Annotated in this window: 54 protein-coding genes and 1 pseudogene; 19 read left to right on the top strand and 36 right to left on the bottom strand. The window is 70.4% G+C overall.

The window, feature by feature from the left end; genetic code table 11:
* The first annotated feature begins 256 nt into the window (after positions 1–256).
* Both ABD327_RS36470 and ABD327_RS36465 read left to right on the top strand, forming a co-directional pair.
* The gene (locus ABD327_RS36470) at positions 257–1,645 is read left to right on the top strand and encodes a flavin monoamine oxidase family protein (RefSeq protein ID WP_344458095.1); all 1,389 of its coding nucleotides are present in this window, start codon (positions 257–259) and stop codon (positions 1,643–1,645) included.
* A 31-nt stretch (positions 1,646–1,676) separates the two neighbouring features.
* Positions 1,677–2,177 (top strand): hypothetical protein, encoded by a 501-nt coding sequence (locus ABD327_RS36465; protein WP_344458093.1) that lies wholly within the window; start codon positions 1,677–1,679, stop codon positions 2,175–2,177.
* On the opposite strand, the gene ABD327_RS36460 is transcribed toward ABD327_RS36465, so the two are convergent.
* A complete protein-coding gene (locus ABD327_RS36460) occupies positions 2,174–2,908 on the bottom strand; it encodes a MerR family transcriptional regulator (protein ID WP_344458091.1) in 735 nt (244 codons plus the stop codon). The genes ABD327_RS36465 and ABD327_RS36460 overlap by 4 nt on opposite strands.
* A gap of 54 nt (positions 2,909–2,962) precedes the next feature.
* Here ABD327_RS36460 and ABD327_RS36455 point away from each other — a divergent pair, with 54 nt between their 5' ends.
* Complete coding sequence (locus tag ABD327_RS36455; protein ID WP_344458088.1) at positions 2,963–3,250, top strand: hypothetical protein; 288 nt, start codon at positions 2,963–2,965, stop codon at positions 3,248–3,250.
* Positions 3,251–3,398: 148 nt separating this feature from the next.
* Positions 3,399–3,755 (top strand): YciI family protein, encoded by a 357-nt coding sequence (locus ABD327_RS36450; RefSeq protein ID WP_344458085.1) that lies wholly within the window; start codon positions 3,399–3,401, stop codon positions 3,753–3,755.
* Between the two features lie 31 nt (positions 3,756–3,786).
* Here ABD327_RS36450 and ABD327_RS36445 read toward each other — a convergent pair whose 3' ends face one another.
* On the bottom strand, positions 3,787–4,944 hold the full coding sequence (locus tag ABD327_RS36445) for a Kelch repeat-containing protein (RefSeq protein ID WP_344458083.1): 1,158 nt from the start codon (positions 4,942–4,944) through the stop codon (positions 3,787–3,789).
* A gap of 224 nt (positions 4,945–5,168) precedes the next feature.
* On the opposite strand from ABD327_RS36445, the gene ABD327_RS36440 reads away from it, so the two are divergent.
* The 3 genes from ABD327_RS36440 to ABD327_RS36430 are packed head-to-tail and all read left to right on the top strand — an operon-like array spanning position 5,169 to position 6,659.
* The gene (locus ABD327_RS36440; protein WP_344458081.1) at positions 5,169–5,573 is read left to right on the top strand and encodes a hypothetical protein; all 405 of its coding nucleotides are present in this window, start codon (positions 5,169–5,171) and stop codon (positions 5,571–5,573) included.
* A gap of 22 nt (positions 5,574–5,595) precedes the next feature.
* Positions 5,596–6,243 (top strand): hypothetical protein, encoded by a 648-nt coding sequence (locus ABD327_RS36435; protein ID WP_344458078.1) that lies wholly within the window; start codon positions 5,596–5,598, stop codon positions 6,241–6,243.
* Positions 6,240–6,659, top strand: coding sequence for a roadblock/LC7 domain-containing protein (locus tag ABD327_RS36430; protein WP_344458075.1), 420 nt, complete (start codon positions 6,240–6,242; stop codon positions 6,657–6,659). Before ABD327_RS36435 ends, ABD327_RS36430 begins: the two co-directional genes overlap by 4 nt.
* On the opposite strand, the gene ABD327_RS36425 is transcribed toward ABD327_RS36430, so the two are convergent.
* On the bottom strand, positions 6,656–7,495 hold the full coding sequence (locus tag ABD327_RS36425; RefSeq protein WP_344458072.1) for a DUF4388 domain-containing protein: 840 nt from the start codon (positions 7,493–7,495) through the stop codon (positions 6,656–6,658). The genes ABD327_RS36430 and ABD327_RS36425 overlap by 4 nt on opposite strands.
* A 244-nt stretch (positions 7,496–7,739) precedes the next feature.
* On the opposite strand from ABD327_RS36425, the gene ABD327_RS36420 reads away from it, so the two are divergent.
* From ABD327_RS36420 to ABD327_RS36410, 3 genes are all read left to right on the top strand, one after another.
* Positions 7,740–8,150, top strand: coding sequence for a hypothetical protein (locus ABD327_RS36420; RefSeq protein WP_344458070.1), 411 nt, complete (start codon positions 7,740–7,742; stop codon positions 8,148–8,150).
* Between the two features lie 136 nt (positions 8,151–8,286).
* On the top strand, positions 8,287–9,204 hold the full coding sequence (locus ABD327_RS36415; protein WP_344458067.1) for a DUF5996 family protein: 918 nt from the start codon (positions 8,287–8,289) through the stop codon (positions 9,202–9,204).
* Positions 9,205–9,281: 77 nt separating this feature from the next.
* Positions 9,282–10,181, top strand: coding sequence for a hypothetical protein (locus ABD327_RS36410; RefSeq protein WP_344458065.1), 900 nt, complete (start codon positions 9,282–9,284; stop codon positions 10,179–10,181).
* A gap of 325 nt (positions 10,182–10,506) precedes the next feature.
* On the opposite strand, the gene ABD327_RS36405 is transcribed toward ABD327_RS36410, so the two are convergent.
* The 3 genes from ABD327_RS36405 to ABD327_RS36395 form a co-directional block, all read right to left on the bottom strand.
* Positions 10,507–13,512, bottom strand: a complete 3,006-nt coding sequence (locus ABD327_RS36405; RefSeq protein WP_344458063.1) for a DUF6493 family protein — start codon at positions 13,510–13,512, stop codon at positions 10,507–10,509.
* A 1-nt stretch (position 13,513) separates the two neighbouring features.
* Entirely contained in the window at positions 13,514–14,839 is a 1,326-nt protein-coding gene (locus ABD327_RS36400; protein ID WP_344458061.1) for an SWIM zinc finger family protein, read from the bottom strand.
* A gap of 191 nt (positions 14,840–15,030) precedes the next feature.
* Positions 15,031–15,420 (bottom strand): ATP-binding protein, encoded by a 390-nt coding sequence (locus ABD327_RS36395; protein WP_344458058.1) that lies wholly within the window; start codon positions 15,418–15,420, stop codon positions 15,031–15,033.
* Positions 15,421–15,832: 412 nt separating this feature from the next.
* On the opposite strand from ABD327_RS36395, the gene ABD327_RS36390 reads away from it, so the two are divergent.
* Both ABD327_RS36390 and ABD327_RS36385 read left to right on the top strand, forming a co-directional pair.
* Complete coding sequence (locus tag ABD327_RS36390) at positions 15,833–16,678, top strand: helix-turn-helix domain-containing protein (RefSeq protein ID WP_344458057.1); 846 nt, start codon at positions 15,833–15,835, stop codon at positions 16,676–16,678.
* A complete protein-coding gene (locus ABD327_RS36385) occupies positions 16,675–16,869 on the top strand; it encodes a DUF397 domain-containing protein (protein ID WP_344458055.1) in 195 nt (64 codons plus the stop codon). Before ABD327_RS36390 ends, ABD327_RS36385 begins: the two co-directional genes overlap by 4 nt.
* Before the next feature lie 57 nt (positions 16,870–16,926).
* Here the strand turns inward: ABD327_RS36385 and ABD327_RS36380 are convergent, their stop codons facing one another.
* From ABD327_RS36380 to ABD327_RS36360, 5 genes are all read right to left on the bottom strand, one after another.
* Positions 16,927–17,736, bottom strand: a complete 810-nt coding sequence (locus ABD327_RS36380) for an alpha/beta fold hydrolase (RefSeq protein WP_344458053.1) — start codon at positions 17,734–17,736, stop codon at positions 16,927–16,929.
* A gap of 39 nt (positions 17,737–17,775) precedes the next feature.
* A complete protein-coding gene (locus tag ABD327_RS36375; protein WP_344458051.1) occupies positions 17,776–18,375 on the bottom strand; it encodes a LutC/YkgG family protein in 600 nt (199 codons plus the stop codon).
* A complete protein-coding gene (locus ABD327_RS36370) occupies positions 18,359–19,759 on the bottom strand; it encodes a lactate utilization protein B (protein WP_344458049.1) in 1,401 nt (466 codons plus the stop codon). The genes ABD327_RS36375 and ABD327_RS36370 overlap by 17 nt, the downstream gene beginning before the upstream one ends.
* Complete coding sequence (locus tag ABD327_RS36365; protein WP_344458046.1) at positions 19,756–20,499, bottom strand: (Fe-S)-binding protein; 744 nt, start codon at positions 20,497–20,499, stop codon at positions 19,756–19,758. The genes ABD327_RS36370 and ABD327_RS36365 overlap by 4 nt, the downstream gene beginning before the upstream one ends.
* A 164-nt stretch (positions 20,500–20,663) precedes the next feature.
* Entirely contained in the window at positions 20,664–21,086 is a 423-nt protein-coding gene (locus tag ABD327_RS36360) for an Rv0361 family membrane protein (RefSeq protein ID WP_344458044.1), read from the bottom strand.
* Positions 21,087–21,289: 203 nt separating this feature from the next.
* Here ABD327_RS36360 and ABD327_RS36355 point away from each other — a divergent pair, with 203 nt between their 5' ends.
* Positions 21,290–22,177 (top strand): NAD(P)-dependent oxidoreductase, encoded by an 888-nt coding sequence (locus ABD327_RS36355; RefSeq protein WP_344458042.1) that lies wholly within the window; start codon positions 21,290–21,292, stop codon positions 22,175–22,177.
* 209 nt (positions 22,178–22,386) lie between these two features.
* Here the strand turns inward: ABD327_RS36355 and ABD327_RS36350 are convergent, their stop codons facing one another.
* On the bottom strand, positions 22,387–22,923 hold the full coding sequence (locus tag ABD327_RS36350; protein WP_344458040.1) for a DUF7822 domain-containing protein: 537 nt from the start codon (positions 22,921–22,923) through the stop codon (positions 22,387–22,389).
* A gap of 288 nt (positions 22,924–23,211) precedes the next feature.
* Here ABD327_RS36350 and gndA point away from each other — a divergent pair, with 288 nt between their 5' ends.
* A complete protein-coding gene (gene gndA, locus ABD327_RS36345; RefSeq protein ID WP_344458038.1) occupies positions 23,212–24,651 on the top strand; it encodes an NADP-dependent phosphogluconate dehydrogenase in 1,440 nt (479 codons plus the stop codon).
* Between the two features lie 10 nt (positions 24,652–24,661).
* Here gndA and ABD327_RS36340 read toward each other — a convergent pair whose 3' ends face one another.
* From ABD327_RS36340 to ABD327_RS36270, 15 genes and pseudogenes are all read right to left on the bottom strand, one after another.
* Positions 24,662–25,201 carry a DUF7822 domain-containing protein gene (locus tag ABD327_RS36340; protein ID WP_344458036.1) on the bottom strand — a complete coding sequence of 180 codons (540 nt, stop codon included), beginning with the start codon at positions 25,199–25,201 and terminating at the stop codon, positions 24,662–24,664.
* A gap of 96 nt (positions 25,202–25,297) precedes the next feature.
* Positions 25,298–26,251, bottom strand: a complete 954-nt coding sequence (locus ABD327_RS36335) for a phage baseplate protein (protein ID WP_344458033.1) — start codon at positions 26,249–26,251, stop codon at positions 25,298–25,300.
* Positions 26,252–26,443: 192 nt separating this feature from the next.
* On the bottom strand, positions 26,444–27,961 hold the full coding sequence (locus ABD327_RS36330; RefSeq protein ID WP_344458031.1) for an MFS transporter: 1,518 nt from the start codon (positions 27,959–27,961) through the stop codon (positions 26,444–26,446).
* A gap of 215 nt (positions 27,962–28,176) precedes the next feature.
* The gene (locus ABD327_RS36325) at positions 28,177–29,694 is read right to left on the bottom strand and encodes an MFS transporter (protein WP_344458029.1); all 1,518 of its coding nucleotides are present in this window, start codon (positions 29,692–29,694) and stop codon (positions 28,177–28,179) included.
* Positions 29,695–29,847: 153 nt separating this feature from the next.
* Positions 29,848–30,000: a hypothetical protein gene (locus tag ABD327_RS36320; RefSeq protein WP_344458028.1), complete on the bottom strand. Its 153-nt coding sequence runs from the start codon at positions 29,998–30,000 to the stop codon at positions 29,848–29,850.
* Positions 30,001–30,106: 106 nt separating this feature from the next.
* Positions 30,107–30,514 carry an Rv0361 family membrane protein gene (locus ABD327_RS36315; RefSeq protein WP_344458026.1) on the bottom strand — a complete coding sequence of 136 codons (408 nt, stop codon included), beginning with the start codon at positions 30,512–30,514 and terminating at the stop codon, positions 30,107–30,109.
* Between the two features lie 417 nt (positions 30,515–30,931).
* Positions 30,932–32,323: an FAD-binding oxidoreductase gene (locus tag ABD327_RS36310; protein ID WP_344458024.1), complete on the bottom strand. Its 1,392-nt coding sequence runs from the start codon at positions 32,321–32,323 to the stop codon at positions 30,932–30,934.
* Between the two features lie 152 nt (positions 32,324–32,475).
* Positions 32,476–33,711, bottom strand: coding sequence for a lipase family protein (locus ABD327_RS36305; RefSeq protein WP_344458022.1), 1,236 nt, complete (start codon positions 33,709–33,711; stop codon positions 32,476–32,478).
* Positions 33,712–33,822: 111 nt separating this feature from the next.
* Positions 33,823–35,508 (bottom strand): thiol reductant ABC exporter subunit CydC, encoded by a 1,686-nt coding sequence (gene cydC, locus ABD327_RS36300; RefSeq protein ID WP_344458020.1) that lies wholly within the window; start codon positions 35,506–35,508, stop codon positions 33,823–33,825.
* Positions 35,509–35,609: 101 nt separating this feature from the next.
* A pseudogene (gene cydD, locus ABD327_RS36295) lies at positions 35,610–37,199 on the bottom strand (thiol reductant ABC exporter subunit CydD); the annotation flags it as partial.
* Entirely contained in the window at positions 37,196–37,915 is a 720-nt protein-coding gene (locus ABD327_RS36290; RefSeq protein ID WP_344458016.1) for a cytochrome d ubiquinol oxidase subunit II, read from the bottom strand. The pseudogene cydD and the gene ABD327_RS36290, both read right to left, overlap by 4 nt.
* Before the next feature lie 10 nt (positions 37,916–37,925).
* Entirely contained in the window at positions 37,926–39,098 is a 1,173-nt protein-coding gene (locus ABD327_RS36285; protein ID WP_344458013.1) for a cytochrome ubiquinol oxidase subunit I, read from the bottom strand.
* Positions 39,099–39,188: 90 nt separating this feature from the next.
* The gene (locus ABD327_RS36280) at positions 39,189–39,878 is read right to left on the bottom strand and encodes a response regulator (protein WP_344458011.1); all 690 of its coding nucleotides are present in this window, start codon (positions 39,876–39,878) and stop codon (positions 39,189–39,191) included.
* Complete coding sequence (locus tag ABD327_RS36275) at positions 39,875–40,987, bottom strand: sensor histidine kinase (protein WP_344458009.1); 1,113 nt, start codon at positions 40,985–40,987, stop codon at positions 39,875–39,877. The genes ABD327_RS36280 and ABD327_RS36275 overlap by 4 nt, the downstream gene beginning before the upstream one ends.
* 71 nt (positions 40,988–41,058) lie before the next feature.
* The gene (locus ABD327_RS36270; RefSeq protein ID WP_344458006.1) at positions 41,059–41,691 is read right to left on the bottom strand and encodes a TetR/AcrR family transcriptional regulator; all 633 of its coding nucleotides are present in this window, start codon (positions 41,689–41,691) and stop codon (positions 41,059–41,061) included.
* Positions 41,692–41,751: 60 nt separating this feature from the next.
* Here ABD327_RS36270 and ABD327_RS36265 point away from each other — a divergent pair, with 60 nt between their 5' ends.
* From ABD327_RS36265 to ABD327_RS36250, 4 genes are read left to right on the top strand one after another with little or no spacing between them, the layout of a single operon-like run.
* The gene (locus ABD327_RS36265) at positions 41,752–42,042 is read left to right on the top strand and encodes an antibiotic biosynthesis monooxygenase (RefSeq protein WP_344458004.1); all 291 of its coding nucleotides are present in this window, start codon (positions 41,752–41,754) and stop codon (positions 42,040–42,042) included.
* A 53-nt stretch (positions 42,043–42,095) separates the two neighbouring features.
* Positions 42,096–43,013 (top strand): ABC transporter ATP-binding protein, encoded by a 918-nt coding sequence (locus tag ABD327_RS36260; protein WP_344458002.1) that lies wholly within the window; start codon positions 42,096–42,098, stop codon positions 43,011–43,013.
* The gene (locus tag ABD327_RS36255) at positions 43,003–43,773 is read left to right on the top strand and encodes an ABC transporter permease (protein WP_344458000.1); all 771 of its coding nucleotides are present in this window, start codon (positions 43,003–43,005) and stop codon (positions 43,771–43,773) included. The genes ABD327_RS36260 and ABD327_RS36255 overlap by 11 nt, the downstream gene beginning before the upstream one ends.
* Positions 43,770–44,567, top strand: a complete 798-nt coding sequence (locus tag ABD327_RS36250; protein ID WP_344457998.1) for an ABC transporter permease — start codon at positions 43,770–43,772, stop codon at positions 44,565–44,567. The genes ABD327_RS36255 and ABD327_RS36250 overlap by 4 nt, the downstream gene beginning before the upstream one ends.
* A 57-nt stretch (positions 44,568–44,624) precedes the next feature.
* On the opposite strand, the gene ABD327_RS36245 is transcribed toward ABD327_RS36250, so the two are convergent.
* From ABD327_RS36245 to ABD327_RS36225, 5 genes are all read right to left on the bottom strand, one after another.
* Entirely contained in the window at positions 44,625–45,080 is a 456-nt protein-coding gene (locus ABD327_RS36245; RefSeq protein ID WP_344457995.1) for a DUF779 domain-containing protein, read from the bottom strand.
* Entirely contained in the window at positions 45,080–46,597 is a 1,518-nt protein-coding gene (gene adh / locus ABD327_RS36240; RefSeq protein WP_344457993.1) for an aldehyde dehydrogenase, read from the bottom strand. Before adh ends, ABD327_RS36245 begins: the two co-directional genes overlap by 1 nt.
* 76 nt (positions 46,598–46,673) lie before the next feature.
* The gene (locus tag ABD327_RS36235) at positions 46,674–47,915 is read right to left on the bottom strand and encodes a transcriptional regulator (protein WP_344457990.1); all 1,242 of its coding nucleotides are present in this window, start codon (positions 47,913–47,915) and stop codon (positions 46,674–46,676) included.
* A 91-nt stretch (positions 47,916–48,006) separates the two neighbouring features.
* A complete protein-coding gene (locus ABD327_RS36230) occupies positions 48,007–48,675 on the bottom strand; it encodes a CAP domain-containing protein (protein ID WP_344457988.1) in 669 nt (222 codons plus the stop codon).
* A 180-nt stretch (positions 48,676–48,855) separates the two neighbouring features.
* Positions 48,856–49,506 carry a histidine phosphatase family protein gene (locus ABD327_RS36225; RefSeq protein ID WP_344457986.1) on the bottom strand — a complete coding sequence of 217 codons (651 nt, stop codon included), beginning with the start codon at positions 49,504–49,506 and terminating at the stop codon, positions 48,856–48,858.
* Between the two features lie 215 nt (positions 49,507–49,721).
* On the opposite strand from ABD327_RS36225, the gene ABD327_RS36220 reads away from it, so the two are divergent.
* Positions 49,722–50,951, top strand: a complete 1,230-nt coding sequence (locus ABD327_RS36220; RefSeq protein ID WP_344457984.1) for a cytochrome P450 — start codon at positions 49,722–49,724, stop codon at positions 50,949–50,951.
* Between the two features lie 71 nt (positions 50,952–51,022).
* Here ABD327_RS36220 and ABD327_RS36215 read toward each other — a convergent pair whose 3' ends face one another.
* From ABD327_RS36215 to ABD327_RS36200, 4 genes are all read right to left on the bottom strand, one after another.
* Complete coding sequence (locus ABD327_RS36215) at positions 51,023–51,754, bottom strand: hypothetical protein (protein WP_344457982.1); 732 nt, start codon at positions 51,752–51,754, stop codon at positions 51,023–51,025.
* Positions 51,751–52,611, bottom strand: a complete 861-nt coding sequence (locus ABD327_RS36210) for a DUF6879 family protein (RefSeq protein ID WP_344457980.1) — start codon at positions 52,609–52,611, stop codon at positions 51,751–51,753. Before ABD327_RS36210 ends, ABD327_RS36215 begins: the two co-directional genes overlap by 4 nt.
* 314 nt (positions 52,612–52,925) lie before the next feature.
* A complete protein-coding gene (locus ABD327_RS36205) occupies positions 52,926–53,402 on the bottom strand; it encodes a hypothetical protein (protein WP_344457978.1) in 477 nt (158 codons plus the stop codon).
* Positions 53,403–53,509: 107 nt separating this feature from the next.
* Positions 53,510–54,013 (bottom strand): hypothetical protein, encoded by a 504-nt coding sequence (locus ABD327_RS36200; RefSeq protein ID WP_344457976.1) that lies wholly within the window; start codon positions 54,011–54,013, stop codon positions 53,510–53,512.
* Positions 54,014–54,069 lie beyond the last annotated feature (56 nt).

Below are 54,069 nucleotides of genomic sequence, written 5' to 3'. Positions count from 1 at the left end.
CATCAGCGTTCTTCACAACCGCGAGGCCGCCATCGCCGCGTGATGGAAAAGGCTCAGTATTAGCCATTCACTGAGAACAAGATCTTTGTAGGGCTTTCTGGGGAATTGTCCTTAAGTGGACTCCCGGGGCTCCCCCGAGGGAATTCCGCGGCCGGTAATGATCTTTTTGAATCTTTCACCCGGGACGCCGGAAACCGAAACAGTGCCGCGGTTCCGTACGGGTAGTGGTCTCAAGGACATCGGGGAGGGGACGGCGATGACGGAGTCCGTGGACGTCGTGGTGGTGGGAGCGGGGCTCGCCGGGCTGGTGGCCGCGCGGGAACTCGTCCGGGACGGGCACGAGGTGGCCGTGCTGGAGGCCCGGGACAGGGTCGGCGGGCGGCTCCTCAACGAGGAGATCCCCGGAGGCGGGGTCGTCGAGATGGGCGGGCAGTGGGTGGGGCCCGGCCAGGACCGGGTGCTCGCCCTGATCTCCGAACTCGGGCTGGAGACCTTCCCGACCTACGACGAGGGAAGGTACCTCACCGAACTCGCCGGAGGGCGGAGCCTGCACACCGGCCGGATACCGCGGCTCAGCCCGCTGACGCTCGCCGACATCCAGCAGGGCCAGTGGCGGCTCGACCGGATGGCGGCGCGGATCCCGCTGGAGGAGGCGTGGCGGGCACCGGACGCGGCCCGGCTCGACGGGCAGACGTTCGCGAGCTGGGTGCGCCGCAACTTCCGCACCAAGGGCGGCCGGGCCTTCATGGGCGTGCTGATGCAGGCGATCTTCGCCGCCGAGCCCGAGGACGTGTCGGCGCTGTGGGCGGCGTTCTACATCGGGGCGGCGGGCGGGGTCGACGCGCTCGTCGACACCACCGGGGGCGGCCAGCAGGACAGGATCGTCGGAGGCTCCCAGCGCATCGCCCGGACCATGGCGGAACACCTCGGGGACGCCGTCCGGCTCGACGCGCCCGTCCAGGGGATCGCCTGGACGGACGAGCACGTCGTGGTGCGCACTGCGCACACCCGGATCCGCGCCCGCCGCGCCGTCGTCGCACTGCCGCCGCCGCTGGCCTCCCGGATCCACTACAGCCCGGGCCTGCCGGGCGACCGCGACCAGCTCGTCCAGCGGATGCCGATGGGGCGCGTCATCAAGCTCAACGTGGTGTACGAGGAGCCCTTCTGGCGGAGGAAGGGCCTCAGCGGCCAGGTCGTCAGCGACCGGCGCCCCTGCGGCATCGTCTACGACAACACCCCGCCCGGGGACGGCCCCGGCGTCCTCCTCGGCTTCCTGGAGGGCCGCCACGCCGACGCCGCCGCCCGCCTGGACCCCGAGACCCGCCGCCGCCAGGTCCTGTCCGACCTGACCTCGTACTTCGGCCCCACCGCCCGGAAGCCCATCGCCTTCCTGGAACGCGACTGGGCCGCCGAGGAGTACTCCCGGGGCTGCTACGGCGCGTTCGCCACCCCCGGCACCCTCACCCGCTTCGGCCCGGCCCTGCGCGCCCCCGTCGGCCCCCTCCACTGGGCCGGCACCGAGACCGCCACCCGCTGGCCCGGCTACATGGACGGCGCCGTCGAGTCCGGCCTCCGCGCCGCCCGCGAGGTCGCCGGAACACTCACCGGCGCGGAAGGCCGCGCCCGGCCCTCCGCCCGCTCTTGACGAAGGCCCCGCCGGGGCGCAAGGTCGAAGCATGCTGCAGGCGTTCTGTTTCGGCACGCTGGGCGTGACGCTCGAGGACCTCTACTTCATCGACCCCACGCCGGCCCCCGGCCAGGAGGGCCCGGAACGCGGGGTCCGCGTGGAACTGCGGGTGCTGCCCCCGCAGGAGTGGCGCGGCTCCGTGTACGCCGCCCAGCGCTTCGTCCTGGACGAGGCCCTGTGGCGCGCCGACTTCTTCGAGTCCGTCGAGCGCGGCCCCGGCAGCAAGGACCGCATGCACCACCACCCTGAGATGGAGGGCAACGAGCCGGGTTCCCGCGTCTTCGACCGCGCCCTCACCCAGGACCCCTTCGCCTGGCTGGAACGCCGCCTCACCACCCTCCCGGAGGCCTGCCTCGCGCCCGGGCACGAGGCGTCCGTGAAAGAACTCCTGGCGAACGTCCCGCAGATCGTCGAAGCGGCCCGCACGATCCTGGCCCGCGTCCACGCGGACCAACTGGCCCTCACCCCCACCCGCCCGACGAGCGTCTAGCGCCGCGCCAGGTGCGCGCGAATGAGCGTGTCGAGCCGCTGCCATGCCGAGGACGAGGCGTTGACCGTGTCCTGGATGAGGGCGGGGATGTCGGAGGCCGCGTCCAGTTCGGGCGGGTCGTCGGATTCGTAGCGTTCCCGGGTCGCCTCTGCGATCCGGCGGGCGAGGTCGTCGATGCGGGGATCGTCGGCGTCGAGGTCGTGCGCGTGGTCGTAGTCGAGGAAGAGCCGCCGTAGCGCCGGGTCGGCCAGGGTCTCGGCCTGATCGTGGAACAGGGCGGTCGCGCGGTCCGGGTGGGCGGCGAACACGAGGATCCACAGATCGCGTTGCAGGTCCACCCAGCGAGGGGTGAATTCCCAGCGGGCCAGGTTCTCCAGATGGGCGTCGACCTCGGCGGGCAGCAGCGTCAGATGCCCGGCGGCCAGCCGGTGCAGGCGTCCTTGCGTCGCCCGCAGGCCGTGGATGCGGTCGGTGAGCTCGTCGTCGATCTCGCGCAGCGCCTGCTGGAACTCCTCGTCGGTCGCTGATCTCAGGTCCCGGATACGGGCCAGGGGCACGCCGGCGTCGGCGAGAGTCCGGATCTTGATCAGGTCGACGGCGTCGTCGGCGCCGTATCTGCGGTAGCCGGACGTGTCGCGGTCGGGTTCGGGGAGCAGCCCTTTGGCGTGATAGACGCGGATGGTCTTGATCGACACTCCGACGTACCGGGCCAGCCGTCCGATGGTGATCATCCGGCCATCGTCCCACTTGACCCTTCCCCTGGGGCAGGGTTGCAGCATGGCGTCATGGCGAACATGAACACCGATCGGAAGACCCTGCGCGAGCTGGCCGACGCGGGAAACGAGGCCGCTGCGGACCGGCTGGCCGACCTCGCCGACGCGGCAGACGACCTCGAGGAGTTGAGCGAGCTGCTGGACGAGGGATCGATGCACGCAGGGTTCCTGCTCACCCGACGGGCGGTCGCGGCCGGCGACCTGCGCGAACTGCAACGAATCTCCGACGCCGGGTACGACGAGGCCGGGAACGAACTGGACCGGCTGCTGAGGGCACCGGCCGACGGGCATGGGGATTGAGGATCCGACCGGCCGGCCGCTGCCACGCCTTGGACCGCGGCCTCGGTCCGGGCCGGAGCATGCCGCATGGCGGCACCCGTGTGCGTGCGCGGGACGGACGATGAGGAAGGCTGGTGTCAGCTGCGGATCATCGGACGGAGAAGGGGACATGCGTTACCTCGTCACTTTGAAGAGCCGTTCCCCCGCCGCGCCGCCGCCCCTCGAGCTCATGGAAGCGATCATGGAGCTGGGGGACGAGGCCACCAAGGCCGGCGCGCTGCTGGACACCGGCGGGCTGCTGCCCAGCGCCTCGGGCGGGGCGAGGGTCAGCCTCTCCGGAGGGGAGCTGACCGTCGCCGACGGGCCGTTCGCCGAGGCGGAGGAGATGATCGGCTACGTGGTCTACGAGGTGCGGAGCAAGGAGGAGGCGGTCGAGTGGGCCAGCCGGTTCCTGCGGCTGCACCGCGACCTGTGGCCGGGATGGGAAGGCGAAGCCGACGTTCTGAAGGTGTTCGGCGAGGATTGACCTGTGGCCATGACGGCCGCCGATCCCCGCGTCAGGCGCGGGTGGGGTTCAGGGCTACGCCGTCCTCCACGGGCATCAGGGCGAAGCAGTTGGCCGCGGGCGGGCAGGAGTCGCCGCCCCAGGCGATGATCTCGGTTCCCGTCCAGACCAGGGACGGGAACTCCCGCCAGGGGATCTTCGGAACGGGGATGCTCCGCCAGCGGGACTCGTCGAGGTGGTAGGCGATCGCCGGACGCGCGCCTCCCCATTGGACGATCTCTCGTCCGGCCAGCATGGGTTCGCCGTAGCCCGTCATGGCGGTTGTAGCGGGCGGGGACAGCGTAATTCGTTCCCACTTATTGGTTTTCGGGATGTACGCACCTCCCGGGTCGAGAGGATCCTTCTCTCCTCTGCTGTAAAGCCGCGAAGAAGACGAGAAGAGCACGGCGCGGTCGCCCGTCCAGACCGCGCCGGAGGAGACGCCCGCCGCGACCGGTCCCGTCGGGAGAGTCCGCCAGGTGTCGCTCGCGGGGTCGTAGGCCGCGCCCTTGGTCTCGCGGCTGCCGGACGTCTCGACGAAGAGCAGGAACTCCTCGCCCGTCCAGGTGCTCAGCGCCCAGTCGTAGGAGTGGAAGGGAGCGTCGGGGAGGGCGCGCCAGGCGCGGGTGGCGGGGTTGTAGGCCACCCCGTCTTCGCGGGAGCCGCCGATGAAGAGCGCTTCGGTGCCCGTCCAGGCCGTCTGCGCTCCGGAGCGGGCGTCGGGGGCGTCGGGCAGCGCCGTCCAGGTGTCGGCGGCCGGGTCGTAGGAGGCGCCGTCCTTCAGTTTCCCGCGTTTCGCGTTCCCGCCCCAGATGAGGAGGGAGCTTCCGGTCCAGACGTCGTTCTGGCCGGTTCGTCCGGACAGGGGGCTCTTCGCGAGCACTCGCCAGGAGTCGGCCTCGGGGTCATAAGCGGCGCCGTCGGCCGGGAGCGTCGCATGGGAATTCGGCGGTCTGTTTGGTTCAGTCGATTTGTCCGGAGCTCCGCGGCCACCCCAGACGACCATCTCCTCGCCCGTCCACACGGCGGTGTGCGCGACGCGGGAAGGGATCGGCGCCCGCTCGATCGTGCGGATGGGGCCGGCGGCGGGTTCCGGGTCCCGCACCGGGGAAGGGTCGGAGCAGCCCGTGAGGGCGAGCAGCGCCAGCGTCGTGAGGGCCGTCCGTCGCATGGGTGATTCCTCTCGTCCCTTCCAGGACGGCTCGGAACTCCTGGCGCGTTGCACAAAATCTGAAATGCACAACATCGAGAGATATGTACTTCTCGGGGCGATGCGGACGAGGATGAGTATGCTTACCTGCACCGATGAGGCCCTGTGCTCGCCCCGGACGTCGGGCGGCAGTGCGGACTTCCCCCGAGATCCGGCCTGCTTCGCCGCTGGAAAGGACCCACTTCATGCTCGACTCCACCCTCGACGGCCTCCTCGAGCGGGTACGGCAGATCGAGGGACTCGTCGTGGGATGCCTCGTCGACGCCTCGACGGGCATGGTCCTGGGAGCCGCCCGGAGCGAGCGGGAGCTGAACGTCCCGGTCGCGGCGGCGGGCGCGGCGGACGTCGCCCACGCCATCTCCCTCATGAGCGCGGAACTCGCCACGGAGGGCGGCCTCGAGGACGTGATCATCACTCTCAAGGGGCACTACCACCTGATCCGGCGGTTCAGCCCGGCGCCCAAGCTGGACTTCCTGCTGCTGGTCGTGCTGGACCGCGCCGGGACCAACCTCGCCATGGCCCTGCGGCAGCTCCGCGACCTCGACGTGAGCTTCGTCGGCGCGCCGCAGCTCAGCGCCGGCAGCGTCTGAATCCACCGGACCACGAGCAAGGATGGAAAGCGTCGTGTACTTCGCCAGGGAACCGCTCGTCACCCGGCTGGGCAGGCTCGCAGACTCCGGGCAGACCGGAGCGCTACGGGTTCCGGGCGATTTCGGCGGGACCATCTACCTCGACGAAGGCCGGATCGTCTACGCCGACTCCAGGCGGACCCCGGGACCTGCCATGCGGTTCGCGGACACGCCCGGATGGAGTTACGCCGTCCGGGAGGCGACGGTCGACGCCGCGCTGGAGCTGCTCTCGGGAAGGCCGCGCCCCGCACTGCGCCAGCCTTTCCGCGAAGGAGAGCGGGCCGTGGTCGAAGAGGTGGGCGGCATGTCCTACGGAGACCTGCTCGTCGAGGTCGAACGCCGCCAGGACGTCCTGGACCAGATGGCGGAACACGTCACGCCGGACACGGTGGTCGTGCGCAACGCGCTGCTCGATGCGCCCCGCCTGCAGGTGACGGAACTGCAATGGGCGCTGCTCGTGCGCGTGGGCGACAAGGCGACGCCCCGCGAACTGGCCTGGGAGGCGGGGCACAGCGTCTTCAGCACCACCATCGAGGTGTTCCGGCTGCTCGTGCTGAGGCTCCTGGCGTCCGCCTCGGCCTCCGCCCCCCGGCGCGACGCCCTGTCGTTCGTGCGGGCGGTGGCGGAGTGACGCCGCAGCAGAGCGCGGAGCAGCTCATCCGCGCGGAGTTGCGCCTGCTGCGCGACCAGGTGAAGGGCGTGCACGGCAGCATGGTCGCCACCAGCGACGGCTTCATGGTCGCCGAGGACATCCCGGACCTGGAACCGACCCGGATCGCCGCGATCATCGCCACGACGCTCGGCCTCGCCCGCCAGGCCACCGAGGCCACGGGACGCGGCCGGTTCCGCGAGACGCTGACCCGGGGCAGCGACGGCTACCTGGCCGTGTTCGCGATCGGCGAGAAGGCCGTCGTCGCCGTCCTCGGCGGCGACGACATGAACGTCGGGATGCTGCACTACCAGATCCGCGACCTGAACAAGCGGATCGCCCACCACATGGAGCAGGCGGTGCGGAGCAGGAAGTTCCTCGCCCCGGAGGACCTTTAGTCCATGTCCTGGAGTGCCTGGATGAGGCGCTTCATGAGGTCCGTGTTGGGGACGGCGAACATCGTATTACCGTCCGGTATGCGGCGCTTAAGGCCGGTTTCGACGGGCGTCCTGTCCCAGATGGTCGAGCCGGGCTCGCGACGGGGGAGCGGCGTCTCGTCCGCCGGTTCGAGTGCCGCCGGTTCGGGCTCGGCGGACACGGACAAAGTGCACAGGCCCGCGCGGATGAGGCCCTGCACGCTCTCGAAGGTCTCGTACAGGGAGAACCCGTTGTGCCAGGCCAGGTCGCGCAGGGTCGTGGCGCCGTCCATACGGCAGGCGACGGCCCACTCGCGGCGTTCGACGACGCCCCAGGGGCTGTCGAGGTCGGACAGCCTCGGCTTCGCGTCGAGGGGGAAGTCGTGCTCGGCCAGGCGCGAGACCTCCTCCTTGAGGGAGCCGACCTCCAGCCCGAGGGGGGAGCCGATCCAGGGGCGTTCCAGCGGGGCGAACCTGGTTTCGGGCTCCCCGCCGTCCGCGGTGAGCGCCGTGACGGCGTCCAGGAAGGCCGAGTGGAGAACGTCCGTGAGGTCCTCCTCACCGATGATGCCGCGCTCCACGAGGAGGGAGCCGAACTCGCCCGGCCGCCCCTCGGTGCGCAGCGTGTTCCACTGCTCCGCGGTGAGCCTGCGCGCTCCTATCAGCCGGGACGCGAGGTCCGGGACGCCCGCCGCCTCGGCGAAGATGAAGCGCCCGTCGTCGAGGTAGACGGTGCCCCGCCGCCGCCCTTCCACCTTCAGCGCACCCGAGGCGCCGTCGCGTGTCAGGACGTCGAGTTCGTCGATGATCGAGGACACCTGCACCTTGCCCTTCGCCTCTGGAAGTCACTTCCGCTAGGGTCTTAATCCCCTAGATTCACAATATCTGTCTATATTTGCAGCGTATCGTTGCCGTTGCAGCAGCGCCAGGAGCTCACCGGCCGCGGATACGGCACACCGGGCAAGCCGTGCCGCGACCCAGAGCGACAGCCCATGAGCTTTACGTTCCGCTCAGCGCGCCATTTTCCTCGAAATTGGTGTGCTTGTCTTAAGAAAGCTACAGATGAACCTCACGCACGTCGTCAACAACGCCATGAAGGCATTCCGCCAGAACGTCCCCGAGTACGTGGGCGCGGGCGTCGTCGACATCTCCACCGGCATGCTGCTGGCCGTCGACACGATCGACAACCACCCCCGCGACATCCTCGACGTCGTCGCCGCGGCCACCGCCGACCTCTTCCAGGGCCGCACCGTCCTGCAGATCGAGGAGCTGTGGAAGCAGAACCGCGGCGTGGTCGACAACCGCCGCTACTTCCACGAGATCCTCGTCAACAGCGAGCACCTCGTCCACCTCTTCATGCGCAGCAAGACCAACCCCGACATCGTCGCCGTGGTCATCTGCACCCGCCACGTCAACGTCGGCATGCTCTTCGCCCAGGCCCGCTCCGTCATGCGCGAACTCGAAGGCGGCTGACGCCCCTCCGCTCCCGCCGGGCCGCACCCGGCGGGAGCGTCGTCCTTACCAAGCGCTTGGTCGGGTGCATCGGCGGCGAAGACGGGGAAGGTCTCCTCCCACCCGGTGCCAGGCGCCCGGCGGACGGAGGCGGAAGATGGCGGTCCCATCCCAGGTGTGGCCCTCGCTGCCCGTGGCGGAGTGGCAGGCCACCCGCGACACCCTCACCCTGTGGACGCAGGTCGTGGGCAAGATCCGCATCGCCCGCACGCCGCCGGTCAACCACTGGTGGAACTCCCCGCTCTACCTCACCGCACGCGGTCTCACGACGTCCCTGATCCCCCACGAGTCGGGGCGCTGCTTCAGCGTCGACTTCGACTTCCAGGCCGACCGCCTCGACATCTCCGTCACGGACGGCACGGGCGGAGGCTTCCCCCTCACCGCCGTTGCGGACGTCGCGGACTTCTACCACCGGATGATGACGTCCCTGGACGCCCTGGACCTCTCCACACCCATCTGGCCGGTCCCCGTCGAGCTCCCCGACGCGATCCCCTTCCCCGACGACGACGTCCACCGCGAGTACGACCCCGCCCAGGCCCGCCGCTTCTGGCAGCTCCTCGTCCAGATCCACCGCGTCTTCACCGAGTTCAGGTCCCGCTTCGTCGGCAAGTCCAGCCCCGTCCACCTCTTCTGGGGAGCCCTGGACCTGGCCACCACCCGCTTCTCCGGCCGCACGGCCCCGCCCTACTCCGGCGAGGTCCCCAACTGCGGCCCCCACGTCATGCTGGAGGCCTACTCCCACGAGGTCAGCAGCTGCGGCTACTGGCCCGGCGGCGAAGGCGAGGGCGTCTTCTACTCCTACGCCTACCCCGAACCCCCCGGCTTCCGCGAAGCTCCGATAACCCCGCCCGAAGCCCACTACGACGAACCCCTGGGCGAGTTCGTCCTCCCCTACGAGACCGTCCGCAAGTCCCCCGACCCGGACGCCGTCCTCCTCTCCTTCCTCCAGTCCACCTACGAGGCCGCCGCCACCCGCGCCGACTGGAACCGCCCCGCCCTGGAACGCCACCCCTGACCGGCCCGCCCTCGAACAAGAGGCAAAGGTTTCGGAAAGTGATGACGCGAACACTCAGTGTGAAGCAAGATCTCGGCATGCCCAGTCCCATCCACGAGGCGCTGCACCACGCCCTCAGAGACGATCCCGACCTGATCGGCAGCGTCCTGCGCCATGCCGCAGGAGTGAACCTGACCGTGCTCACGGCAGAGGAGATCACCAATGACGCCACCAGCATCCAGGTCACCGAACGCCGTTGCGACACCGTCATGCGCCTGGAGATCAAAGGCCACGGCACCGTGATCCTGCTCGTCGAGTCACAGACCAAGAGAGACCCGGACAAGGAGACCGTCTGGCCGCAGGTCGTCGCCCACTTCCAGGACAAGTACGACTGTCCCGTCGTCCTGCTGGTCATCACCCAGCATGAGAGCACCGCCGCCTGGGCCCGCGGCCCCTTCTCCCGGTCCTTCGCCGGTCTGCCCGCCAGCCTGGCCCTCTTCCCCACCGTCGCCGGCCCCGTCACCATCCCGCCGATCACCGACCCGGTTCAGGCCCGCACCGACATCCCCGGCGTGGTCCTGTCCGCCCTCGTCAACGGCTCCTCCAAGGACGCCCCTGGCATACTGGAAGCGTTGAAAGACGCCCTGAACACCCTCGGCGAAGAGGAGAGGGTCGCCCGCTACGCGGGGCTCGTCCAGGCGAGCCTCCAGAACAACCCGATCGCCCTGGCCCTGTGGGAGGACATCATGAGCACCAGCACCCAGCGCTTCGTCTCCACCGCCGAAGCCCGAGGAGAGGCTCGGGGAGAAGCCCGGGGAGAGGCCCGGGGCGAAGTCCGAGGAGAAGCCAAGGCGCTGCTCCTGATGCTCGAGACTCGGGGCGTCACCGTCACCGACGAGGCCCGCGAGCGCATCACCGGCTGTGAGGACCTGCGGCAGATCGAAGCCTGGATCGTGCGCGCCCAGAGCATCACCGCCATCGACGAACTCTTCGACTGACATACCCGAGGGCGTCGGCCTGCGGGTTCGCCCTGAGAACAGGCCCGCACAAGCCTTCGGCGTTATCAGATACCAGCCCATCGGTACGGCTCTCGCCGTACCGATGGGCTGAGTCATCTATGCCCAGTGCTTCACCGGAGCGACGGTCCACGACGTCAGGCACGGGAACACGACCATCGTCACTCATCCGTTGGAGCTCACCGATGCCTCGGAGGGCTCACTCGCTCGGCTCGGTGCTCTTGCGTATCGCATGGGGGAGAGGACGCGCTGAACAGTCGAGTCCCGCTTCGGTGTGCTCCTTTCCCGACGGGCCGATGCCGCTGGGTCAGGGGGCGGTGAGGGTCTGGTGGAGGCGGGCGGCCTCTTTGGCGGGGCGGGAGGTGGGGGAGGCGGGGGTCCAGGTGGTGAGGGCGGGGAGGGGGGTGCGGATGTGGTGGAGTTCGGCGGTGGTGGTGGCCAGGGAGAGGAAGGGTGCGAGGCCGGTGCGGGCGGGGGTGCCGGGTTCTGGGAGGAGGGCGGGGATCGCTTCGGCGAAGAAGGGCCAGAGGGGGGCGCCGGCGCGGACGGCTTCGGTCAGGGGTGGGAGGAGTCGGGTGAGGGGGAAGGTCTCGGTTTCCAGGAGGGGTGGGAGGAGCCGGCCCAGGTCGGAGGCGGGGAGGGCGTCCTGGGCGGCGAAGGACAGGAGGGCGTCGACGGCTCCGGCGCGGTCGGGGGCGTGTTCGGAGCCCAGGGCGTGGAGGAGGACGGCGGCGGTGGCCTGGCCGGTGGGGCCGGTGGCGTCGGTCAGGGCCGGCAGGACTGCGGCGTTGTCGTAGGGGTCGTGGGAGCGGGAGGCCAGGTGGTGCAGGAGGTGGGCGGCGGTGAGCTCGCGGTGGGAGGGCAGGACCGCGGGCCACCAGGGGATCTCCGCCGCGTGGTGGCCCGTGGCGACCTGCTCTGCGGGCGGGGTGATGGTGCCCAGGAGGCGTGCCGAATGCAGGGGGGATTCGCAGACGGCCGTGGCGTGGAAGTGCGAGAACTCCTCCCAGGACTGGTCCGCGTGCCAGGAGTAGCGGTGGTGCTTGACCGGGACGAAGCCGTAGACGAGGTCGGGGGCGCGGAAACCGCCGGAGGCCAGCCACTCGCGGGCCCGGACGGCAGCGGGGGAGGACAGCCCGTCCAGGCCGGGGACGTGGACGGTGTCGGCGGGAAGGCGCAGCAGGGCCTGCTCGAGGTCGTACACTCCCGGCTCCTGCCCGGCCTCTTCCAGGGTGCGCAGGCGGGCGGCGAAGACGTCGGGATCCAAGTGTCCGGTGGAGGAGGTGGGGGTGGCCAGCAGGACCGGAGCGCCGAGGTGGGCGGCGGCGTCGACGAAGCGCAGGTGCAGGAGGCGCGCGGGGGCGGGGAAGTCCTCGCCTCTCCGCTGGTGCTGGGAGAGCACCCGGATGCGGTGGTCGACGGCGGCCGCGGCGTCGAGGAAACGCTCGTGCAGCGAACGCCGGGACGCGGGAGGGGTTCCGCCTTCCCCCTTGGCCTTCTTGCGGGCCCGGCGGTCGCGGCGCAGAAGGCCCTCGCTCCGCTGCAGCAGGACGTGGATGAGGAAGGAGGGGCCGAAGAGCTGGTGGACGTAGCTGTCGTGCAGCATCCACGGCGCGTCGGCGTGGACGTGCTGCTGGAGCTCCTCGACGATGGAGGGGCCCATGGTGACCAGGCCGGCCGTCAGGCGTTCCGTCTCCGCCCAGCTCATGTCGTGGTTCCGCAGGTGGAGGACGGTCTTCTCGAAGAGTTCGGCGGGTGAGGAGATCGGCCCGGGCAGGTCTGTCGGGGCGGGCGCGTACAGGACGGGCGGGGCCTCGGGCTCGGCTGCCTCGACGGCGCCGAACGCCTCGGTGATCAGCGGCAGGAGCGTGCCGGGCAGGACCCCCGCAGCTTCACGGACGGTTTCGGCGGTGAGCGGATCGGCCTTCCCGGCGTGCTTCACCGCGAGTTTCACGGCGCGTTCCCGCAGTTCGGGCCGCTCGTGCCCGAACAGGGTCGCGGCGAACGCGACGGCGGCGGCCTCGCATCCCCGGTTGCGCGCCCTGCGGTCCAGCCAGATCAGCGCCGCCTTGACGAGCTTGGCCTCGGGCCGGAACAGCAGCGCCTCGACCGTCTCGGCGAAGAGCCCGTCGTCCAGCGGCGTCCGCTCGTCGACGGCTTTGACCTGGCCGAACGCGAGTTCCGCGACGGCGGGCGGTGCGACCGGCAGCAGCCGCACATAGTCGCGGAGCCGGGCGGCGCTCTCCTCGGCGGTCGGCGCCAGCGCCTGGTGCAGCCGGATGAACCAGGCGAGGTCCCGGGCCCGCCCGCCGCGCAGGAACCGCCGCACGCACCCGTCGAGCAATGCCTCCCTGCTCACCGGAGACACCGCGCCGTCCGCCGTGCGCGCCCCGCCTGCCGTGTCCGCGGTCTTCGGCATGTCCGCACCACCCACGGCGTCCGCACCACCCACGGCGCCTGCCGCACCCACGGCGTCCGCCGCATGCGCGGCGTCCACGCCATCTGCGGCGTCCGCCGTGCCCGCCGCACCCACGGCGTCCACGCCATCCACGCCATCTGCGGCGTCCGCCGTGCCCGCTGGACGCGCGGCGTTCGCAGAGCCCGTGGCGGCCGCCGCCGCGAGGAGCTTGCCGATCCAGGAACCGGTGCGGCTCCACGTTCCGTTCTCCTCGGGCCGCTCGCCGGCGAGCCTGGCGCCGACTCCCTCGGCCTCGAAGATGAACGGCACGAGCGCGGAGAAGAACGGGTCCTGCCCGCGCGGGGTCGTACGCCTCCAGGCCAGCCAGCCGACGACGAAGGCGTCGTTCGTCGGAGGAGCCTCCCCGGCGGAGAAGAGCAGTCGCGTCGCGAGCTCCCAGTTCCGCTGGCCCTCGTTGTCCCAGGGGTCCATGTCGCGGAGACGCAGCTTCCCGGCCAGCCGCCGCCCGACGTCGGCACGCCACGAGGCGGGCCGGTGGGAGGAGGCCCGCATCACCACCTGCTCCGTTCGCTGCTCGGAGGATCGCCACACCTGCAGGTCCCGGCGGACGAGCCAGGCGGCAGCGGCGGCGGCGGGCAGACACGCCGCACCGGCGGCCTTCAACGCCAGGTTCTGCGCGTCGCGCAGGGAGACGCTCCGGTCGCTGCGCCAGGTCCGCTCTTCGAGCGAGCGCACGTAGGCGGGCAGCTCACGGGCGACCTCTTTGCGTCCCGCGTCGTCGAGCGTTTCCAGCAGTTCCAGGACCGCCGGGACGTTTCCGGCGGTGATCTGCTCGCGCAGCGTTTTCCAGGCGGAGTCGGTGATCAGCTCGCGCAGCCCTTTCCAGACGGACATGTCAGTTCTCCTCACGGGTGTGGATGCGGACGGCCAGGACGTGCTTGCAGGGCCCTCGCCCGCCCCGGTTCCCCGTCCACCAGGGGCAGGTGCAGGACCAGGTCTCCGACCGCACCTGGTACACGCCGGTGTCGCCCGTCACCTGCGCGACCCCGGGGGAGACGATCCGGACGCCGCCCTTCTCGGCCAGCGCGCGGGCGGCGCGCAGCCGCGGGTTCATCGCCTGGACGCGGGCCGCGTCGTAGGGCAGCTCCCGGTGGAAGAACGCCGCTTCGGCGGTGTCGTAGCCGACCTTGCCGCCGGTGCCGAGCTGGGTGAGGGCCGCGCGCACCCGGGAGGGTTCCAGCCCGGCCCGGTCGGCGAGGTCGCCGGGCTCCAGGCGCGGCTCGAACGCCAGCAGCGCCGCGACGAGCTCGGCGTCGGCGGCCGTCTCGTCCTCGGCGAGCGCGTCCAGCACCGCGCCCTCGCCGGAGAACCCGCGGTTGAGCTCGGGGGAGAGGGTGAGCACGTACCGCATGCCGGGCAGCTCCAGCTCCCACGCGCTCGCCACGGGCGGCGACCCGGCGGCGATGGCGGGCCCGTAGACCCGCAGCCCCTTGGCGAACCGCAGCAGCGGCGCCAGGGTGGCGAGCCGCTCGGGCCCGGCGAGGCAGACGCCGCCGGGCACCGGCCGGGCGGCCACCCGCAGCCCTCGCCCGGCGGGCTGCGCCCACAGGACGCGGCCCCGCCGGGGCAGCCCCCGCACGAACCGCACGGCCTCGGCGGCGGGCAGCTCGGCCCGCAGGTCGAACCCGGAGGCGATGGCCTGCACCTCGGCGAAGGACCGCAGCCACCGCTCCGGCAGCGGGACCTTCTTCTCGACGGTCGATCCGTCCAGCGTCGTGACGACGAGCTCGTCCTCACCGACGGCCAGGTGCATCGGATCGGACCCGCCGACCCGGGCGAGCGCCTCCCGCAGCGGCCCGTTGACGTCGACGTTCGTGGTGCCCAGCGACGTCACCTCCCCGTCGAGCGCCTCCTGAAGGACGTCGAGCCTCGCGTACACACCGGCGCACGCGGAGAACGACTCCATGCGCAGCCGATCGCCGTTGCAGGTGACGACCGGATCCCGGAAACCGGTGGGCCGCGGCTGGAAGTACCGCGTCTGGGCCACGTCCGCGAGCGCGAGCAGCCCCGCCGCCCCCACGTCCCCGCGGGTGAGCAGGCCGCTGAAGAAGTGCGGATGCGCCACGGTTCCCCGGCTGGTCACGCCACCCGAGGTGGAGAGCCCGAGCCGTCCCTGCACCAGCCCCGAGGGAGCCGCATACGAATACGCCTGCGTCGTCATGCCCGGAAAGCTAGATCACCCCACCGACAAAACCGCTCGGTTCTCGACAGGCCCCGGAAGCTCCCCCTCTCACCTGCGTTTCCTCCGGTTCCCCGCCCGGCCCGACTGCGTCTCGGCCGACCTGTGCCGTGACCGGCGAGGGACGCGGACTGCGCCGCCGGTGTACGCACGCCTCTTCATCAGGGGCCTGATCACCGTGTACCGGAAACGGGCAGCGAAGCCCAGACCCTCCGGCCTGCCTCAGTGGGTTCGGACCCCCATTCCAGCGACATCAGTTCGACCATCCACAGCCCGCGCCCGCTGACGGCCTCGATGTCAGCGGGCCGCGCCTCCGGTTCCCGCCCGGACCCCAGGTCGGAGACGGCGACGCGTACTTCGTCCGGCCCGAACCCCGCCTCCACCGCGAACCACCCGCCGGGTCTCCCGCTGCGGGTGTGCAGGACGGCGTTTGCGGCGAGTTCGCAGGCCACGAGCTCCGCCAGATACACGGCCTCATGTCCGTCCGCCACGAGCCGGACGAACCGTCGGACCTCCGCCAGCTGATCCAGCGTCCCGGAGAAGACACGGTGAGGTCGGGACATCTGTTCTCCACAAGCACCGGAGCGGTCTTCACCGGTGCCCGAATGCGCCTGCCGCCGGCTGTCGTCGAAAGGTTCGAACACGCTGTTCCTCCTCAGAATCTGTGCCGGTTTCCGCGTGTGGCCCGGACGTGAAGAACGCCGACGGCCAAGGCGATGAGGAGGATCAGGGCCCAGAGAACAATCGTGAGTACCGTCATGCCGCCTCGCTCCTCTCATGCTCGGGATCTCTCGCCCTTCGCTGAACGGACGGCTCCACGCGCCTTCCTCCGGCCCCGCGAAAGCCGGTCTGTGATCAGCCGGACACCGAATCACCGGACAGTCTGCTGACAGGGCGTTACTCTCTGCTACGAAGCCGTGTCAAGTAGACGGACAGCCGTCCGCGCCCCCGTCAACCAAGCGCCGGAGGACACCGATGTCCCACGCCTCCTACGAGTCCGATCCCGACGCCCTGCGCGCCCACTTCGCGATCGAGCTCCGGCGGCAGCGCACCCGCGCGGGCCTGTCGATGAACGGGCTCGCCAAGGCCCTCGGCTGCACCGCGCAGTGGATCTCCCAGCTGGAGCAGACGGAGAAGCCCGTCCCCGAGCAGACGGCCTTCGACCTGGACACCTGCTTCAAGACCGAGGGCTGGGAGGAGAACGACGGCCTGTTCATCCGCGTCTACCGCGCGATCCAGCGAGCAGGCCGACGCCGTGTCCTCCACCAGGGTTTCGGTGAATTTCTCCGGCATGAGGCCAAATCCATCGGTATTCGCGGTTTCGCCGCACAGATCGTGCCTGGTCTCCTCCAACTTGAGGACTACGCGCGGGCTCTCATGGACCCCGCCGAGCTCTCGGAGACGTTGGACGCGCGTGTAGCCGGACGCATGGAACGCCAATCGATCTTCACAAGGGATCTACCGCCTAAAGCGCTGTATGTCCTTGATGAGTCCGTGTTTCGACGTCCTGTCGGCGGCCCCAAGGTCATGGCCGCTCAGATCGACCATCTCATCGGAATGGCGCAGTCCCCTCAGGTGCAGATCCGCATCCTCCCCTTCGACAGGATCACCCCTGTGGCTCTGATCGGTGGGTTCATCCTGCTGAGCTTCGAGAGAGAACCCGAGCTCATGTACATCGAATCAGCCAGTTTCAGCCAGTTGGTCGACAGCCGAGAGGTTCTGTTCAATGCCGGAGTAGATTTCAACACGATGATGGGCGAAGCGCTTTCCCAGGCCGACTCCATCGCGTTCATGAGCCGGATCCGAGAGGAGTACATGTGAGTTACTCGGCAGACACGGCACCGCAATGGCGTAAGAGCAGCCATAGCGGAGGAACTGGCGGCGAGTGCGTCGAGGTCGCCGCGACGCGAGACCGTCTTCTGATTCGCGACTCCAAGAATCCCGATGCAGGGCACCGGGAGATGTTGCGAGGCGCGTTCGCCGCTCTCGTCGCAGGGATCAAGAACGCCTGACAGCCGCAGGCGACGCGGGGCGGGTCGGCCGGGACGGCACCGAAGTGCTCCCGGCGCTCATTCATGTTCGCTCTCGATGCGCGTCAGAAAGGCGAGCAGGGCCTTGGAGGCCGCTTCGGGAGCGTCCAGGGTGACCACGTGGCCGGCGTCGGGGATCACGACCTCCTCGATGCCCTCGGCTGCGGCCCACTGCGGCATCGCGGTGGCGATGTTGCCGGTGCGGTCCTTCGCGCCGCGCAGCAGCAGGAGAGGGACCGGAGTCCGGTAGGCGGGGTCGGGGTCGACGAACCGAGTCGTCGCCAGCCAGACGGAGAGGAACTCGGCCTTCGGCATCGCGGAGAACACCCGGACGAGGTCGGCGCGGGCGGTGTCGGTGACGGCGGAGGCGTCGGCCATCATGCGCGGCAGGGCGCGGGCGGGGATGAGGCGCAGCACAGGCGCGGCCGACTTCAACGCGAGCCGCTCCATGGCGCTGAGCGGGCCGGTGTTCCAGGCGGAGTCGAGGACGGCCATCGCGGAGTAGCGGTCGGGTGCGCGCCGCACGAGTCGCTGGGCGAGGTTTCCGCCGAGTGAATGCCCCACGAGAGCGGGGCGGCGCAGGCCGAGATGCGCCACGAGGGCCTCGATGTCGGTGGCGAGGACCTCGGCGCTCAACGAGGCGGTGTTCGGGCGCGACGACCCGTGGCCGCGCAGGTCGAGCAGGACCGCCCGGAAACCGGCGGCGACGAGCGTCTCGTACTGGGCGGCGTACATCGTGTGGTCCGCTCCCGCTCCATGCAGGAACACCACCGGTCGTCCGTCTCCTCCCGAGTCGGCGTACCGCATCGCGCATCCGTCGAGCCGCAGCACTCCCTCGAGATTCACCATGATCTCAATATAGATCGCGATATGTCGCGTTCCATGCGGTCAGGTGAGGAAGACCTCGAGAGTGCGGGGGCCGTGGACGCCCTCCACCCGGGACAGTTCGATGTCGCTGGTGGCCGAGGGCCCGGACACGAACGTGAGGGGGCGGGTCGCGTCGAGGAGGGCGAGGGCGCCGGGCACGTCGGCGGAGATCCGGTCGGCGGTGACGACGACGAGGTGGTGGTCGGGCACCAGGGTGAGGGCGCGGCGGCCCTGGCCGGGGCCGTGGTCGAGCACGATCGTGCCGGTCTCGGCGATCGCCGCGGCGCAGCCGGTGATCACACCGGCGACGGCCGTCAGATCGGTGTCCGCTCCGGCGCGGCGGGACGGCTCGATCCCGCTGACCCACTCCTCGGGCACGCCGTCGGGGATGACGTATCCGCCCTCCCACAGTGCCCGGGACAGGGCTCTCGGCAGCTCCCCTTCCGGGACGAGGTGGACGACGGCCTGGTAGTCGGCCAGCCGCTCCGCGAACAGTTCGACGAGGTCGACGTCCGGGTGGTGCTCGTGAAGGTAGTCGCGCCGGAGCGCCGCGTGCTCGGCGGCCGGATCGCCGTCAGGTGAGCCGAGCCGGGCCAGGATGGTGTCACGTGCGGTCGTCATGGGTGTTCCTCCACCAGGCGCGGAAAGACTGGACGGGCGGGACGGGCAGGTCTCGGGTGTCGGCCCACGCCCTGGGGTACCGGAGGCGCCGGGCGAACCCGCGGCCCGCCGAGGCGGCCCGCTGCGCCGCCTTCAACCGGACGGGTGAGCGCAAAGCCCAGCCCGCGGCTCCCATCACCATCCGTTCTACCGGTTTCTTGACGACTTCGGCCCGCAGATGGACCAGTACTTCGGGAATATCGATGGCGACGGGGCAGACCTCGTAGCAGGCCCCGCACAACGACGACGCGAACGGCAGCGAGGCGTCCACCTCCGAGCCGATACCGCGCAGCTGAGGCGAGAGAATCGCTCCGATGGGCCCGGGATAAGGCGACCCGTAGGCGTGCCCGCCGGCCCGCGCGTAAACGGGGCAGACGTTCAGGCAGGCGGAGCACCGGATACAGCGCAGCGCCTGCCGTCCGATCTCGTCGTCCCGGACGCGGGTACGCCCGTTGTCCAGCAGGACCAGATGGAAGTTCCGAGGTCCGTCGCCCTCGTACACACCCGTCCAAGCGGACGTGTACGGGTTCATCCGCTCGGCGGTGGACGAGCGCGGGAGCACCTGGAGGAAGACCTCCAAATCCCGGACGGTCGGCAGTACCTTCTCGATTCCCATCACGGTGATCAGCGTTTCGGGCAGCGTCAGGCACATCCGCCCGTTGCCTTCCGACTCCACCACCAGCACGGTTCCCGTCTCCGCGATCGCGAAGTTCGCTCCGGAGACCGCCACCTTCGCCGCCAGGAACCGCTCCCGCAGATGCAGCCGGGCCGCGTCGGCCAGTGCGGAGGGGTCGTCCGTCAGGTCCTCGGGAGCCGAAGGCATCTCCCTTCGGAAGATCTCCCGGATTTCCGCGCGGTTCTTGTGGATGGCCGGGACGAGGATGTGCGACGGCCGGTCGTGTCCCAGCTGCACGATCAGCTCGGCCAGATCGGTCTCGTAGGCGGCGATTCCGGCTTTCGCCAGCGCCTCGTTGAGCCCGATCTCCTGGGTGGCCATCGACTTGACCTTGACGACCTCTGTCTCACCGGTCTCCCGCACGAGCCGGGTGATGAGCGCGTTCGCCTCGTCCGCGTCACGCGCCCAGTGCACCGTCCCGCCCGCGGCCGTCACCTTCTCCTCCAGCAGCCGCAGGTAGTGGCCGAGATGGGCGAGGGTGTGGTCCTTGATCTGCTTGGCGGACTCGCGCAGCTCCAGCCAGTCGTCGAGTTCCGCGACGGCCTTGGCCCGCCGGTCGCGGATCGTGCCGGTCGCGTGGGCGAGGTTGCCGCGAAGCCGGGTGTCGGCGACGGCCTTCCGGGCGGCCTCCGGGAAGGACGGCATGCCCAGGTACGTGGGCATCGTCATGCTCGCTCCCCCTCACGTGTACTCGCGAGGATCTCGGCGAGATGCATCACCCTCACGCCCGACCGCTGACGCGAGAGTGAACCTCCGATGTGCATCAGGCACGAGTTGTCGGCCGCGCACAGCACCTCGGCCCCGGTCGCCTTCACCGAGGCGACCTTGTCCGCGCACATCGCAGCCGACACGTCGGAGTTCTTCAACGCGAACGTCCCGCCGAACCCGCAGCACTCGGCGGCGTCCGGCAGGTCCACCAGGTCGATCCCTCGCACCTGGCGCAGCAGCCGCAGCGGCCGGTCGCCGATCTTCAGCATCCGCAGCGAGTGGCACGTCGGGTGGTAGGTGACGCGGTGCGGGAAGGACGCCCCCACGTCGGTGACGCCCAGCACGTCCACCAGCAGCTCCGACAGCTCGTACACGCGCGGCGCCAGCTCCTCGGCGCGGCGCGCGAGCCCGGGACGCCCCTGGCGGGCGGCGAGCTTGGCGTGCCACTCCCGCACCATCGCCGCGCACGACCCGGACGGGGCGACGACGGCCTCGTAGCCGGAGAACGCGCGGGTGAACGACTCCACCATCGGCAGGGCCTGCTTGGGATAGCCGGTGTTGAGGTGCATCTGCCCGCAGCACGTCTGGGCCTCGGGGAAGACGGCCTCGTGGCCGAGCCGCTCCAGCAGGGAGACGACCGCCCTGCCCGTCTGAGGGAACAGGGTGTCGTTGACGCAGGTGACGAAAAGCGCGATCTTCACGGTGCCGTCGATTCCCGGATGACGAGTTCCGGCTGGAACATGATCTGCTGGTGGGAGTGCTCGTCGTCATCCTCGCACTCTTCGAGCGTGACCTGCCGTTCCATGCCCTCCGCCTTCGGAGTTTCCCGGAGGACATGGAACGTGTCGACGGCGTGCTCCGGAGGTCAGCCGTTGTCGGCCAGGCCGCAGATCTTCCACTCGCCGTTCTGCTTCACGAGCTTGGCGGTGGTGTCGCGGGTGAGGGAATCGCCGTCCACGGAGAGGGTGACCGAGAGGGAGACGCTGGCGGTGTCGCCGCTCACCTGCTCGCCGGTGACCTTCCAGGAGATCTCGCCCTGATCCGACGGGAAGGCGATCGCGTCGTTGAGGTCGTGGTCGGCGCAGGTCAGGGAAGCGGCCTTGGCACGGTCGCCGTCGCGCATGGCCCCGAGGAAGGACTCCGTCACCGAGGTCGGCCCGCCACCGGACGAGAACAGGGTGGCGATGAGGAGACCGGCGATCAGGACCACGGCGAGGGCTCCGCCGAGGATGAGGAGCAGTTTCTTCTTGGGGGCGGACGCGGGACCTGTGGGGGGAATGTCGTTCATCCGTCTCTTCCTGAGAAGCAAGATCTTTTGATGGGCGGGTCCTTCCTAGGGGATCGGGCCTGTTCTGTCCATTCGGCCGTCGAGACATCGCGGTTTTCCGGGAGCGGGCTTGACTTGAAGTTTGATTCAACTTCTACGGTGGCTCGTGATCAATGAGTCGCGGTGGCCGGATTTCCGGCCGCCGCCGTGGAAGGGAAGACGACGTGACCGTGGAGAACAGGGACGTTCCGCAGCCCGTGACCGTGCTCGGCCTGGGGGAGATGGGAGCCGCGGTCGCAGGCGTGTTCCTGGCGTCCGGGCATCCGACCACCGTGTGGAACCGCACACCGGAGAAGGCCGAAGCCCTGGTGGCCGGGGGCGCGCTGCGGGCGGCGACGGTGCGCGACGCCGTCACGGCGGGCGAAGTGGTGTTCGTCAGCGTGAAGAGCGCCGCCGCGGCCTCCCGCCTCCTGGAGGAAGCGGGAGGAGCCCTCGCGGGCCGCACGGTGGTGAACCTGACGGATTGCACATCTGGCGAGGCGAAGGAGACGGGCCGTCTGGCCGCCGAGTCGGGGGCGGACTACCTGCACGGCCAGATCATGACGATCGCACCGGCCCTCGGAGCCCCGGAGAGCGTGGTCTTCTTCGGGGGAGCGGAGTCCGTGTACGACCGCCACCGCCCGCTGCTCGACCTCCTGGGCGGCAAGGGGGCCCTGGTCGCCGCCGATCCGGGAGCGCCGGTCCTGTACGGCATGGCCGTGCACGGCACCATGTGGGGCATCCTGAACGGTTTCCTGCACGCCGCCGCCCTGCTGAAGGACGAGGGCATCGAACTGAAGCGATTCCTCGACCATGCCGGCCCCTCCCTCACGGCGCTCACGTCGTTCCTGCCGTCGATCGCCGACGAGGTCGACCGGTCCCAGTACGCCGCACAGTACGGAGCCCTGCGCCACCACCTCCCGTCCATCGACGACCTGCTCCGCGAAAGCCGGGCCAGGAACGTCGCCGACCACCTCCCCGCCCACACCCTCTTCCTCGTCACCCAGGCCATCGCGGACGGCCACGCCGACGACAACTACTCGCGCATGATCGACTACTTCGCCGAGCGCTGACCCCGGGCCGCCGCCCGGACTTCGGTCCTCCCTTTCGGGGTGAAGGGGAGGACCCGGCCGGGACGCCGCGAGGAGCGCACCGGGGCGGGTCGTCATCGGTTCAGACCCGCGACCTCGCCCACATCCCGCTCTCGTCACTTTCTGTATTCGCGAGACAGGGATGAGCGGGCGCGGACGGTTTGTCACCGTTCCCGGAATCCTGATCGCGGTCAGTCGGGGAACGAGTAGGACAGGTGGCTGACATAGAAGGAGACGAAATGCGTCGGCCATTCCCTGCGGATCTCCTCCAGCCAGGCCGTCTCTCCGCCGCCGAGGGCGGCCCGGGCCCGGGCCGCGGCGGGCTCGATCTCGTAGCGGATCAGCTCCCGGGCGGCCGTGTCCAGGTCCGCCTCGCGCAGGTCGAAGATCTCGCCGGCCTCCAGCAGGAAGTAGCGCGACTTCTGCTCGTCCAGATGCCGGGCGATGAGGGCGACCAGGTCGTCGAAGTCCTCCCGGTCCGGGACCTCGCCCTCGCCCACCAGCCGGAGCAGGGCGAGAAGGAGGTCGGCGCCCTCGGCGTAGTCGGCGGCCACGCACATCGGCGGATCCCACATCATCGACGGGACGACGGTCGTCCCGTGCCCGACCAGGAGCAGCTGGGCCAGCGGAATGCTCCAGTTGTGATCGGAGACGGACCTGACGGGACGGGGGGTGTCGTCCTTCGTCGGCAGGGAGTCCGCCGCGTAGAGATGAGAACGGTGCGTCATGACGTGACCTTAATGTGAAGATCATGGCCGAGGCTGGGTTTCCGCTTCGGGGGAGGGCTTCCGGCCGCGGTGAAGACTGCGTTCGGGAACTTTCCGGAATCACTTCCCCATGGCCTGAGCGGCGTCCTCCCGCGTTCGGCAGGGCCCGCTTCGCGCCCGCCGCCCGGCCGGCATGTGTTTCTCCGGCGGGGGTCCGGACAGACCTCTTGGAGGACCTCGCGCGAGCCGGGAACCGGCGGAGCGCGTCCGGCCGTCCGGGGGGCGGCGCAGAACGAAGGAGTGGAGACGATGACCGCAACGAGCCGTATCGGAGTGACGGGGCTGGCGGTGATGGGGGCGAACCTGGCCCGCAACATCGCGCGGCACGGAGTGCCGGTGGCCGTCCACAACCGCACGGCGGAGCGGACGCGGAAGTTCATGAGGGAGTACGGGGGCGAAGGGGAGTTCACGGCGGCCGAGACGGTGGAGGAGTTCGTCGAGGCGCTGGAGCGGCCGCGGCGGATCATCATCATGGTCAAGGCGGGCGGGCCGGTCGACGCGGTGATCGACGAGCTCGCACCGCTGCTCGAAGAGGGGGACATCCTCATCGACGGCGGCAACTCGCACTTCAACGACACCCGGCGTCGCGTCGAGCGGTGCGAGCGGGACGGGTTGCGCTTCATCGGGACGGGGGTGTCCGGAGGCGAGGAGGGAGCGCTGCTCGGGCCGAGCATCATGCCCGGCGGGGACCGCGAGGCCTACGCCGAGGTGGAGGAGATCTTCACGAGCATCGCGGCGAACGTCGACGGGACGCCGTGCTGCACGTACGTGGGGCCGGACGGCGCCGGACACTACGTGAAGATGGTGCACAACGGCATCGAGTACGCCGACATCCAGCTCATCGCCGAGGCCTACGACCTGCTCCGCCACGTCGCGGGCCTGGACGTGCCGGCGATCGCGCGGACCTTCGAGGAGTGGAACTCCGGCGACCTGGAGTCCTTCCTCGTCGAGATCACCGCGAAGGTGCTGGCGAAGACCGACGAGCGTACGGGCGGGCCGCTCGTCGACGTCATCGTCGACGAGGCCGAGCAGAAGGGCACCGGGCGCTGGACCGCGCAGGACGCCCTGGAGCTCGGCGTCCCGCTGACGGGCATCACCGAAGCGGTGTACGCGCGCACCCTGTCGTCCCTCCGCGAGGAGCGGGGCAGGGCGTCGGGCGTGCTCCGGGGCCCGGTGCCGAGCGAGGAGAAGGACCGCAAGGAACTCGTAGACGACATCCGGCAGGCCCTTTACGCGAGCAAGGTCGTCGCGTACGCCCAGGGCTTCGCCCAGATGCACGCCGCCTCCCGCACCCACGGCTGGGACCTGGACCTGGGCGCGATGGCGACGATCTGGCGCGGAGGCTGCATCATCCGGGCGCGCTTCCTCGACCGCATCCGCGACGCGTACGCCGAGCGGCCGGACCTGGAGAACCTGCTGACGGTCCCGTACTTCACCGAGGCGACGGCCAAGGCCCAGGACGCGTGGCGCCGGGTCGTCATGACGGCGACCGAGCAGGGCGTCCCGATCCCGGCGTTCTCCTCCTCGCTGTCCTACTACGACGGCTACCGCCGCGAACGCGGCCCGGCGGCCCTCATCCAGGGCCTGCGCGACTTCTTCGGCGCCCACACCTACCACCGCACCGACGCCGAAGGCGCCTTCCACACCCGCTGGGCGCAGGACGGCACGGAGGTCCGCACCGACACCTGACCGGCCGGGGTCAGTCGCTGGGGAAGGAGTAGTAGAGGTGGTCGGAGTAGAAGGAAGCGAAGTGCGTCGACCAGTCCTTGCGGAGTTCTTCCAGCCAGGCCGTTCTTTGGCCGTCCAGGGCGGCTCGGGCTTGGGCGACGGCGTGCTCGATCTCGGAGTCGATCAGATTCTGGGCGGCCGTGTCCAGGTCCGTTCCCTCGATGCTGAAGATCTCGCCGGGCTCCAGGAGGAAATGGCGGGACTTCTGCTTCTCCAGGTGCCGGGTCGTGCGGGCGACCATGGCGTTGAACTCCTCCCGGTCGGCGACCTCTCCTTCACCCACCAGGCGGAGCAGGGCGATGAGGAGGTCGGCACCCGCGGTGTAGTCGGCGGCCAGGCCGACCGGGGGGTTCCAGATCATCGACGGGACGACGGTCGTCTCGTGCCCGGCCAGGATCAGGTGGGCCAGCGGGACACTCCAACCGTGCTCGGAGATGCACTTGATTGGACGGGGGATGCCGTTTTCCGTCGGCAGGGAGTCGGCTGCGTAGAGGTAGGAACGGTTCGCCATCCGCGTGATCCTAGTAGCAAGATCACACGGATGGCTGCCGATTATGTCGAATTGACCACTTCCTTATCGGCATTAACCGATCGGTCCAGGCATGGGTTACTTCAAGGTGCTCTTGTAGAAGAGGCTGGAGCGCCTGTTCGGGGAGGAGCCGGAGGAGAAGCCGAAAGTGAGGCGGGGGCGGCCGGAGACGACCTGGACGGCGATGCCCTCGGGTTCGCGCTTGTCCTTCAGGAGGGACTTGCCGGCGTGGGTGAGGAACTTGCCGCGGCGGCCCGAGCGGAGGTCGACCCAGTGGAGGAGGGTGTCGTCCTTCGACTGCGCGCCGGAGATCAGGTAGGCGTACTGGCCGAGGCCGGTGAATCCCTGGTTGGGGGAGGAGGCCGGGTGGTCGGGGAGCGCCTGCTCGGCCAGGACGTTCGCGGGGCCCAGGCGGCCCGCGCGGGCGTCCGCGAGGGAGAAGACGGCGACGCGGGGCCGGCTGGAGCCGTCGCGGAACCGGACGAGGAGGCGGTTGTGGACCGGATCGATCGCGGGCTGCGGGTTCTTCTTCAGATTGGGAAGCTTCGGGGTCCGGTCCAGGACGCCCGCGGACGTGGGCTTGATCGTCTTGCCGTTGACGAACTTGAACCGGGCGACGCGGGTGCCGAAGCCGCTCTTCGGGTTGGCCTTCGACTCCGTCCAGAGGTAGACGGCGCCCTTGTAGCGCTCGACGCCGATGGAGACGCCGTGCCCGAACCCGCGCAGGACCATCCAGCCCAGCTGGCGGCCGGTCGCGGTGGTGCGGGTGATGATCAGGTCGCCGGTCTTGGAGCCTGCCTTGACCTGCGCGAAGTAGATCTCCTGCTTGGCGTTGTCCCACCCGAACGACTGCATGATCCAGCTGCCGCTGCGCAGCGGCTTGCGCCACAGCAGCGTCGGCGACGGCGTCGTCAGGTCGAAGCGCTTCGAGGCGGGGACATCGGCCTGCGCGGGACCGGGCAGCAGCAGCGCTCCGGAACCGGCCGCCCCGAGCAGCAGCGCCCGGCGGCTGAGAAGGGAATCAAAGGACATGCCGCCCGATGATTCACCAAAGGCATCACCGGAACAATTGCCTGAGCACACGAAAAATCTTGGTTCTCGTAGGTCCCCACGCGGTCGGTGAGCCGTCCGGATGCTTGAGGGAGAACGCGTTCATCAGCTTGTAGGGGCCGATGGAAGAGCCCCGCCTTCGGGGGAGGGCGGGGCTCGAACGGGCGGTGGCGGTCAGCCGACGGGGGCCGCCGTGTCGGGGGCGGGCTGCTCCTGGCGGGGGGCGTTGACGGCGGTCATGACGATGACGAAGCCGGCCGCGAACAGGCCCGAGGCCACCAGGAAGGCGGTGGTGTAGCCGTGAGTGAGGGCTTCGGCGGCCTTCTGGACGAGGGGGGCGTCGCCCGCGGCGGCGGCTTTGAAGAACGTGCTCGAGGCGTCGGGGAGGCGGCCGTCGGCGGCGGTGACGGCGACGGTGCTCAGGGCGCCCAGGCCGAGGGCGCCGCCGACCTGCTGGGAGGTGTTCAGCAGGGCCGAGGCGATGCCGGCGTCCTGGTCGCGGACCCCGCTGACGGCTCCCAGCGCCATCGGCAGGAAGCTGCAGCCCAGGCCGAACGCGGTGAGGAACATCGCGGGGGCCACCTGGGTGAGGTAGTCGGATCCCGGTTCCAGCGTGGAGAACCAGAACATGCCGCACGCGCCGACGAGCAGGCCGGGACCGGCGATCATCCGGGGCGCCGTCCGGGTGAGGAGCTTGGCGCCCAGGCTCGCGGCGATGCCCACGCCGACGCTGAACGGCAGGTAGGACAGGCCGGTCTTCAGCGCGCCGTAGCCGTGGATCTGCTGCATGTAGAGGGAGAGGAAGTAGAAGGTGCCGAACATGCCCGCGCCGATGAACATCATGGTGACGTAGGAACCGGACCGGTTGCGGTCGGCGAACAGGTGCAGCGGCATCATCGGCTGGGCGCTGCGGCTCTGGACGGCGAGGAAGACGGCGAGCAGGACGAGCGCCGCGGCGAACGAGGCGAGGGTGAGGGGATCCGTCCAGCCGGCGTCGCCGCCGCGGGTGATGCCGTAGACGAGGGCGAGGAGGCCACCGGTTCCGGTGACGGCGCCGGGGATGTCCAGGCCGCCGGTGTTGCGCTCGCCCTCGGCCAGCACGCGCGTCCCGGCGAGCACGAGGATGCCGATGGGGATGTTGATGAACATGACCCAGCGCCAGTCCAGGTAGTTCGTGAGCGATCCGCCGAGCAGCAGCCCGATGACCGAGCCCATGCCCGACATCGCGGCGTACACGCCCATGGCCTTGTTGCGCGGCTTGCCCTCGGCGAAGTTCACGGTGATCAGCGACAGTGCGGTGGGCGCGGCGATCGCGGCGCCCACGCCCTGCAGGATCCGGGCCGCGATCAGGTGCGCGTCGATCTGGGCGAGGCCGCCCAGCAGGGAGGCGCAGATGAAGATGACCAGCCCGACGCGGAGCATGCGCCGCCGTCCGAAGAGGTCGCCGGAGCGTCCGCCGAGCAGCAGCAGCCCGCCGAACGCCAGAGCGTAGGCGTTGACCACCCAGGCCAGTCCCGAGGCCGACATGCCGAGGTCGGTCTGGATGCTGGGCAGCGCGATGTTGGTGATGGTGCTGTCCAGAGCCACCATCAGCTGCGCCGCCGCGATCACCACCAGTGCCAGCGTCGTACGGGAGGGGGGAGACGCCTCGTCCGGAGGGGCGGGAAGGCTCTTGGGGGATATGTCGGACACAGGTACTCCTGGGGGTCGTGCCGAGTTTTGTGGCACTCTACAAGCCCTCCACCACGCTTCCCAGAGCCGGAACCCGACCCCGTGCGGGCGCTGCTCGACGCTTGTGTCTGACTTCTGCACGTTCTGCGGCGGCTTGCGCTCGCGGAGGCGTGAAAGCCGACGAGTCCCCACCCCGGAAAGAGGGATGAGGACTCGTCGTGGTGAAGCGGGGACCGTCAGCCCATGTGGACGGCGGCGCCGTTCTCGGACTGCTCCTGGCGGGGCGTGTTGATGGCGGCGACGGCGATGACGAGCGCCGCGACGAACAGGGTCGTGGCCACCAGGAAGGCGGTGGTGTAGCCGTGCGTGAGGGCCTCGGCCGCCTTCTGGAGGAGGGGCGCGTCGCCGAGGGCGGCGGCCTTGAAGAAGCTCTCCGAGGCGTCGGGGAGCCGGTCGTTCGCCACCGTGGCGGAGATGGTGCTGAGCGCGGCGAGGCCGAGGGCGCCGCCGATCTGCTGGGTGGTGTTGATCAGCGCCGAGGCGATGCCGGCGTCCTGGTCGCTGACCCTGCTGACGGCGCAGAGCGTCATCGGGACGAAGCTGGAGCCGAGGCCGACCGCGGTGATGAACATCGCGGGCAGGATGTGGGTGAGGTAGGCGGAGCCCGGCTCCAGGGTGGAGAACCAGAACATGCCGAGCGCGGCGGCGACCAGGCCCGGACCGGCGATCACGCGCGGGGCGACGCGGGTGACGAGCTGGGAGCCCAGCCCCGCGGCGATGCCCATGCCGAAGCTGAACGGCAGGTAGGCCAGGCCGGTCCTGACGGGGCTGTAGCCGTGGATCTGCTGCAGGTAGAGGGTGAGGAAGTAGAAGGTGGCGAACATGCCCGCACCGATGAGCATCATGGTGACGTAGGCGCCCGCGCGGTTGCGGTCGGCGAACAGGCGCAGCGGCATCATCGGATGCGTGGTGCGGCTCTGGACGGCGAGGAAGACGGCGAGCAGGACGAGCGCCGCGGCGAACGAGGCGAGGGTGAGGGAGTCGGTCCAGCCGGCGTCGCCGCCGCGGGTGATGCCGTAGACGAGGGCGAGCAGGCCGCCGGTTCCGGTGACGGCGCCGGGGACGTCGAGGCCGCCGGTGTTGCGCTCGCCCTCGGCCAGCACCTTCGTTCCGGCGAGCACGACCAGCCCGATCGGCACGTTCACGAACATGACCCAGCGCCAGTCCAGGTAGTCCGTCAGCACGCCGCCCAGCAGCAGGCCGACGGTGGAACCGATGCCCGCCATCGCGGCGTACACGCCCATCGCCTTGTTGCGGGGCTTGCCCTCGGGGAAGTTCACCGTGATCAGCGACAGCGCGGTCGGCGCGGCGATCGCGGCGCCCACGCCCTGCAGGATCCGCGCGGCGATCAGCTGTGTGTCGTTCTGCGCCAAGCCGCCCAGCAGCGAGGCGAGGGTGAAGACGACCAGGCCCACCCGGAACATGCGGCGCCGTCCGAAGAGGTCGCCGGAGCGTCCGCCGAGCAGCAGCAGCCCGCCGAAGGCGAGCGCGTAGGCGTTGATCACCCAGGCCAGTCCCGAGGCCGACATGCCGAGGTCGGTCTGGATGCTCGGCAGCGCGATGTTGGTGATGGTGCCGTCCAGCACGACCATCAGCTGCGCAGCCGCGATCACGACCAGCGCCAGGCCCGTATGGGACGAGGCGGGTTCTCCGCCCTCCCCTTTGGAACGGACTTTTTGCATGGTTTCGGACACGGGGGGGCTCCTGAAAGTCGGATGTCTGTTCGAAGGAACAGTACAAGGCCCCACCGACACTTCTGGAACGGTTTTTTTCCGCCTCACCCGGGGGTCGGGACTCCCGGAAACCCGGGCGGAGGGGGGCCGGCCGGAGCCGGCGCCCCTCCGGGATCAGTGCCGCCGCCGCCCGCCGAAACGCTGCAGGACGCCCTGGATCCGAGCCTTGTTGCGAGGATCGCGGGCGAGCTGCTCGGCGCGCGTTCTGGCCTGCTGTCCCTGCGGACTGGCGAGAAATCGCTTGATGCGTGCGATGAGCGATGCCATGTCGTCCCCCTTCGGCGCCGAACCGGATGGTAAAGGCGCACCTGGTCTTTCAACGCCGTTTCTCCCCCGTCGGTTCCCGAAAGCGGAGCGCCGTCGCGGACCGGTGCTACTGGCGCAGGTCGCAGACCTTCCAATCGCCGTTCTCTTTCACCAGCCCGAACGTCCCGGCGGAGGTTCCCGTACTTCCGTTCTCGAAGAGCGTGATGCTGACGATGACGTCCGCGGCGTCACCGGACACCTTCTCACTGATGATTTTCCACTCGATGAGGTTCTCGTCCTCTTCGACGACCTTGGCGATGGAATTCACGTTCTTCGCGCAACTCAGGGACCGGACTGCCGCACGGTCCCGATCCTGCGCCGCTTCGAGGAACCTCTCGGTGGTCTCGGTGGGCCCGCGCCCGGAGAACAGGGCGATGGCCAGGCCCGCGACCAGCAGGATCGCGAACAGCACGCCACCGATCAGGAGCCATTTGTTCCTCGGATTCCCGGATGAGGCGTTCGAGGCGTCGGTCATGCGTCCCTTCCCGGAAGTCGATCACCATGATCACTTCTATTTCGGGATCTTTCTTATTACGTCCGGCTTCTCCTGTCCACCGGCCTTCCAGCACCGCCGATGAGTTCATCCGCGAACCGCCGGCCCTTCGAATTCGCAGGCCAGGGGCACGGGCCGTCTCATATTCCGCGAAAGGGCACCGCTGATATCGGTGGTTCGCCTGTGCATGAAGTGACGGCCGTTTCCGGACATGTGGCCGTGACGCCGTCCGGATATAGGTGAGTCCCCGACCGATGAACCGGACGGGGACCCGGTGGCGAGGCGGGGTCGGCCCGCGCTGACGGCGAGTGCCGCCGCGATCGCCGCCAGTGCCGGACCTCCGCGAGGTGAGGCGGGACGGCCGGTCTCCTGCGCGATCGAAGAGAAGGCCCGGCCCGGTCAGACCAGGGCGGCCGGGCGGATGTTCTGGTTGACGTGGAAGACGTTGTCCGGGTCGTAGCGGGCCTTGATGCGGGCCAGGCGGTCGTAGTTGTCGCGGTAGGAGGCGCGGATGCGGTCCTGGCCTTCGTTCATGAGGAAGTTGACGTAGGCGCCGCCGGCCGAGGTGGCGTGGAGTTCGGACCAGTAGTCGCGGGCCCACTGGGTGATGCGGGGCGCGTTGGAGGGGTCGGGGTCGATGCCGGCGATGACGCCGGCCCAGCCGCCGTTGCGATAGGCGAAGGCGGTGGCGTCGGACGGGACCCGGGCGGCGGCGCCGTCGATCGGGTAGAGATGCATGGTGGACAGGCCGGTGGGGAGCAGTTCGCCGTACTTGCAGTGGACCTCGATGGAGGCGTCGGAGATCTCCTCGAAGAAGTCGGCCTTCCAGTACCACTGCAGGCCCTCCGGGAGGAGGGCGTCGAACGCGCTCTGCAGGACGTCGAACGGCATGGGGTGCAGCCCGATCATGAGCGGGGATCCGTGGGCGCGGACGGGCGCGAGGACTTCGTCGGCCTTGTCGTGAGGGCCGGTGTAGCACCACATGATGAGGCACACCTTGCGGCCCCACAGCTCCTCGGGGAACGGCGGGGCCGGCGCGACGGCGGCCAGGCCGATCCAGCCGCTCAGGGTCTCGGGCAGGGACGGGAGCAGCTCCCGGTACCAGCGCATGACGTCCGCGGTGTCCTCCAGCGCGTACAGGACGGGCCCGCCGACGATCGTGCCGTGGTCGCCGATGCCGTGGCAGCGGAACGTGAACGAGGTGACGACCCCGAAGTTCCCGCCGCCTCCGCGCAGCGCCCAGAAGAGGTCCTCGTGGGTGTGCTCGTCGGCCGTCACGAAGGAGCCGTCCGCGAGCACCACGTCGGCGGAGAGCAGGTTGTCGACGGTGAGGCCGAACCTCCGGGAGAGGTAGCCGATGCCGCCTCCGAGCGTCAGTCCGGCCACTCCGGTGGTCGACACGAAGCCAGACGGGGTCGCCATCCCGAACTCGACGGTCGCGTGGTCGACGTCCCCCCACACGCATCCGCCAGCCACGCGGACGGTGTGCCTCTCCGGGTCGACCGCGGTGTCGCGCATGAGCGAGAGGTCGATGACCAGCGCGTCGTTCCACACGCCCAGCCCGGCGGCGTTGTGCCCGCCGCCCCGGACGGCGAGTTCGACGTCGTGCTCCCGCCCGAACCGCACGCAGGCGACGACGTCGACGGCGTCCAGACAGCGCGCGATCGCCGAGGGCCGCCGGTCGACCATCGCGTTGTAGACGGCGCGCGCCTGGTCGTAGCCGGTGTCCTCCGGCCGGATCAGCTCGCCGTGCAGGGCGGCGGCCAGTTCGTCGTACGGCGCGGCGGCCATGGCTTCCCCTTCCCGCTGTCCATCCTCTGGGGGATCCCCGGGTGCCCGCCACCTACGCCCTTCAAAACTGCATATATAGGTCTATTTGGGTTAAAAGCGCACAAATGGGGGCGGCCGATCCGGTGGGAGACCGGACCGGCCTGGAAGGCGGATCAGCAGGTGTTCTTCGCGGGCTTGCCCGCGTAACGGTCGGCTAGGAACTTCATGACGTCACCGTTGCGGAAGACCGCTTCCAAGGCGTGTTCGCCGATCCACGCCCGGACGGTGTGCACGGTCGCGCCCTTCGCGCACCAGTCCCGGACCAGCTGGTCGGCCTGCTTGACGGGGACGATCTCGTCGGTGTTCGCGTGGTAGTTGTAGACCGGAGCGGCGGGAGCCGCCGAGCCCATCGTGTTCTTCTTCAGGACGGCCGCGACCGAGGGCACCGACAGCGGGTCGGGAACGGTGCTGTAGTCGGCCAGCTTCTTGAAGGCGAACTTCGTCAGCAGTTCGTCGACGCACTTTCCGCGCGCCTCCTGGATGGCCGCCGCGCCCTTCTCGTTGAGCAGGCCCTTGATCCCGGCTTCGGGGAACTCGGTGTCGAGGCTCGCGGTGGCGGCGGCCTCGAATCCGGAGAACGGCCCGCCGTCCAGGGACCGGGCCACCGCGGCCGGGTCCGCGGGCGTCCCGCCCATGGCCACTCCCTTCAGCTCCACGTCGGGCGCGTAGGACGGCTGCGTCTGCGCCGCCCAACCCGTCGCCTGCGCTCCGCCCGAGTAGCCGTTCAACGTCCACGGATTGTCGGGGCCGATGCCCGCGTCGTGGAAGTCCTTCACCGCGCGGATGCCGTCGAGCACGGCGTGCGCGGCCTGCGGTCCCGCCATGAACACCGACTTCGGTCCTTCGAAGTCGGGCATCGCGACGGCCCAGCCCTTGTCGAGCATCGGGTCGGAGAGCTTGACGGTGAGCCCCGCGATCACGTTGCCGGAGGAGATCCCGTAGGACGGCGCGCACTGGGTGCCGGTCGAGTCCTCGGGCGCCTGGACGGACACGACGGGCCGGGGGCCGGATCCCGTCCAGGCCTTCTTCGGCACCAGCAGGCTCGTCACGGTCAGCTGCGGCTGGAGGTGGGAGTCGTTCGTCCGGTAGGAGATCTGCCAGACGTCGGCCCTGGTGTCCAGATCGTTGAGCTTCGGGGTGATCTTCCGGGTCCTCACGATCTCTCCGGGATCGTAGGAGGCGATGTCGGCGGGCGCGGCGTAGAAGGGGTCCTGGTCGGGTGGGACCGAACCGGCGGGCGGATCGTCGGCGAAGGCCGGCGCCGCGAGCACGCTCAGCGCGAGAGCGGTGGCGACGGGCACCGCCACGGCTCCGCGGGCGACCCGGATGAAAGGGGCGAGGGGGTTCACAGTCACTCCAGGGGGGCGGTAGGTGACGTAGCACCACAACTGTGTCGTTTGCGCCTGGAGCTGGACCAGTGATCGGCGCAACATCTCCCCGTGCCTGTACTGCGGTTTGTGCTATTTCGCAGGGTCGAGCGGGGCGCCGGCGTGCAGGAGTTCGGTGTCCAGGAGATCGCGGTAGGGGCCCGGGACCGAGGCCAGCGCCCTGTGGGGGCCGCGCTGGACGACGCGGCCGCCGTCCATGACCAGAATCTCGTCGGCGTGGCGGAGGGCGGCGAGACGGTGGGTGACCAGGACGAGCGTGCCGCCCCCGGGCGAGGTGAGCAGGTCGCGGGTGAGGGCGTCGGCGGTGGCGGTGTCGAGGCCCTCGGTCGGCTCGTCCAGCAGCAGGACCGCCGGATCGGCCAGGAACGCGCGGGCCAGCAGGAGCCGCCGCCGCTGCCCGCCGGAGAGCGTCTCGGGAGTGACCGGGGTTTCCCAGCCGAGGGGAAGGGCCGCCAGGTCGTCGGCGAACCGCGCCTTGCGGACGGATTCCTCCAGCTCGGCATCGGTCGCGTCCGGACGTGCCAGCAGGAGGTTCGCCCGCACCGTCGCGGCGAAGACGTGCGCGTCCTGGGCGAGTCCGCACACGGCGCGCCGGACGTCGTCGGGCGCGTACGAGGACAGGGGAGAACCGGCCAGCAGGACGGATCCCCGATCGAGCGGGACGGCTCCGGAGATCGCCGCGAGCAGGGTGCTCTTGCCCGCCCCGCTCGGTCCGACGACCGCGACCCGCCGGCCCCGGTCCACCTGGAGGTCGACTTCCGCCAGAACCGTCCGGGCGCCGTAGCGGACGGAGGCGCCGAGCAGGTCGACGCGCAGCGGGCCGGGCGGCAGCGGATCCGAGGACCCGGCCGGTTCCGGCGTTCGCAGCAGGGCCGCGATCCGCCGGACGGCGGGCCACGACGTCACCGCCTGCTGCGCCGCCCCGCCCAGTTCGAGGACCAGGTCGACGGCGACCAGCGAGGTGAGGGCGAGCATCGCCGCCGTCACCGTCCCGGCCTCCCGGGCCGACAGCAGGACGGCCGCCGCGGTCGCGACCTGCACGATGAACCCCACGGCCGTCACCGTGCCCGACACCAGCGCCGCCCGCCGCTCCAGCTTCGCGAGCCGGGACGCCGCCCGCCCGGCCGCCTCCCGCGCACCGTCGGTCGCCCCGTGGACGGCGAGCTCGTCCGCTCCTTCGAGGAGGTCGAGCCCGGCCGCCGCCAGCTCGTCCCGCCGGACGGCCACCGCCGCACCCAGCCGCCGCGCCGCCAGCGCGGCCGCGCAGGGCTGCAGCACACCCGCCACCAGCAGCCCGGCCGCCAGCACCGGCCCGGCACCCGGCCGCACCACCGCCACGAGGACGAGCCCCGCGCCTCCTCCCAGCAGCGCGCCCGAAGCGGGGAGCAGGGCACGGAGCAGCAGATCCTGGACGTGGTCGACGTCCGAAAGCATCCCGTTCAACGCCGACGCGTCGCGGCCGTGTCCCCGTTCCCGGCCCAGGGCGTCGAACAGCCGCACCCGCACCGCGGCCAGGATCCGCAGGGCGGCGTCATGCCCGGCGAGCTGCTCGGCGTACCGGAACACGCCCTTGAAGACCGCGCAGCCCCGCACCGCCACGATCGCCAGGCCGAGCGCGACCAGCGGGGGCTGCTCGGCGGCCCGCGCGATCATCCAGGCCGCGGCGGCGGTCAATCCCAGCCCGCACCACCGGGCCAGGGCTCCCGCGAGCACCGCCCCCAGCAGACGCCATGCGCAACCCGAGAACCTCCCTTTCATCCCCGGCTCCCTTTCGGACACGCGACGGGCAGCCGGATGCCCCGGTCGGCGGCGGACGCCGTGTGCAATCCGAGAACACCTCTTTCATCCAGGCGCCCTTCCAGACGCGAGGCGGACAGACGGACGACCCGGTCGGCGCGGGCCAGCATGGCGGGCCGGTGCGCGACCATCAGCGCGGTGCGGCCTTCGAGCAGGGCGCCGGTCGCGGGCAGCAGCGCGGCCTCGGTGGCCAGGTCGAGGTGGGCGGTCGGCTCGTCGAGCAGGACGAGCGGCGCGTCGCGGAGCCTCGCCCGGGTGAGGGCCAGCCGCTGACGTTGCCCCGCCGACAGTCCGGCGCCACGTTCGCCGAGCACGGTGTCGTACCCGTCGGGCAGCGCGGAGACGAACCCGTCGGCGCCCATCTCGACGGCCGCCGCGCGTAGCTCGTCCCGTCCGGTCGGCGGAAGGCCCAGTTCGAGGTTCGCGGCGATCGTGGCGGCGAACAGGCGGGGATGCTGGGGCACCCAGGCGAGGGCCGCGCGCCAGGACGCCGGATCCAGTTCGCGCAGGTCCACGCCGTCGACGAGGACGCGGCCCTTCGTCGGTGCGAGCAGCCCGAGCACCACCCGCAGCAGCGTGCTCTTTCCCGCGCCGCTCGGACCGGCCAGCGCGACGCGCTCACCTGGACGGACCTCCAGGTTCAGCCCGCTGAACGCCGGACGTGAAGCCCCCGGGTACCGGTACTCCAGGTCCTCGATCACCAGGTGCGGCGCGCCCCCGGACGGCCGTGCTCCACCCGCCCGGAGGACATGCGGGGCGGGCGCGTCCAGGACGTCGAAGACCTGGGACGCGGCCGCGATGCCCTCGCTGCTCGCGTGGAAGCGCATCCCCAGCGCGCGGAGCGGGAGGAACGCCTCGGGAGTGAGCAGCAGGACGAGCAGGCCGGTGGCCAGGACCAGCGACCCGTCCAGCAGGCGGAGCCCCACCGGGACCGCGACCAGCGCCACCGACACCGAGGCCACCAGCTCCAGGACGAGCGACGACAGGAACGCCACCCGCAGCACCGATCCCGTGGCGCGGCGGTGCGCGTCCGCCATGTCCCCGATCACCTTGCTCTGGTGCTTGATCCGGGCATGCGCCCGAAGCGTCGAAAGCCCTGCCAGCACGTCGCGGAAGTGGCCGCCCAGCCGCTCCAGCACCGACCACTGATGCCGCGTGAGGTCGGCCGTGCGCATCCCGACCAGCGCACCGAAGACGGGGATCAGCGGCAGCACCACCAGCACGAGCAGCGCCGAAGGCCAGTCCGCGAACGCCAGCCGCCCCAGCACGAGCACCGGCACGATCGCCGCGAGGAACAACTGCGGCAGGTAGCCGGTGAAGAACGCGTCCAGTGCGTCCAGCCCCCGCGTCACGAGGGCGAGCCGTTCACCCGCGGGACCGGCGGGAGCGGCCAGCAGCGACCCGCGGAGTCCGGTCTTCACCGCGGCCGCCGTGCCCGCCGCGACCCTCTGGCTCGTCCACCCGAGGCCGCCGCGGAGCACGGCGGCCGCGAGCAGCCAGGGCAGCGGCCCGGCGTCCAGACCCGCGATCGCCTGAGCCAGCAGCTCGGCCTGCACGATCAGGAGCACGCCCTGCCCGGCGGCCAGTACGGCCAGGACGGCGAGACTGGAGCGTGCGACCAGGCCGAGCAGCCTGCGCTCGACCGGCTTCACAAGTAACCCGGCCCGGTTACCCGCTCACGGAAGGCCCACCGCGTGAGGAGCTGGCCGCCGATCAGCAGCGGCAGCATGACCACCGCGAACACCGTCACCACCCGCAGCGTCGTGGGCCCGGCGAGTGCCGCTTCGAGGTCGAGCCGCATCCCGGCCGCCGCCGTCAGCGCTCCGAGAACCGCGGTCGTCAGCCAGTACCGGGTGAAACGAACCCTTTCCAGGAGCGACCCCGTCAGCCGCGACCGGCAGAACCCCGCCCCGTGGAGGGCGAGCAGCAGGGCCACCGGCGGCGCGAGCAGCGGGCTTCCCAGCACGGTGCCCAGGATCGTGCCCAGCGCCAGAGCCAGTGTCCAGCTCCCCGCGACGATCAGGACGTCGCAGCCCGCCGCCCAGCGCGGCGAGCCGATCCGGCCCCGCCACCACAGGCCGGCGTCCCGGACGACCCAGCCGACGAGCAGGACGACGAACGCCGTCCGCTGCTCGTACAGCAACTCGTGCTCCAGCCCGGGGAACGCCCCGATGAGGATCCCGGCGAGGGCGACCAGCCACACCTCGTTCGCGAGGAAGAACGGCCCGATCGCCGCGATGACCGTCCGCCGCTCGTTCCCCGACCGGCCCAGCCAGGGCAGCAGCATCCCGACGCCCGCGTCGCCCCCCAGGAGCGACAGGGAGCCGAAGGCGAAGAACGCGAGCAGCGCGATGGCGAGCGCTTCCATGACGGCCACCTCAGAACGTCGGGACGGGGACGGGCATCGCTTCGGGCGCCTTGGCCGCTTCGTCCTCCGGCCCGCGCCGGGCGTGGCGGAACAGCAGCCAGAAGTTGACCGAGGCCAGCACGGCGAAGAGCGAGACGAACGCGACGAAGGAGAACCGCGCCGCGCCGGGGCTGAGCGGGGAGAGCGCGTCCTCGGTGCGCAGCAGGCCCTGGACCGCCCACGGCTGGCGGCTGACCTCGCGGTAGACCCAGCCGGAGATCATCGCCAGGTAGGGCAGGGGCAGCGCCGCCATCGTCGCGGCGAGGAAGACCCGGCCGAAGCGGCGGGGGCGGAAGACGAACTTCACCAGGAACGCGCAGGCCAGCCAGGACATGACGACCCAGGAGACCATCATGAGCCCCTCGGCGGTCTGAGCCAGGGCGGTCAGTCCCTCGGACCGCTCGTTCTCCGGGCGGAACCCGAACTGCACGCCCCCGAACGCCGCGGTGGGGAAGACCGCGAGGACGACGGTGAGCATGCCGGTCCGCAGGGAGCGCCGGAAGAACTCCCTTTCGGCGCTCCCGCGCCACAGGTGGTGGGCGCTGACGGCGGCCATGAACAGTCCCGCCGTCAGGAAGGCGGCGCTGACGACGTGCCCGAAGGCCAGCAGCGCAGTGGGGTTGGCGAGGATTGCCCCGAAGTCGGCAAGGCGGGCATGGCCGTCCTCCATCACGTAGCCGACGGGGTTCCGCATCCACCCGTTGGTGACCAGGATGAAGAACGCCGACGCGTACGCCGTCAGCGCGACCACCCAGATCAGCGCCAGGTGCGCCCAGCGGGAGAACCGGTCCCAGCCGAAGATCCACAGTCCGAGGAAGGTGGACTCGATGAAGAACGCCCCGATGGTCTCCATGGCCAGGGGGACGCCGAAGACCTCTCCCGTCATCTCCAGCAGGCCCGACCAGTTCGTCCCGAACTGGAACTCCATCACCAGCCCGGTGACGATGCCGACCGCATAGTTGATCACGTACAGCTTGCCCCAGAAGCGCACCATCCGGGCATGGCGCTCGCTGCGGCTGAGGGTCGCACGGGTCTGCATCAACGCCACCAGAGTGACCAGACCCAACGTCAAAGCCACGAACAGGAAATGGGTCCCGGCCGTCAGCGCGAACTGCAACCGGGCCGTGAAAACGGGATCGTCCATGACGGCAACCCTCTTCTCCGGAGGGGTCCCCGCGCATCGGGCGGGAGCTGTCACCTGCCCTGGGCCTCCGGGAGGAGACCGGATCCCGCGTTACACCTCGGGCTGTACGCCGCCCGTCCACCCCGGGCGGACGAGGCCGCTCTCGTAGGCCAGGACGACGAGCTGGGCGCGGTCGCGGGCGCCGAGCTTGGCGAGGATTCGCGACACGTGCGTCTTCACGGTGGCGTGGCTGATCACGAGGCGGGCCGCGAGGTCCTCGTTCGACAGGCCCTCGGCGACCAGGGCGAGGATCTCCCGCTCGCGTGCGGTGAGCACGTCCAGCGCGGGGACGGGCGCGGCGGAGGAGAAGCGGGCCTTGGAGGCGAACTCCGCGATGAGCCGCCGGGTGACGCCCGGTGCGAGCAGCGCGTCGCCCCGGGCCACCACCCGGACGGCGTGCACCAGCTCGGCGGGCTCGGTGTCCTTGAGGAGGAAGCCCGCGGCGCCGTCCTTGATCGCCCCGTAGACGTACTCGTCCAGGTCGAACGTGGTGAGGATGAGGACGCGGACGTCCGCCAGTTCCGGTTCGGCGCCGATCCTCCGGGTGGCCTCCAGCCCGTCCATGACCGGCATCCGGATGTCCATCAGGACGACGTCGGGACGCAGCTCCCCGGCCAGGCGCACCGCCTCGGCGCCGTCCCCGGCCTCGGCGACGACCTCGATGCCGTCCTCGCAGTCCAGGATCGACCGGAACGCCGCACGCACCATCCGCTGGTCGTCGACCAGCAGCACCCTGATCATGCGGTTCCCTTCTCCGCGGGCAGCACGGCCCGAACCCGAAACCCCGTGGACCCGGCTTCGGCCGTCACCGTACCGCCGACGGCCGAGGCCCTCTCCCGCATTCCCCGCAGTCCGTTACCGCGCTGGACATGCTCGGGATCAGGCGCCTTCGTACCGTTGTCGGTGACCTCGACGACGAGTTCACCGTTCGTTTGAGCGACCCGTACGGTCACCTCCGACGCTCCGGAATGCCGGACGACGTTCGTCAACGACTCCTGGACGATCCGGTACGCCGTCAACTCGACCGGCGCGGGTAGCGGAACATCGTCCCGAGAGTCCTCCAGCCGGACCGTCAGGCCGGGAACCTGCGCCTGGGAGACGAGGTCGGGCAGCGTGCTGAGCGAAGGCGCGGGCGCGACGGGCGTCTCCTCGTCGTACTGCCGCAGCACGCCCAGCATCCGCCGCAGCTCGGTGAGCGTCTCCTTGCTGGCACGCTTGATGTTCTCCAGCGCCTCGAACGCCTGCCCGCCGTCCCCGCGGTGCAGCGCCGCCCCCGCCTGCACGTTGATGAGCGAGATCTGGTGGGCCAGGATGTCGTGCAGCTCCCGCGCTATCCGCAGCCGCTCCTCGGTGGCCCGCCGCCGCGCCTCTTCCTCCCGCGTCCGCTCGGCATCCTCCGCTCTCGCCAGCGCGGCCCGCCACGTCCGCAGGCTCTCCCCGACGATCACCGCCGCCAGCAGCCCCACCGTGGTGTAGGCGATCTCCCTTCCGTCGGTGGAGAGGCTGGCCTCCCGCACGCGCCCCGCCACCAGGAACGCCGTGACGATGGAGAACGTCGCCACCAGCCCGGCCAGCCCCCCGACCACCACCGTCAGGTTGACCAGCGCGGCCATGAACGTCAGCGCGAGAAAGGTGTCCGGATATCCGGCCGGGTAGTAGAGGACCCCCGCCACCCCCGTGACGACCAGCACCGCCCACGGAAACCGCCGCAGCCAGACCAGCGCGAAGGACGCGATCGCCGTCAGCGCCCAGGCCCCCGCGTCACCGCCCCCCATCACCGCGAGGTTGACGGCCAGCGCCGCGAACACCCCGCCCGCCAACGCCCAGTCCCGAACCCGAAGATCCTTCACGCCGCCACCCTAAGACTCCGGCGTGGGATCGGCTTCCGCGCGGCCGGGACGCGGTGCCCGATCCGGGCCGGCTAATCCGAGCAGAGCTGGGTGAGCAGGGTCTGGCAGACCCACCGTGCCCAGCGCTCGCGCGGCCAGCCCCGCTCCCGCACGAACAGCAGGTACAGCTCGGGGCTGAGCAGGCCGTACAGCACGTCGGCGGCCTCCTCGGCAGGCATCCCGGCCCGGGCCCCGGGTTTGCCGACGAGCGCCTCGGCCGTTCTCCGGTGCACGACGTGGCGCGGGTCGGCGTCGTGGGGCCAGAGGGCGGCGACCTCGGGGTCGCTCGCGATCGCCCCGTCCAGGACCCGGCCGATCGGCGCGACCCGCTCCAGGATGGAGGTCGTGCCGGCGACGTAGGCGCGCAGCATGTCCTGGGCGGTGCCGGCGGCCAGTGTCTCGGTGTACCACGGCCGGTCCATCGTGGCGACCGGCTCGTCGTCGCCTGCGATGGTGACGTCGACCAGTTCCTTCAGCAGGGTGCGCTTGTTGCCGAAGACGAAGTAGATCGTCTGCACCGCGACCCCGGCCTCGGCGGCGATGTCCTGCAGGTTCGTCGCACCGTAGCCGTCCCGTACGAACAGCTCGAGTGCCGCCCGCAGGATGCGCCGGCGCGTCTCCTGCGCCTTCTGCGCCCTTTTGCTCATCCCCTTGACATCGCTCATGGCTAGAGTCTATCTCTAGATTCATTCACTAGAAGTCAACTCTAGAGAGCGAGTCCAACCATGCCGGTCATCACCGTCACCCGATTCCAGGCCGACCCCGCCGACGCGGAGCAGATCCGGGCCCGGCACGCCGCCCTGGTCGCCGCCACCCGGGCCGCGTGCCCCGGACTCACCGAAGCGCGCCTCGGCCGCATCGACGACGAGACGTGGGCGGGCGTCTGGCGCTGGGACTCGGCCGAGAGCCTGAAGGCCGCACGCCAGGCGATACCCGGCAACGCCGAGGCCGTCGCGGCCTTCTCCCTGACCCGCGACGCCGCGGGGGAGGACATCGAGGTCCTGGACGAGCACTGACCCCCCGCCCCGGCCCCGTGCGACAGGGCCGGGGCGCCCCATGAGGAGATGACATGATCGAGATCGAAGCGTTGACGAAGGTGTACGGACCGGGACAGGCCCCCGCCGTCGACGACGTGTCCCTGAACATCCCGGCCGGAACGGTCTTCGGCTTCCTGGGACCCAACGGCGCGGGCAAGACCACCACCATCAAGATGCTGGCCGGCCTGCTCACCCCCACCTCCGGCCGCGCCCGGCTGGGCGGCTTCGACGTGGCCCGCGAGCGTTCGGCCGCGATGGCGCGGTTCGGCGCGGTGCTGGAAGGCTCCCGCAACGTCTACTGGAGTCTGTCGGCCTGGCAGAACCTGATGTACTTCGGCCGGCTCAAGGGACTGCGCAAGCGCCGGACCGCCGAGCGAGCCCGAATCCTGCTGACCGACCTGGGCCTGTGGGAACGGCGCGACGACAAGGTCGGCGGCTTCTCGCGCGGCATGCAGCAGAAGGTCGCGATCGCCGTCGCGCTGATCGCCGACCCGCCGATCGTGCTGCTGGACGAGCCGACGCTCGGTCTCGACGTCGAGGCCACCCGCACCGTCAAGGAGCGGATCACCGAGCTGGCCCGCGAACGGAACACCACCGTCCTGATCACCACCCACCAGCTGGACGTGGCCCAGGAGCTGTGCGACCGGGTGGCCGTCATGCGCCGGGGGCGGCTCGTCGCCGACCTGCCCACCAGGGAGCTGCTCGCGGGCTTCCGCGAACGGGACAGGTACGAGATCCGCGTCGAAGGAGCGGTGCCGCCCGGCTTCGACGGCGTCACCCGCGAGGGCGTCACCACGATCGGCGTGCGGGTGGGCGACCCGGCCGAGGTGTACGACGTCGTCGAGCGCCTGCGCGCGCAAGGGGCCGTCCTGGAGTCGCTGACCCAGGTGCAGCCCGACCTGGAGGACGTGTTCCTCGCACTGGTGAACGAGGACTCCCATGTCGGCTGACGTTCTGCGCGCGGAGATCGGCAAGGGCCTGCGCGTGCAGCTGGCCCATCCGGCCGGACACGTCATCACGCTGCTGATCAGCACCATGATGTACCTCGGCCTGCAGTTCGTCCTGGGCCAGGGCGAGCTGCGGCGGGATCTGCTGCCGCAGACCCTGGTCGCGATCGGGGGCTACTGGTTCCTGCAGTACGCCGGCCTGGTGATGGTGGCCGACCTCATCGAGGAGAAACGAGCCGGCACCTTCGCCCAGGCGCAGATGACCCCGGCGCCGCCGTGGCTGCCGATGCTCGGCCGGCTGATCACGGCCGCGGTGTTCGGGCTGGCGGTGGCGGCCGTCGCCTCCCTCGTCCCGATGCTGGTGGCCGGGATCGCGATCCCGCCGCGCTGGGAGGCGCTGATGCCCGCCGCGCTCCTGGGGGTGAACGTGCTGGCGTTCACGTTCCTGCTGGCGTCCCTCGCCCTGGTCTCTCCGATGATCGGCGCCCTGCAGTCGCTGTTCACCTCGCTGATCCTCCTGCTCAACGGCTCGTTCCTGCCCCTGTCCCTCTATCCGGACTGGCTGGCCGTGGTCGCCAGGATCCTGCCCACCACCCTGGGCGTCGAGGCGCTCACCCAGACGCTGTTCGAGGAACGGACCCTGGCCGAGATCTGGCGCGGAGGCACCCTGCCCTGGCTGCTGCTCCACACCCTCGCGCTCACCGTCGTCAGCGGCCTGCTCTTCGTCCGCAACCACCGCCGAGCGCTGCAGGAGCCGTCATGACCTTCGCCCGCGGCTTCGCCGCAGAGGTCCGCAAGGGCCTGCTCCACCTCGCCGCCGGATGGCGCGAGAGCCTCATCCAGATGATCACTTTCCCGCTGTTCTACCTGCTCATCGTGCTGTTCATGGGCCGCGGCCAGTTGCGCGCGGAACTGCTGGCGCCCGTGCTGCTCGGCATGGTCGCGCTGACCTTCATCCACGAGCAGGTCAACCGGGTGTTCTGGAGCTATCTGGGCGACATCCAGTCCGGCGTGCTGGAACAGACCTACCTGACCCCGCTGCCCTCGGCCGCGAGCGTCCTCGGCCGTCAGACGGCCGCCGTGATCTCGGCGCTTCCCACCGCGCTGGCCGTGCTGGCCACCGGCGCCGTCGCCATCACCGCCCAGGGCGGGCGGGTGCCCTTCGACGCGCAGGCGCTCGTGCCGCTGGCCGCCATCGCGCTGGGCACCTGCGGGCTGGCGCTCATCCTGTGCGGGCTGACCCTGGTGTTCAAACGCATCGAGATCATCACCCAGCTGTCCGTGGCCGTCTACGCCGTCGCGGGCGGCACGCTGGTCCCCCTGGCCGCGATGCCGGACCCGGTCGCCTTCCTCAGCCGGCTGCTGGTGCCCATCGCCCCCGGAATCGAGGCGATGCGGGACATCCTGCTCGGCGGCCACTCCCTGACCGCCCTCCCCACCGGCTGGGGCCTGGCGTGGCTGCTGGCCCAGCCCCTGCTCCTCACCACCGCCGGCGCGATCCTGTTCCACCGGCTCGAACACCTCGCCCGCCGCCGGGGCACCCTCGGCCGCTACTGACCGGGAACCCGAAGGAAGAGGACCTGCTCCTGCCCGCCGCCACGGCTCCGGCCGCCGTCACGGCCGGAGCCGCTCCGTCCCCGACGGCAGCGGAGGCTCCGCCTCCAGGTCGGCCAGCTCCTCCTCGGTGAACAGCCGGGAGCGGATCAGGAAGCGCACCCCTTCGGGCGCCTCCACCGAGAACCCGCTACCGCGCCCCGGCACGACGTCCACCGTCAGATGCGTGTGGCTCCAGTACGCGTACTGCGACGCGCTGATCCAGAAAGGCGTGTCCCCGCCGACCCGGCCCAGGAGGACGTCACCGGAGCCCACCCGGAACTCGCCCCGCGGATAGCACATCGGCGAACTCCCGTCACAGCACCCGCCGGACTGGTGGAACATCAGCGGTCCGTGGATCCCCGCCAGCCGTTCCAGCAGTCGCGCCGCCTCCGGCGTCAAGGCGATCCTCTCGACACGGGGGACGGGGCCCGGGCGCACGGCCCCGGCCCCGTCCGTCGGTTCCGGAACCGCCATCAGAAGAAGCCCAGCCGCTTCGGCGAATACGACACCAGCAGGTTCTTCGTCTGCTGGTAGTGGTCGAGCATGGCCTTGTGGTTCTCGCGGCCGATGCCCGACTGCTTGTAGCCGCCGAAGGCCGCGTGCGCCGGGTAGGCGTGGTAGCAGTTCGTCCACACCCGTCCGGCCTTGATGGCGCGGCCGAACCGGTAGGCGGTGTTCCCGTCGCGCGTCCAGACGCCGGCGCCGAGCCCGTACAGCGTGTCGTTGGCGATCCGGAGCGCCTCCTCGGGCGAGTCGAACGTCGTCACCGACACCACCGGGCCGAAGATCTCCTCCTGGAAGATCCGCATGTCGTTGGTTCCCTTGAAGACCGTCGGCTCCACGTAGTAGCCGCCTTCCAGGCCCTCGACGGTCCGCGGCCCACCACCGGTGAGGACCTCCGCGCCCTCCTTACGGCCGATGTCGAAGTACGCCAGGATCTTCTCGTACTGGTCGTTGCTCGCCTGCGCGCCGATCATCGTCGCCGGGTCGAGCGGGTTCCCCGCGACGATCGCCCGGGTGCGCTCCAGCGCCCGCGCCATGAACTCGTCGTAGATCGACGACGCGACGAGCGCGCGGGACGGGCAGGTGCACACCTCGCCCTGGTTGAGGGCGAACATCACGAAGCCCTCGACCGCCTTGTCGAGGAAGTCGTCGTCGGCGGCCGTCACGTCCGGCAGGAAGATGTTCGGGCTCTTGCCGCCGAGCTCCAGCGTCACCGGAATGATGTTCTCGGACGCGTACTGCATGATCAGCCGCCCGGTCGTGGTCTCCCCGGTGAAGGCGATCTTGGCGATGCGCGGGCTCGACGCCAGCGGCTTGCCCGCCTCGACCCCGAAGCCGTTGACGACGTTGAGGACGCCCGGAGGCAGGAGGTCGGCGATCAGCTCCATCAGCAGCAGGATGCTCGCCGGGGTCTGCTCGGCGGGCTTCAGCACCACCGCGTTGCCCGCGGCCAGGGCGGGCGCGAGCTTCCACACCGCCATCAGGATCGGGAAGTTCCACGGGATGATCTGGCCGACGACGCCGAGCGGCTCGTGGAAGTGGTAGGCGACGGTGTCGTCGTCGAGTTCGCTGATCCCGCCCTCCCGCGCGCGGACCGCGCCCGCGAAGTAGCGGAAGTGGTCCACGGCCAGCGGCAGGTCCGCCGCGAGCGTCTCGCGGACCGGTTTGCCGTTCTCCCACGACTCCGCGACGGCCAGACGTTCGAGGTTCTCCTCGATCCTGTCGGCGATCCGGTTGAGCACGTTCGCGCGCTCCGCCGCGGACGTGCGGCCCCACGGCTCGGCGGCGGCGTGCGCGGCGTCCAGGGCGAGGTCGATGTCCGCGGCCGTCGAACGCGCCACGCTCGTGAAGACCTTCCCGTCGACGGGGGAGGGGTTGTCGAAGTACCGGCCTTCTACCGGCGGCACCCACTTGCCTCCGATGAAGTTGTCGTAGCGCGCCGCGTACTCGACGACGCTGCCCTCGGTTCCCGGCTTCGCATAGGTCATGTGACGGCACCTTCCGCTCGCGGTGTGACGTGGCCCATGATGTGCCGCCGAGGTTGGCGAAAGGTTGGCGTGCCGGTCAGCCTTCGAGAACGGCCCGGTTGATCCGGGCGAGTGCGAGGCCGCGCCGGGAATCCTCGCAGAGAAGGGCGAGCGCGCGTTCATGCACTTCCATGTCCTCGGGATGCAGCTCGCCGTAGCGCAGCGCGTGCTCCGGATCGGCGGAACCCAGGACGGCCTCACGCAGCGCGACTTCGATGTGGTCACGCCACACCGTTATCCCCGGAGCCTCGGATCCGGGGAGCAGAGGCCCGCCGTACGAGCGGAGCGCCTCACCCGTCCGGCCCGCCCGGAGCGCCGCGAGAACGTCGGACGCGTCGCAGCCGACCGGCTCCGTCAGCTCATATCGCCGGACGGACAGCGCACCCCGCAGCGCCCTTCGCAGATGGGAGACCTCCGCCTTCAGCGTCGCGGACGCCACCCGCCGGTCCCCGTACAGCGCCGTGTACAGGAACTCCGGAGCCAGCGCGCGTCCTTCGAGGACGAGCAACGTGAGGATCTCGAACTGCCGGGGCCGCAGCCGCACCGGAACCCCGCCCAGGGCCAGACCGCCACCGCCCAGGCAGCTCAGCCGCCACCCGCCGTGCCCCGCGACCAGCCCGTCGTCCGGCCCGGCGCGGTGCCGTTCGGCCAGACGCGCCTCGACGGACCCGGCGAGCGTGCGCAGGGCGGGCATCGCCAGCGGATGCGAACGCTCCCAGGTGCTCGACAGGTCCAGCACCCCGAGCACCGATCCGTCGGGCCCGTGCAGCGGCGTGCAATAGCAGACCCACCCGTGCAGTGCGTGCACGAGATGTTCGGCCGAGAACACCGTCGAGGCGGTGTCGTTGCGCAGCGCCAGCGACAGCGCGTTGGTGCCCATCGCCTCCTCGCTCCACCGCCCGCCCGGCGCGAAGTTGACGGCCCCGGCCCGGCGCCGCATCCCCTGCTCCCCGCACGTCCACAGGATCGTGCCCGACTCGTCGGTGACCGCCGCCACGAACCCCGCGTCATCGGTGATGGTCCGCAACTCGTCCGCCACCGCCAGCACAGGCTCCCGCAGCGGCGAATCCCGCCATCGCCGCCCTCCGTCGCCGTCCACGCTGGGCGCGCTGTCCTGCCCCGGATCCACCGTCCCCAGCGACCGTCGCCACGACTCGGCCACATCGGTACGAAGCTCCTGCGCGCTCCCGCCCGCCCGCACGGCTCCGTCCTGCACATACCGTGCCCAGGCCGCCTGCAACTCCGCACGCCGCCTGCGCAGGCTCTCCCGTGAAGGCATGACATCTCCGACCTGGCCCGTGCTCCGGATCGTACGAAACCCGGGCCGGGTCCGCCATCCCCCACCCGGATTCAGTGCGGAGCGCAGGCCGTCATCGGACGCAGTTGCCGAAGACCTGGACGAAGGTCATGGCCGGGGTGGTCGAACCGGCGGCCCTGTCGGCGCTTCCCGGGGCCACGGCGACTCCCGTCTCCTTGAACACCCGGTTGAGGATGGTGGCTCTGTGTCCGGAGCTGTTCATCCACCAGGTCACGGCGGCCCGGGGGGTCACCTTGGCGTTCCCCCATCCCGTGTAGGTGTTCTCGCCGTAGTTGAAGCTCCTGCAACCGGTGAGATAACCGGTGTCGCGCACACGGTCTCCGGTGTTCTTTCGGGTCTGCGGATTGACGTGGGGGTCGCGGCCGGGGCCCCACCATTTCAGGGTGACCGCGGCTTGGACGTGGCCTTGCGCGGCGTTGTAGAGCCTCTGGTTGAAGGTCAATGCCTTGAGGTTCCGCGTTGTCCGTTCGTGGTTGACGAGGCAGAAGACCGCGTTTCTGATGCTGGACAGCTGAATATTGTAGGCGGCGGTTCCCGCCGCAGTGTTGGGGAAGGCCGACCTGGGTCGGTGGACCAGGCCGCTGTTCGCGCAGCTCTGCGCCGCGGAAGCGGTGGTCGTGCTCGGTGCGGACCGGGCCGAGGCCTCGGTGGCGACCAGGCCCGAGAGGACGACGCCGGTCGTGGCGATGGCCGTTTTTCCAAGACGTCGAGAATGACGCATGCCAACTCTCCGTTCCAGAGAAAGCCTCACGCCGGTCTTTATAGCCGTGCCAAAACGGATAAAACGCCAATTCGAAACGATTAGGTGGAAAGCGATTTCTTGGTGTTTTTAGAAGAAATCTATGCCTGATGGCACGATTTTCCAGACGGAGGCGGGGTCTGAAAGGGGCAAGGCGGACGGTCAGCGGTAGGTGAGGAGCTCCCGCCGGTCTCCGGCGAAGTGGGCGTGGTCGTTGAAGGCGAGCAGGCTGGTGCCCGAGCGGCCCACCGTGATGGTGGTGATGGCGGCGTTGACGACGACCTTGTGCAGCGCGATGGTCCCCGCCGGGGGCGTGGACAGGAAGGCGCCGCACACGGCGGACAGGACGCCGCCCGAGGTGACCACCACGGCGTCCCTGCCCGGGCCGAGTTCCGCGATCACCTCTTCCAGCGCCGTCAGGGCGCCCGTCCGGAAGCGCTCCCAGCCGTCGTGGTCGACGTCGGTGATCCAGGCTTCCAGCGCGTGGTCCAGCAGTTGCTGGAATCCCTGCCTGTCCTCGGAGGACTCGTCCGGTTCGCGGCCGTAGCGGCGGAGCAGTTCGATGTGGTCGTACTCGTCCCACCGGGCGTCGACGCGCGGCCGCCCGTCCAGGCCCGCGGCCTTCATCAGGAACTCGGCGGTGTCCCGCTGGCGGTTGAGCGTTCCGCACACGACCAGCGGGTCGCGGAGGCCGCGCCGGGCCAGTTCCGCCCCGGTGGCCTCGGCCTGCCTGCGTCCCAGGTCCGACAGGACGTCATAGGTCTCCGCCCCGAACGACGCCTGCCCGTGGCGGACCAGATGAACGACCGGCATCCCTGCCCCTTTCCCGACCTCGGGCACTTCCCGCCCGCACCGTAGCGGGTGGCTTCGGCGGCCCTGCCCGCGGGTCGGGGAAGAGGGGGTCCGGAGTGGGCGAGATGGTAGTCGATACTGCAGACTAGACTCAAGTCTCAAAAGCCCTGGAACTCTGGCGGAATGCGTTCTAGCGTGGGTTCCGGAGCCGGATTTCCCACCCCCGAGGAGGGCCCATGACCGTCGCCTCAGTACCCGAAGGTTTCGACATCACCGACCCCGACCTGCTGGCCGAGCGGGTCCCGCTGGCCGAGTTCGCGGCCATGCGGCGTACGGAGGGGTTGTGGTGGAATCCGCAGCCGCGCAGTGAGTCCGGGTTCGACGACGACGGCTGCTGGGTGGTCAGCCGGCACGAGGACGTCAAAGCGGTCTCGCGGGACTCCGAGCTGTTCTCCAACCAGCGCAACACGGCTCTCGTCCGCTACAACTCCTCGATCGACCAGAGCTCGATCGAGATGCTCAAGCACACGCTGCTGGTCAACCTCGACCCGCCGGAGCACTCCCAGCTGCGCACGATCGTCTCGCGCGGCTTCACCCCGCGGGTGGTCAACGGGCTGAAGGACGCGCTGCGGGACCGTGCCGAGCGGATCGTCGCCGAGGCCCGCCGGAACGGGACGGGGGACTTCGTCACCGAGGTCGCCGCCGAACTGCCCCTCCAGGCGATCGCCGAACTGCTCGGAGTGCCGCAGGAGGACCGCCTGAAGCTGTTCCACTGGTCCAACCAGATGCTCGCCTACGACGACCCGGAGTACAACGCGGACATGGCGGGCGCCGCCGCCGAGATCCTCGGCTACTCCGCCGCCATGGCCGAGGAGCGCCGGGGCTGCCCCGCGCACGACATCGTCGGCAAGCTGGTGCACGCCGACATCAACGGGCGCGGCCTCACCGACGACGAATTCGGCTTCTTCGTCATCATCCTGGCGGTCGCCGGCAACGAGACGACCCGCAACGCCGTCACCCACGGCATGCTCGGCTTCATGAACGACCCCGAGCAGTGGGAGCTGTACAAGTCCGAACGCCCGGAGACCACCGCCGACGAGGTCGTCCGCTGGTCCACCCCCGTCGTCGCCTTCCAGCGGACCGCGACCCGCGACGTCCGCCTGGGCGGCACCGACGTCAAGGAAGGCGACCGTCTCGCCCTCTGCTACAGCTCCGCGAACTTCGACGAGACGGTCTTCACCGACCCGCACCGCTTCGACATCACCCGCTCGCCCAACCCCCACCTGGGCTTCGGCGGCACAGGCGCCCACTACTGCATCGGCGCCAACCTCGCCAGGCTCGAGATCGACCTCATGTTCAACGCCATCGCCGACGCGATGCCCGGCATCCACCAGGCCGGCCCCCCGCGCCGCCTCCGCTCGGGCTGGATCAACGGCATCAAGGAACTCCCCGTCCACTACGCCTGATCCCGCAGACCCGGCAGCCCCCGGATCCGGGTACCCGCCGTGGACGCCCGAGGAAGGCGGATCGCGCAGTGTCACATCAAGCGTGGTTCGTTCTTCCTCGCCTCCGCCGTGCGGGACCAGAGGTGCAGCAGGCCGACGCAGACGGCGAAGGCCGTCCATGCGGCCGCGAGGGCCCAGGGGCGCCCCTGGGCCTGGAGCAGGTGGTAGCCGGTGAAGAAGGCGACCAGGCTGATGCTGTTGCGGGTGAAATTGCGGGAGAAGGCGGTGAGGTGGTCGCGGGTCTCGATGACGACGAGCACGCCGGAGTAGGGGAAGGTGACGATCAGGCCCTTGAGCAGGTTGCCGAAGGCGACCATGAGCAAGGAGGCGCCGAACACGGTGGCGAGCTTGACCGGTGCTCCGGGCCGGGGCGACGGCGCCGCCTTGACGTCCTGCCCCGCAGGAGGGGCGAGCAGGGTGGCCGCCCCCCACAGGGCCGTGACGGCGATGAGAACGGGCCAGAACGGGATCGTCTCGAAAGCGGCGATGACCAGGCTCAGCCCGATGTAGGCGGCGATCCCGGCGGCGTCCGCCAGCAGGATGTGGCGGCCCAGCCGGTTGTGCGTCAGGTCGACGACCGAGATGAAGAGCGCGATCGCGACGACGCCGAGGAGCTGCCCTCCGCCGACGCGCACGGAAGCGGTGACGAGGAGGAGGCTGATGGGGAGCGGAAGGCTGTAGACCAGGGAGCGCCAGCGGATGGAACGAATCGAGCTGACGGCCCAGACGAGCAGGGCGACCAGAAGGGCGGTGAAGAAGGTCATGCCGTGCGCGGACCGTACACGGCGGCCATCGACCAGCAGCGCTCGAAGGCCGCGGCCAGGGCGTCGACCGCGGCCGGGTCCACGATGAAGACATTGCCGACGATCTCGGCCTGGGCGTTCATCTCCGCCTGCCATGCCCGGGTCCGGTCGAAGACGGCGTAATTGCTGTGCTCGGCCGACGTGAGGGCTCTGCGGTGGACGGTGGCCACCACGACCCCTTCCTCGTGCTGCTGCCTGAGCAGATTCTCCAGGGACGGTGTCAACCGGTCGTAGATGAACAGCCTTCTGATCCGCACACCGCGGTTCACGGCCTCCCGGTTGGCCGACCGGTAGCCGCGTGCGAGGTCGTCCTGCCACCAGCTGGGCCTGGAGACGATGTTGGTGACCGCGTCGACGGTGCTGTGGCAGTTCCGCATCGAGGAGACGAGGTGTTCGTAGTCGTGCTGCGGACGGACGAGACGCCCGTCGGCCATCTTCTCCAGCTTCTCCGTGACCTCACGCAGCAGCCGCCGGGCCTCGGCCTCCACCGGCGTCTCCGGATACCGCTCCGAGATCCGTGCGGTGGCCTCCGCCGCCCGTCTCGTCATCTCGGGGAACCAGTCGGCGGTCTCCAGCATGTGCCGCAGCTGGAAGCGGCGTTCAGCCCGGGCGATGACGTCGAGGACCAGGCACAGGGTCGCGGCCGACAGCGCGGCGAGGAACGACTCCACCCCGTCCGCGGCGCCCGAGACGTCCAATGCGATGCCCAGCCCGATGGAGAAGACCACTCCGACCAGGGCGATGGGATCGTTGAAACGCGGCAGCCGGGTGCTGAGCTCACGCGACGGCCGTCCGGAACCCCGCTGCCGGGAACTCATCGCACCGACCGGTCGCGCGAGTCGCGAAGAGGGCGGTTTCTGAACGCTGAGAGCAAGGGGGGCTCCTGGATGCTCGGCGCTGCCGTCACCGCTATCGACGCGACCCGCCGACGCCCGGTTCCCTCGCTGAGGAAAGAGATCGGGGCCCGTTCGACCGCGCCCTCCGGGAAGGCCCGTACGGAAGCTCCCGGCCGCCGCGGCCGACATCGGCGATCCAGGCTTTCAGCGTGTGGTCCGGCACTTGCCGGAAACCCCTGTCCGGCATCCGCCGGGCCCGGCGCAAGGGAGGGGATGGAAGCCGGACTGTTCCGGGGTCAGATACCGGGGCCGGTGAGGACGAGCTGGGCGGGGCTGGTCTGGATGGTGTTCGGGCAGAGGAAACTGCCGGCGACCTTGTTGATGGTCTGGGCGGGGAAGGAGATCGTGACAGGGGCGGGTGCGGCGGTGTTGGTTCCGGTGAGGGTGCCGCCGTAGGTGCAGGACCCTCCGGGTATCGGGACGCTCACCCGGACGCCGAGAGCGGCGGCGCCGCCGCCGTCGGTGATGCTGCCGGCCCAGGGCAGGCTCTGGGGGACGGGCTGAGGGGTGCAGCTGATGAAGGAGACCGCGGCGACGGTGAGAGCGCCGGCCGGGGTGACGGAGCCGTTCAGAACGACGTTGGCGCAGCTCCCGACCGGTCCCGTGGAGGCCGAGACGGCGCCGCCCGTCCAGGCCAGGGCGGGGGAGGCCGTCAGCGCGACGGCGGCTGCGGACGCCGCGGCGACCGCGGCGAGTCTGGGGGTGCGGGACATGGGAGCTCCTCTTCCGATGCGGCCGTTCCCGGTGACGGATCGGCGATCCCGGCGGGAGGGGGCCCGCCGGGATCCAGGGGACGGACTCGGCTGGATTCCGGCGGGGGTTATATGCCGGCGCCCACGAACTTGTAGGTGACGCTGACGGTGGCGCTGCCCGGGCAGAGGAAGCTGCCGGAGATCTTGCTGACGGTCTGGTTGGCGAAGGTGGCCGTGGTCGAGGCGTTGGGCGTGGTCCCGGTCTTGGCGGTGTTGGTGCCGTTCAGGGTGCCGCCGTAGACGCAGCCGAGGGCGCTCACCCGGAAGTTGGTGATGGTGGCGGGGCCGCCGCCGTTGGTGAGGTTGCCGCCCCAGGGCAGGTTCGTGGGCGTGACGCCGATGCCGCCGGTGCAGCCGCCGATGGTGGCGGCCGTGACGGTCAGCGCGCCGCCGGCGGCGACGGAGCCGGTCAGGGTCGAGGTGCTGCAGGTGACGCCGCCCGGGGCGACCAGGGGGGTGGTGAGGGAGGCCGAGACGGCGCCGCCCGTCCAGGCCATGGCGGGGACGGCCGTCATCACGACGGCGGCGGCGGAGGCCGCGGCGACGGTGGCGATCTTGGCGGTACGAGACATGGGGGTCTCCTCTTTCCGGGGCGCGTGGAAGCGCCTGGGGGTGGGGCCGGCCGGTG

The sequence above is a fragment of the Actinocorallia aurantiaca genome (assembly GCF_039533685.1).
In the GTDB taxonomy this organism is placed as follows: domain Bacteria; phylum Actinomycetota; class Actinomycetes; order Streptosporangiales; family Streptosporangiaceae; genus Actinocorallia; species Actinocorallia aurantiaca.
This window is presented reverse-complemented; position numbering and strand designations above follow the sequence as displayed.

What these genes read in the sequence shown, in the direction of transcription:
- ABD327_RS36285 (WP_344458013.1), bottom strand. Translation starts at nt 39,098, where the DNA reads ATGGACGATCCCGTTTTCACGGCCCGGTTGCAGTTCGCGCTGACGGCC.
- ABD327_RS36290 (WP_344458016.1), bottom strand. Translation starts at nt 37,915, where the DNA reads ATGGAAGCGCTCGCCATCGCGCTGCTCGCGTTCTTCGCCTTCGGCTCC.
- ABD327_RS36265 (WP_344458004.1), top strand. Translation starts at nt 41,752, where the DNA reads ATGCCGGTCATCACCGTCACCCGATTCCAGGCCGACCCCGCCGACGCG.
- adh (WP_344457993.1), bottom strand. Translation starts at nt 46,597, where the DNA reads ATGACCTATGCGAAGCCGGGAACCGAGGGCAGCGTCGTCGAGTACGCG.
- ABD327_RS36220 (WP_344457984.1), top strand. Translation starts at nt 49,722, where the DNA reads ATGACCGTCGCCTCAGTACCCGAAGGTTTCGACATCACCGACCCCGAC.
- ABD327_RS36280 (WP_344458011.1), bottom strand. Translation starts at nt 39,878, where the DNA reads ATGATCAGGGTGCTGCTGGTCGACGACCAGCGGATGGTGCGTGCGGCG.
- ABD327_RS36255 (WP_344458000.1), top strand. Translation starts at nt 43,003, where the DNA reads ATGTCGGCTGACGTTCTGCGCGCGGAGATCGGCAAGGGCCTGCGCGTG.
- ABD327_RS36420 (WP_344458070.1), top strand. Translation starts at nt 7,740, where the DNA reads ATGAACCTCACGCACGTCGTCAACAACGCCATGAAGGCATTCCGCCAG.
- ABD327_RS36235 (WP_344457990.1), bottom strand. Translation starts at nt 47,915, where the DNA reads ATGCCTTCACGGGAGAGCCTGCGCAGGCGGCGTGCGGAGTTGCAGGCG.
- cydC (WP_344458020.1), bottom strand. Translation starts at nt 35,508, where the DNA reads ATGAAAGGGAGGTTCTCGGGTTGCGCATGGCGTCTGCTGGGGGCGGTG.
- ABD327_RS36335 (WP_344458033.1), bottom strand. Translation starts at nt 26,251, where the DNA reads ATGTCCTTTGATTCCCTTCTCAGCCGCCGGGCGCTGCTGCTCGGGGCG.
- ABD327_RS36470 (WP_344458095.1), top strand. Translation starts at nt 257, where the DNA reads ATGACGGAGTCCGTGGACGTCGTGGTGGTGGGAGCGGGGCTCGCCGGG.
- ABD327_RS36450 (WP_344458085.1), top strand. Translation starts at nt 3,399, where the DNA reads ATGCGTTACCTCGTCACTTTGAAGAGCCGTTCCCCCGCCGCGCCGCCG.
- ABD327_RS36350 (WP_344458040.1), bottom strand. Translation starts at nt 22,923, where the DNA reads ATGACGCACCGTTCTCATCTCTACGCGGCGGACTCCCTGCCGACGAAG.
- ABD327_RS36455 (WP_344458088.1), top strand. Translation starts at nt 2,963, where the DNA reads ATGGCGAACATGAACACCGATCGGAAGACCCTGCGCGAGCTGGCCGAC.
- ABD327_RS36205 (WP_344457978.1), bottom strand. Translation starts at nt 53,402, where the DNA reads ATGTCCCGCACCCCCAGACTCGCCGCGGTCGCCGCGGCGTCCGCAGCC.
- ABD327_RS36380 (WP_344458053.1), bottom strand. Translation starts at nt 17,736, where the DNA reads ATGGTGAATCTCGAGGGAGTGCTGCGGCTCGACGGATGCGCGATGCGG.
- ABD327_RS36360 (WP_344458044.1), bottom strand. Translation starts at nt 21,086, where the DNA reads ATGAACGACATTCCCCCCACAGGTCCCGCGTCCGCCCCCAAGAAGAAA.
- ABD327_RS36465 (WP_344458093.1), top strand. Translation starts at nt 1,677, where the DNA reads ATGCTGCAGGCGTTCTGTTTCGGCACGCTGGGCGTGACGCTCGAGGAC.
- ABD327_RS36435 (WP_344458078.1), top strand. Translation starts at nt 5,596, where the DNA reads ATGGAAAGCGTCGTGTACTTCGCCAGGGAACCGCTCGTCACCCGGCTG.
- ABD327_RS36340 (WP_344458036.1), bottom strand. Translation starts at nt 25,201, where the DNA reads ATGGCGAACCGTTCCTACCTCTACGCAGCCGACTCCCTGCCGACGGAA.
- ABD327_RS36315 (WP_344458026.1), bottom strand. Translation starts at nt 30,514, where the DNA reads ATGACCGACGCCTCGAACGCCTCATCCGGGAATCCGAGGAACAAATGG.
- ABD327_RS36415 (WP_344458067.1), top strand. Translation starts at nt 8,287, where the DNA reads ATGGCGGTCCCATCCCAGGTGTGGCCCTCGCTGCCCGTGGCGGAGTGG.
- ABD327_RS36400 (WP_344458061.1), bottom strand. Translation starts at nt 14,839, where the DNA reads ATGACGACGCAGGCGTATTCGTATGCGGCTCCCTCGGGGCTGGTGCAG.
- ABD327_RS36460 (WP_344458091.1), bottom strand. Translation starts at nt 2,908, where the DNA reads ATGATCACCATCGGACGGCTGGCCCGGTACGTCGGAGTGTCGATCAAG.
- ABD327_RS36245 (WP_344457995.1), bottom strand. Translation starts at nt 45,080, where the DNA reads ATGGCGGTTCCGGAACCGACGGACGGGGCCGGGGCCGTGCGCCCGGGC.
- ABD327_RS36375 (WP_344458051.1), bottom strand. Translation starts at nt 18,375, where the DNA reads ATGACGACCGCACGTGACACCATCCTGGCCCGGCTCGGCTCACCTGAC.
- ABD327_RS36310 (WP_344458024.1), bottom strand. Translation starts at nt 32,323, where the DNA reads ATGGCCGCCGCGCCGTACGACGAACTGGCCGCCGCCCTGCACGGCGAG.
- ABD327_RS36390 (WP_344458057.1), top strand. Translation starts at nt 15,833, where the DNA reads ATGTCCCACGCCTCCTACGAGTCCGATCCCGACGCCCTGCGCGCCCAC.
- ABD327_RS36440 (WP_344458081.1), top strand. Translation starts at nt 5,169, where the DNA reads ATGCTCGACTCCACCCTCGACGGCCTCCTCGAGCGGGTACGGCAGATC.
- ABD327_RS36260 (WP_344458002.1), top strand. Translation starts at nt 42,096, where the DNA reads ATGATCGAGATCGAAGCGTTGACGAAGGTGTACGGACCGGGACAGGCC.
- ABD327_RS36405 (WP_344458063.1), bottom strand. Translation starts at nt 13,512, where the DNA reads ATGTCCGTCTGGAAAGGGCTGCGCGAGCTGATCACCGACTCCGCCTGG.
- ABD327_RS36200 (WP_344457976.1), bottom strand. Translation starts at nt 54,013, where the DNA reads ATGTCTCGTACCGCCAAGATCGCCACCGTCGCCGCGGCCTCCGCCGCC.
- ABD327_RS36215 (WP_344457982.1), bottom strand. Translation starts at nt 51,754, where the DNA reads ATGACCTTCTTCACCGCCCTTCTGGTCGCCCTGCTCGTCTGGGCCGTC.
- ABD327_RS36270 (WP_344458006.1), bottom strand. Translation starts at nt 41,691, where the DNA reads ATGAGCGATGTCAAGGGGATGAGCAAAAGGGCGCAGAAGGCGCAGGAG.
- ABD327_RS36230 (WP_344457988.1), bottom strand. Translation starts at nt 48,675, where the DNA reads ATGCGTCATTCTCGACGTCTTGGAAAAACGGCCATCGCCACGACCGGC.
- ABD327_RS36210 (WP_344457980.1), bottom strand. Translation starts at nt 52,611, where the DNA reads ATGAGTTCCCGGCAGCGGGGTTCCGGACGGCCGTCGCGTGAGCTCAGC.
- gndA (WP_344458038.1), top strand. Translation starts at nt 23,212, where the DNA reads ATGACCGCAACGAGCCGTATCGGAGTGACGGGGCTGGCGGTGATGGGG.
- ABD327_RS36250 (WP_344457998.1), top strand. Translation starts at nt 43,770, where the DNA reads ATGACCTTCGCCCGCGGCTTCGCCGCAGAGGTCCGCAAGGGCCTGCTC.
- ABD327_RS36410 (WP_344458065.1), top strand. Translation starts at nt 9,282, where the DNA reads ATGCCCAGTCCCATCCACGAGGCGCTGCACCACGCCCTCAGAGACGAT.
- ABD327_RS36445 (WP_344458083.1), bottom strand. Translation starts at nt 4,944, where the DNA reads ATGCGACGGACGGCCCTCACGACGCTGGCGCTGCTCGCCCTCACGGGC.
- ABD327_RS36370 (WP_344458049.1), bottom strand. Translation starts at nt 19,759, where the DNA reads ATGACGATGCCCACGTACCTGGGCATGCCGTCCTTCCCGGAGGCCGCC.
- ABD327_RS36395 (WP_344458058.1), bottom strand. Translation starts at nt 15,420, where the DNA reads ATGTCCCGACCTCACCGTGTCTTCTCCGGGACGCTGGATCAGCTGGCG.
- ABD327_RS36225 (WP_344457986.1), bottom strand. Translation starts at nt 49,506, where the DNA reads ATGCCGGTCGTTCATCTGGTCCGCCACGGGCAGGCGTCGTTCGGGGCG.
- ABD327_RS36320 (WP_344458028.1), bottom strand. Translation starts at nt 30,000, where the DNA reads ATGGCATCGCTCATCGCACGCATCAAGCGATTTCTCGCCAGTCCGCAG.